The 55,014-nt window shown below is 37.6% G+C and carries 51 protein-coding genes, 2 tRNA genes and 1 other annotated feature (1 of these 54 cut by a window edge); of the genes, 5 read left to right on the forward strand and 48 right to left on the reverse strand.

Annotation, left to right across the window (positions count from 1 at the left end; all coding sequences use genetic code 11):
- The 17 genes from prmC to AC4PG8_RS13085 all read right to left on the reverse strand — a co-directional run.
- Positions 1-520, reverse strand: partial view of a peptide chain release factor N(5)-glutamine methyltransferase gene (gene prmC / locus AC4PG8_RS13005; RefSeq protein WP_492170425.1) — the 5' portion only. Its footprint begins 332 nt before the window's first position; only the first 520 of its 852 coding nucleotides appear in the window; its start codon is at positions 518-520; its stop codon lies beyond the left edge, outside the window.
- Entirely contained in the window at positions 507-1,583 is a 1,077-nt protein-coding gene (gene prfA, locus AC4PG8_RS13010) for a peptide chain release factor 1 (protein WP_003764009.1), read from the reverse strand. Before prfA ends, prmC begins: the two co-directional genes overlap by 14 nt.
- Positions 1,584-1,605: 22 nt before the next feature.
- Positions 1,606-2,181 carry a thymidine kinase gene (locus AC4PG8_RS13015; RefSeq protein WP_003764010.1) on the reverse strand — a complete coding sequence of 192 codons (576 nt, stop codon included), beginning with the start codon at positions 2,179-2,181 and terminating at the stop codon, positions 1,606-1,608.
- Positions 2,182-2,303: 122 nt separating this feature from the next.
- Positions 2,304-3,170, reverse strand: a complete 867-nt coding sequence (thrB, locus tag AC4PG8_RS13020; RefSeq protein ID WP_492170426.1) for a homoserine kinase — start codon at positions 3,168-3,170, stop codon at positions 2,304-2,306.
- Positions 3,170-4,225: a threonine synthase gene (gene thrC / locus AC4PG8_RS13025; protein WP_492170427.1), complete on the reverse strand. Its 1,056-nt coding sequence runs from the start codon at positions 4,223-4,225 to the stop codon at positions 3,170-3,172. Before thrC ends, thrB begins: the two co-directional genes overlap by 1 nt.
- A gap of 2 nt (positions 4,226-4,227) precedes the next feature.
- Positions 4,228-5,514 (reverse strand): homoserine dehydrogenase, encoded by a 1,287-nt coding sequence (locus AC4PG8_RS13030; RefSeq protein WP_003768381.1) that lies wholly within the window; start codon positions 5,512-5,514, stop codon positions 4,228-4,230.
- 221 nt (positions 5,515-5,735) lie between these two features.
- Positions 5,736-5,981, reverse strand: a complete 246-nt coding sequence (locus tag AC4PG8_RS13035; RefSeq protein WP_003726356.1) for a type B 50S ribosomal protein L31 — start codon at positions 5,979-5,981, stop codon at positions 5,736-5,738.
- Positions 5,982-6,120: 139 nt separating this feature from the next.
- Entirely contained in the window at positions 6,121-7,614 is a 1,494-nt protein-coding gene (locus AC4PG8_RS13040) for a DUF6056 family protein (RefSeq protein ID WP_010991333.1), read from the reverse strand.
- A gap of 14 nt (positions 7,615-7,628) precedes the next feature.
- Positions 7,629-8,066, reverse strand: coding sequence for a cell wall teichoic acid glycosylation protein GtcA (gene gtcA / locus AC4PG8_RS13045; RefSeq protein ID WP_010991334.1), 438 nt, complete (start codon positions 8,064-8,066; stop codon positions 7,629-7,631).
- A complete protein-coding gene (locus AC4PG8_RS13050) occupies positions 8,063-9,010 on the reverse strand; it encodes a glycosyltransferase family 2 protein (protein ID WP_010991335.1) in 948 nt (315 codons plus the stop codon). Before AC4PG8_RS13050 ends, gtcA begins: the two co-directional genes overlap by 4 nt.
- A gap of 80 nt (positions 9,011-9,090) precedes the next feature.
- Positions 9,091-10,362 carry a transcription termination factor Rho gene (gene rho / locus AC4PG8_RS13055; RefSeq protein WP_003772265.1) on the reverse strand — a complete coding sequence of 424 codons (1,272 nt, stop codon included), beginning with the start codon at positions 10,360-10,362 and terminating at the stop codon, positions 9,091-9,093.
- Positions 10,363-10,475: 113 nt separating this feature from the next.
- Entirely contained in the window at positions 10,476-11,747 is a 1,272-nt protein-coding gene (murA, locus tag AC4PG8_RS13060) for a UDP-N-acetylglucosamine 1-carboxyvinyltransferase (protein ID WP_010991336.1), read from the reverse strand.
- Between the two features lie 117 nt (positions 11,748-11,864).
- Positions 11,865-12,938, reverse strand: coding sequence for a lysylphosphatidylglycerol synthase transmembrane domain-containing protein (locus AC4PG8_RS13065; RefSeq protein WP_185482768.1), 1,074 nt, complete (start codon positions 12,936-12,938; stop codon positions 11,865-11,867).
- Between the two features lie 4 nt (positions 12,939-12,942).
- Complete coding sequence (locus AC4PG8_RS13070; protein WP_492170428.1) at positions 12,943-13,968, reverse strand: glycosyltransferase family 4 protein; 1,026 nt, start codon at positions 13,966-13,968, stop codon at positions 12,943-12,945.
- On the reverse strand, positions 13,961-15,244 hold the full coding sequence (locus tag AC4PG8_RS13075; RefSeq protein WP_003764025.1) for a glycosyltransferase family 4 protein: 1,284 nt from the start codon (positions 15,242-15,244) through the stop codon (positions 13,961-13,963). The genes AC4PG8_RS13070 and AC4PG8_RS13075 overlap by 8 nt, the downstream gene beginning before the upstream one ends.
- A 322-nt stretch (positions 15,245-15,566) precedes the next feature.
- Positions 15,567-16,421, reverse strand: a complete 855-nt coding sequence (fba, locus tag AC4PG8_RS13080) for a class II fructose-1,6-bisphosphate aldolase (RefSeq protein ID WP_003764027.1) — start codon at positions 16,419-16,421, stop codon at positions 15,567-15,569.
- Between the two features lie 168 nt (positions 16,422-16,589).
- Positions 16,590-17,510, reverse strand: a complete 921-nt coding sequence (locus AC4PG8_RS13085) for a diacylglycerol kinase family lipid kinase (RefSeq protein ID WP_492170429.1) — start codon at positions 17,508-17,510, stop codon at positions 16,590-16,592.
- 315 nt (positions 17,511-17,825) lie between these two features.
- On the opposite strand from AC4PG8_RS13085, the gene AC4PG8_RS13090 reads away from it, so the two are divergent.
- The gene (locus AC4PG8_RS13090; protein WP_185541131.1) at positions 17,826-20,138 is read left to right on the forward strand and encodes a GW domain-containing glycosaminoglycan-binding protein; all 2,313 of its coding nucleotides are present in this window, start codon (positions 17,826-17,828) and stop codon (positions 20,136-20,138) included.
- Positions 20,139-20,188: 50 nt separating this feature from the next.
- Here AC4PG8_RS13090 and pyrG read toward each other — a convergent pair whose 3' ends face one another.
- The 5 genes from pyrG to AC4PG8_RS13115 all read right to left on the reverse strand — a co-directional run bounded on the left by pyrG (position 20,189) and on the right by AC4PG8_RS13115 (position 25,903).
- Positions 20,189-21,787, reverse strand: a complete 1,599-nt coding sequence (pyrG, locus tag AC4PG8_RS13095; protein ID WP_003772255.1) for a CTP synthase — start codon at positions 21,785-21,787, stop codon at positions 20,189-20,191.
- Between the two features lie 365 nt (positions 21,788-22,152).
- Positions 22,153-22,689 carry a DNA-directed RNA polymerase subunit delta gene (rpoE, locus tag AC4PG8_RS13100; protein ID WP_003728401.1) on the reverse strand — a complete coding sequence of 179 codons (537 nt, stop codon included), beginning with the start codon at positions 22,687-22,689 and terminating at the stop codon, positions 22,153-22,155.
- A 366-nt stretch (positions 22,690-23,055) separates the two neighbouring features.
- Positions 23,056-24,726 (reverse strand): arginine--tRNA ligase, encoded by a 1,671-nt coding sequence (argS, locus tag AC4PG8_RS13105; RefSeq protein ID WP_003764038.1) that lies wholly within the window; start codon positions 24,724-24,726, stop codon positions 23,056-23,058.
- Positions 24,723-25,172, reverse strand: coding sequence for a YwiB family protein (locus AC4PG8_RS13110; RefSeq protein ID WP_003723610.1), 450 nt, complete (start codon positions 25,170-25,172; stop codon positions 24,723-24,725). The genes argS and AC4PG8_RS13110 overlap by 4 nt, the downstream gene beginning before the upstream one ends.
- A 77-nt stretch (positions 25,173-25,249) precedes the next feature.
- Positions 25,250-25,903 carry a site-2 protease family protein gene (locus AC4PG8_RS13115; protein WP_003764039.1) on the reverse strand — a complete coding sequence of 218 codons (654 nt, stop codon included), beginning with the start codon at positions 25,901-25,903 and terminating at the stop codon, positions 25,250-25,252.
- A 73-nt stretch (positions 25,904-25,976) separates the two neighbouring features.
- On the opposite strand from AC4PG8_RS13115, the gene thmT reads away from it, so the two are divergent.
- Positions 25,977-26,162, forward strand: a complete 186-nt coding sequence (gene thmT / locus AC4PG8_RS13120; RefSeq protein ID WP_010991343.1) for a 2-hydroxymuconate tautomerase — start codon at positions 25,977-25,979, stop codon at positions 26,160-26,162.
- 38 nt (positions 26,163-26,200) lie between these two features.
- Here thmT and AC4PG8_RS13125 read toward each other — a convergent pair whose 3' ends face one another.
- The 12 genes from AC4PG8_RS13125 to AC4PG8_RS13180 form a co-directional block, all read right to left on the reverse strand.
- Positions 26,201-27,523 carry an HD domain-containing protein gene (locus tag AC4PG8_RS13125; protein ID WP_003764042.1) on the reverse strand — a complete coding sequence of 441 codons (1,323 nt, stop codon included), beginning with the start codon at positions 27,521-27,523 and terminating at the stop codon, positions 26,201-26,203.
- A 23-nt stretch (positions 27,524-27,546) separates the two neighbouring features.
- The gene (gene lipL, locus AC4PG8_RS13130; RefSeq protein WP_185505509.1) at positions 27,547-28,383 is read right to left on the reverse strand and encodes a lipoyl-[GcvH]:protein N-lipoyltransferase; all 837 of its coding nucleotides are present in this window, start codon (positions 28,381-28,383) and stop codon (positions 27,547-27,549) included.
- A 317-nt stretch (positions 28,384-28,700) separates the two neighbouring features.
- Positions 28,701-28,904, reverse strand: coding sequence for a hypothetical protein (locus tag AC4PG8_RS13135; RefSeq protein WP_003764046.1), 204 nt, complete (start codon positions 28,902-28,904; stop codon positions 28,701-28,703).
- A 23-nt stretch (positions 28,905-28,927) separates the two neighbouring features.
- Positions 28,928-29,251 carry a YxeA family protein gene (locus AC4PG8_RS13140; RefSeq protein WP_003764048.1) on the reverse strand — a complete coding sequence of 108 codons (324 nt, stop codon included), beginning with the start codon at positions 29,249-29,251 and terminating at the stop codon, positions 28,928-28,930.
- 155 nt (positions 29,252-29,406) lie between these two features.
- Entirely contained in the window at positions 29,407-31,068 is a 1,662-nt protein-coding gene (locus AC4PG8_RS13145; protein ID WP_160464815.1) for a peptide ABC transporter substrate-binding protein, read from the reverse strand.
- 135 nt (positions 31,069-31,203) lie between these two features.
- Positions 31,204-31,818: a DUF1648 domain-containing protein gene (locus AC4PG8_RS13150; RefSeq protein ID WP_003764052.1), complete on the reverse strand. Its 615-nt coding sequence runs from the start codon at positions 31,816-31,818 to the stop codon at positions 31,204-31,206.
- A gap of 23 nt (positions 31,819-31,841) precedes the next feature.
- Positions 31,842-32,474, reverse strand: a complete 633-nt coding sequence (locus AC4PG8_RS13155; protein ID WP_160464816.1) for a nicotinamidase — start codon at positions 32,472-32,474, stop codon at positions 31,842-31,844.
- The gene (locus tag AC4PG8_RS13160) at positions 32,475-32,999 is read right to left on the reverse strand and encodes a dihydrofolate reductase family protein (RefSeq protein ID WP_003768405.1); all 525 of its coding nucleotides are present in this window, start codon (positions 32,997-32,999) and stop codon (positions 32,475-32,477) included.
- A gap of 2 nt (positions 33,000-33,001) precedes the next feature.
- Entirely contained in the window at positions 33,002-34,000 is a 999-nt protein-coding gene (locus AC4PG8_RS13165) for a zinc-binding alcohol dehydrogenase family protein (protein WP_185541125.1), read from the reverse strand.
- A 96-nt stretch (positions 34,001-34,096) separates the two neighbouring features.
- On the reverse strand, positions 34,097-34,369 hold the full coding sequence (locus tag AC4PG8_RS13170) for a hypothetical protein (RefSeq protein ID WP_185541123.1): 273 nt from the start codon (positions 34,367-34,369) through the stop codon (positions 34,097-34,099).
- 48 nt (positions 34,370-34,417) lie between these two features.
- Entirely contained in the window at positions 34,418-35,329 is a 912-nt protein-coding gene (locus AC4PG8_RS13175) for a cation diffusion facilitator family transporter (protein WP_185541121.1), read from the reverse strand.
- A gap of 130 nt (positions 35,330-35,459) precedes the next feature.
- A complete protein-coding gene (locus tag AC4PG8_RS13180; RefSeq protein WP_185541119.1) occupies positions 35,460-36,287 on the reverse strand; it encodes a Cof-type HAD-IIB family hydrolase in 828 nt (275 codons plus the stop codon).
- A gap of 114 nt (positions 36,288-36,401) precedes the next feature.
- Here AC4PG8_RS13180 and AC4PG8_RS13185 point away from each other — a divergent pair, with 114 nt between their 5' ends.
- Both AC4PG8_RS13185 and AC4PG8_RS13190 read left to right on the forward strand, forming a co-directional pair.
- Positions 36,402-37,277, forward strand: a complete 876-nt coding sequence (locus AC4PG8_RS13185) for an alpha/beta hydrolase (protein ID WP_160464820.1) — start codon at positions 36,402-36,404, stop codon at positions 37,275-37,277.
- A 12-nt stretch (positions 37,278-37,289) separates the two neighbouring features.
- On the forward strand, positions 37,290-37,580 hold the full coding sequence (locus AC4PG8_RS13190; protein WP_185541117.1) for a putative quinol monooxygenase: 291 nt from the start codon (positions 37,290-37,292) through the stop codon (positions 37,578-37,580).
- 229 nt (positions 37,581-37,809) lie between these two features.
- Here the strand turns inward: AC4PG8_RS13190 and AC4PG8_RS13195 are convergent, their stop codons facing one another.
- From AC4PG8_RS13195 to fdhF, 8 genes are all read right to left on the reverse strand, one after another.
- A complete protein-coding gene (locus AC4PG8_RS13195) occupies positions 37,810-40,572 on the reverse strand; it encodes an InlB B-repeat-containing protein (RefSeq protein WP_492170430.1) in 2,763 nt (920 codons plus the stop codon).
- A gap of 350 nt (positions 40,573-40,922) precedes the next feature.
- Positions 40,923-41,594: an ABC transporter ATP-binding protein gene (locus AC4PG8_RS13200; protein ID WP_185511475.1), complete on the reverse strand. Its 672-nt coding sequence runs from the start codon at positions 41,592-41,594 to the stop codon at positions 40,923-40,925.
- Positions 41,594-42,682 carry an ABC transporter permease gene (locus tag AC4PG8_RS13205; protein WP_492170431.1) on the reverse strand — a complete coding sequence of 363 codons (1,089 nt, stop codon included), beginning with the start codon at positions 42,680-42,682 and terminating at the stop codon, positions 41,594-41,596. Before AC4PG8_RS13205 ends, AC4PG8_RS13200 begins: the two co-directional genes overlap by 1 nt.
- 78 nt (positions 42,683-42,760) lie before the next feature.
- Entirely contained in the window at positions 42,761-44,140 is a 1,380-nt protein-coding gene (locus AC4PG8_RS13210; protein ID WP_492170432.1) for a sensor histidine kinase, read from the reverse strand.
- The gene (locus AC4PG8_RS13215; RefSeq protein WP_003768425.1) at positions 44,137-44,814 is read right to left on the reverse strand and encodes a response regulator transcription factor; all 678 of its coding nucleotides are present in this window, start codon (positions 44,812-44,814) and stop codon (positions 44,137-44,139) included. The genes AC4PG8_RS13210 and AC4PG8_RS13215 overlap by 4 nt, the downstream gene beginning before the upstream one ends.
- A gap of 46 nt (positions 44,815-44,860) precedes the next feature.
- On the reverse strand, positions 44,861-45,646 hold the full coding sequence (gene fdhD / locus AC4PG8_RS13220; RefSeq protein WP_492170433.1) for a formate dehydrogenase accessory sulfurtransferase FdhD: 786 nt from the start codon (positions 45,644-45,646) through the stop codon (positions 44,861-44,863).
- A gap of 61 nt (positions 45,647-45,707) precedes the next feature.
- Positions 45,708-46,184 (reverse strand): helical membrane plugin domain-containing protein, encoded by a 477-nt coding sequence (locus AC4PG8_RS13225; RefSeq protein ID WP_185541105.1) that lies wholly within the window; start codon positions 46,182-46,184, stop codon positions 45,708-45,710.
- The gene (gene fdhF, locus AC4PG8_RS13230; protein ID WP_492170434.1) at positions 46,184-49,171 is read right to left on the reverse strand and encodes a formate dehydrogenase subunit alpha; all 2,988 of its coding nucleotides are present in this window, start codon (positions 49,169-49,171) and stop codon (positions 46,184-46,186) included. Before fdhF ends, AC4PG8_RS13225 begins: the two co-directional genes overlap by 1 nt.
- Positions 49,172-49,351: 180 nt before the next feature.
- Positions 49,352-49,601: a binding site (T-box leader), on the forward strand.
- 68 nt (positions 49,602-49,669) lie between these two features.
- On the opposite strand from fdhF, the gene AC4PG8_RS13235 reads away from it, so the two are divergent.
- Positions 49,670-50,512: an SAM hydrolase/SAM-dependent halogenase family protein gene (locus AC4PG8_RS13235; protein WP_003768432.1), complete on the forward strand. Its 843-nt coding sequence runs from the start codon at positions 49,670-49,672 to the stop codon at positions 50,510-50,512.
- Between the two features lie 48 nt (positions 50,513-50,560).
- Here AC4PG8_RS13235 and mdrT read toward each other — a convergent pair whose 3' ends face one another.
- The 6 genes from mdrT to AC4PG8_RS13265 form a co-directional block, all read right to left on the reverse strand.
- Positions 50,561-52,042: a cholic acid efflux MFS transporter MdrT gene (gene mdrT / locus AC4PG8_RS13240; protein ID WP_003768433.1), complete on the reverse strand. Its 1,482-nt coding sequence runs from the start codon at positions 52,040-52,042 to the stop codon at positions 50,561-50,563.
- Between the two features lie 100 nt (positions 52,043-52,142).
- Entirely contained in the window at positions 52,143-53,030 is an 888-nt protein-coding gene (brtA, locus tag AC4PG8_RS13245) for a bile-regulated transcriptional regulator BrtA (protein WP_492170435.1), read from the reverse strand.
- Positions 53,031-53,163: 133 nt separating this feature from the next.
- The gene (locus AC4PG8_RS13250; protein WP_185511467.1) at positions 53,164-53,811 is read right to left on the reverse strand and encodes a hypothetical protein; all 648 of its coding nucleotides are present in this window, start codon (positions 53,809-53,811) and stop codon (positions 53,164-53,166) included.
- Positions 53,812-53,827: 16 nt separating this feature from the next.
- Positions 53,828-54,364, reverse strand: a complete 537-nt coding sequence (locus AC4PG8_RS13255) for a matrixin family metalloprotease (RefSeq protein WP_185539337.1) — start codon at positions 54,362-54,364, stop codon at positions 53,828-53,830.
- Between the two features lie 430 nt (positions 54,365-54,794).
- Positions 54,795-54,867, reverse strand: a tRNA-Thr gene (locus tag AC4PG8_RS13260).
- A gap of 24 nt (positions 54,868-54,891) precedes the next feature.
- Positions 54,892-54,967: transfer RNA gene (locus AC4PG8_RS13265), tRNA-Asn, on the reverse strand.
- Positions 54,968-55,014: the final 47 nt, after the last annotated feature.

Below are 55,014 nucleotides of genomic sequence, written 5' to 3' on the forward strand. Positions count from 1 at the left end.
TGAAGGATTCGAGTAAATCAGTTTCTACAAAACGCACATTGGCATTTAGTAATAAAGCATTTTTTTTAGCAATCGCAAGTGCTGCGGCCGATATATCCGAAGCTGTCACTGTCATATCCGGAAATGCTTTTTTTAGCGCAATGGCAATAATCCCGCTTCCAGTACAAACATCAAGCAGACTCCTAAGCGGATGTTTTTTCAAAAAAGCTTCTGCTGTGGCTACAAGTTCCTCTGTTTCAGGTCGTGGAATTAGCACATCTTCTGTTACTAAAAAATCATATCCATAAAAAGGCGCTGTCTTCAAAATATATTGAACCGGTTCTCCCGCTAAATATCTTGCAAAGTCTTCTTGAAATTGTTTTTCGTGATTCGGTTCAAGTTCGCGGCTCATTTCCATCCAAAGTTCAGAACGCGTAAGTCCCATTCTGGTTTCTAATAAAATTTCTGCTGCATTTTGATCCAACCCTTTTTCAAGAAGGATGGCTTCTGCATTTTTTAGCAATTGATTAATTTGCGTCATTTAAATGCTCCAATTTACTTGTTTGATCTTCTAGGATAAGCGCATCAATGATTTCATCGAGTTTACCTTCCATAATTTGATCTAGCTTTTGAATAGTTAAGCCGATACGATGGTCGGTTACGCGGTTTTGCGGATAGTTGTAAGTCCGGATCCGTTCAGAGCGGTCACCCGTTCCTACAGCAGATTTGCGGTTTGCATCATATTCTTCGCGAGCTTCACGTTCAAATTTATCGTAAACACGTGCGCGCAACACTTTCATCGCTTTATCTTTATTTTTTAACTGGGAACGTTCATCTTGCATCGAAACAACAATCCCCGTTGGAATATGGGTTAGTCGGACTGCTGACATCGTCGTATTGACACTTTGACCACCTGCACCAGTAGAAGCAAATGTATCTGTGCGAATATCTTTGTCGTGTAGCTCAATCTCCACTTCTTCCGCTTCTGGCAAAATGGCTACTGTCGCTGTGGAAGTATGAATTCGGCCACCAGATTCGGTTTCTGGAACACGTTGAACACGGTGCGCCCCATTTTCATATTTCATTCGGGAAAAAGCATCATTGCCGTTCATCATCGCAATAATTTCTTTGTAACCGCCAATACCAGTTGGGTTAGCGTCCATGATTTCGACTTTCCAACCTCGAGATTCAGCATACTTGCTGTACATCCGGAATAAATCGCCTGCAAATAAAGCCGCTTCATCTCCACCAGCTGCCCCGCGAATTTCTAAAATAACGTTTTTATCATCGTTAGGATCTTTTGGAACGAGTAATAGTTTTAGGCGTTCTTCTAGTTCAGCTTTTTCTTTTTGAAGTTCCGCGAATTCTTCTTTTGCCATTTCTCGCATTTCATCGTCTAATTTTTCTCCTAGAAGTTCTCTTGTTTCATCAATTTGTTCATTCACGTTTTTGTATTCACGGTAGGTTTCGACTGTTGCCGTGATTCCTGACTGTTCTTTGGAAAGGTCGCGTAGTCGCTTTGGATCAGATACTACATCTGGATCGCTTAATAATTCATTTAATTCATCGTAACGGTCTTCCACCGCCTGTAATCGATCATACATTGTATTTCAACACCTCTTTACCTTATTTTATTGGTGGATTGGCATGGCATTTGCGACACACTGGATAATAGTGGTCATTTCCGCCAATCATAATTTGTTCGCCTGTATAAACTGGTTTTCCTTTGTCATCAACGCGCAGAACCATCGTTGCTTTTTTTGCACAAAACCAGCAAATTGTTTTCATTTCTTCTAATTTATCCGCGTATAGCAGCAGGTATTTCGAGCCTTCAAATAATTCATTTCTAAAATCATTTTTCAGACCGTAAGCAATTACTGGGATATTTAAGTCATCCACTATTTTTGCTAATTGAAAAACATGTTCTTTTTCTAGAAATTGTGATTCATCTAAAAGAACACAATTTGGTTTCGGTTTAATATTCGCTACGATTTCAAAAATATTTGTGTCACTAAAAATAGGGGTTGCTTCTCGTTTCAGTCCAATTCGACTTGAAATGAAACCTACTTGGTCTCTATCATCAATACCTGAAGTAAAGATAGCGACTGTTTTATTTTGTTCTTCATAATTATGTGCGACTTTTAGAATTTCAATGGTTTTCCCACTATTCATGGAACCATAACGGAAAAATAACTGTGCCATTAAGACCGCTCCCTTTAACTTTATAAACTCTTTTCCTATTTTATCATAGAGCCGTACAAATTGGGACATATAGTTTTGTCTTCATAAAAAAAAGCTATGCCGCAAGTGGACATAGCTTGATTTTAACGAAAAACTTCTGCGCCGCTTCCTTCAACATCAAGAAGAAGAACGTCTGCATCAATTTCAAGTGATTGTAAAGATGTTTGAAGCGTATCTGCAACGTCTCGCGGAGCAAATACTAATACAGTTGGGCCAGCACCACTTAAACAAGCAGCATAAGCACCATTGTTTTTAGCAACTTCTCGAATTTGTGTTAAATGTGGCACTAATTTACTACGGTATTTTTCATGCCATAAATCGCGTTCCATCATTTCTCCAGCAAGAGTCATATCATTGCGCAGTATAGCTGCAATCATCACGTTCGCAATACTACTTGCTTTGACCGCTTCTTTGAAAGGAAGTGTTTCAGGAAGAACGCCGCGACTTTCCGAAGTTAACAGTTCTGCTTTTGGAATAAAAGCAATCAAAGCACAATCGGGAAATAAATGACGTACGTAGAAATCTTCTCCGTCCAATTTTGCTCCAACTACCCAGTTTCCAAGAACAGCTGGCGCTACATTATCAGGATGACCTTCTATCTCAGCAGCTATCCGGACTTTTTCCTCTTTTGAAAGGTTAAGTTCAGCAAGTGTATTGGCTAATTCAATTCCCGCAACAACCGCTGCCGAACTACTACCAAGTCCACGAGCGGGCGGAATATCACATGTCATCACTAAATGGTGCGGTGTTAAATTAGGCGCTAGGTTTAAGGCAGTTTCGATAATCACATTGGTTTCATCATGCGGAATCCCGCCGCCAATATTATGTTCGATATACCAAGAGTCCGCTTTTTCGCCAATGTCTAAAGTAAGATATAACGTTAATGCTAAACCACACGAATCAAAACCAGGCCCAAGATTAGCCGTTGTTGCCGGGACACGAATACGCATTAAGCTTTCACTCCTGAACGTAAATGTGTACGCATTGCTTCAATATCATCTACATGGGAAATCGGAATTTCATGTACGCTCATTGCTGTATCTGGATCTTTTAAGCCATTTCCAGTAAAGACACAAACGACTTTTTCCCCTTGTTTAATTGTTCCATTCGCCACATGTTGAATAACTCCAGCTAGTGATGCAGCAGAACCTGGCTCAATGAAGACTCCATCTTGTGCTGCAATTTTTTTATAAGCATTAACAATTTCATCATCTGTTACAGAATGTATATATCCGCCAGATTCGTCGCGAGCTGCTTCTGCAAGCTCCCAACTAGCTGGATTTCCGATACGAATCGCTGTTGCAATTGTTTCCGGGTTATCAATCGGTTTCCCTTGGACAATTGCAGCCGCTCCTTCTGCTTCAAATCCATGCATCCGTGGAAGTCCAGAAGCGTTTGCCTCGTTCCAATCTTTAAAACCTTTCCAGTATGCAGAAATATTTCCGGCGTTACCGACTGGAATTGCAAGAACATCTGGAGCAGAACCTAATTGCTCACAGATTTCGAATGCAGCCGTTTTTTGCCCTTCTAAACGATAAGGATTTACTGAGTTTACAAGCGTTACTGCTTCTGTTTCAGCAAGTTCACGAACAGATTTTAAAGCTTCATCAAAATTACCTTGAATCGAGATAATGTCAGCGCCATACATGACTGCTTGTGCTAATTTTCCTAAAGCAACTTTACCTTCTGGAATAACAATATATGCTTTTAATCCCGCACGTGTTGCATATGCCGCCGCCGCTGCTGAAGTATTCCCAGTCGATGCACAAATAACCGCTTCCGCACCTTCTTCTTTCGCTTTAGCCACAGCCATAACCATTCCGCGGTCTTTAAAAGAACCAGTTGGATTTAACCCTTCATATTTTCCATATAAAGTTACTCCAAGTTCTTTTGATAAATTTGGTAATGGGATAAGTGGTGTGTTTCCTTCCGCAAGTGAGATCATTGGCGTTTTTTCAGTTACTGGTAGATATTCTTTATATTTTTCTAGTAAACCTTTATACATAATTAACCCTCCACAACGGAATATTTTGCGAGCATTTGCATTTCTGGCTCATTTTTCACTCTAGTAATAGCTTGTTCTAATTGCGCTTGACTTGTTGAGTGTGTGACGATAACAACTGTCGCTGTAAAATCATCATATGGTTGTTGTAAAATTTTATCAAAACCGACGCCTGCTTCTGCAAAAATTTGTGTTAACTTAAGGAAAGTTCCTGTTTTATCATCCATTGTTAGACGTAGATAATATTTTGAGAAAACTTGTTCTTTCGGCGTATGTTTCGTTTCGTGTTTATAACTATTGAAAGCATTGCCGTTTGTACCTAGACGGCTGTTTTTTGCGACGGTAATTAAATCACTAACAACACTGGTTGCTGTTGGTAATTCGCCAGCTCCGGGACCATAAAACATGGTTTCCCCAACGGCTGCACCTGTTACAAATACAGCATTATTTTCATAGTTAACGCCTGCAAGCGGATGTGCTTTTGGTAGTAACACTGGTCCGACATTTACATTAACTGTTCCATTTGTTTCTTCTGCTGTACCTACTAGTTTAATTTTATAGCCTAATTGATATGCCACTTCAATATCTTCTGGAGAAATTCCGCGGATACCACTAGTTTCTACATTATCTAAATTCACATTCATACCAAATGCAAGTCTTGTCATAATAACCATTTTTCTCGCTGCATCAATGCCGTCCACATCATTTGTTGGATCGGATTCTGCAAAACCTAATGCTTGGGCTTCTGCTAAAACTTCTTCATATGACTTTTTCTCTGTCGTCATTTTTGTTAGCATGAAATTGGTCGTCCCGTTGACGATTCCCATTACTTTTTGAATTTTATCAGCTGCAAGGCTATTTACGATTGTACGTAAAATTGGAATTCCACCTGCAACGCTTGCTTCATAAAACAAATCACAGTTGTTAGCTTGTGCAACTGCCACCAATTCGTCGCCATGTAGCGCAATCAAATCCTTATTCGCAGTTACAACATGCTTTCCAGCTTTCAAGGCCTGCAAAATGTATTCCCGCGCAGTTGTGATGCTGCCCATAACCTCGACAACAACAGCAATTTCTGGATCATCCAGTACATCAGACGGATTGGTGGTTAGTTCAAAACCTTTTGTTTCATAACGGCGATTTTTCTCTAAGTCACGAACTAGCACTTTCTTTACAGAAATATGATAGCCAGTTACTTGACTAATTTTTTCTTGATGCTCTTCTAAAATATGAATAACACCGCTACCTACCGTTCCAAATCCTAACACACCTACTTGTAACTTTGCTTCCACTTGAAAACCTCCTTATTATTGTTTAACAAAACAGAAAATTTAACTTTTTTATTACCTACTCATAAAAAAAGTAATTAGTGATATTATACGCAACTTCACAGGGAAAAGTAAACCCTTGAAGGAAAAGTTTTTATTTTTAGTAGTTACGGGGAAAATTTCCATAAAAAAACACACCCAGCAAAAGCTGAGTGCGCAAATTATTTCGTTCGTTACATACAGTCTTATTTGAGACCGTATTTTTTGTTGAAGCGGTCCACACGGCCATCTGCAGTCGCATGTTTTTGTTTACCAGTATAGAACGGGTGCGAATCAGAAGAGATTTCGACACGAAGTAATGGATACTCGTTGCCATCTTCCCATTTAATTGTTTCGCTTGAGCTCTTAGTAGAACCTGACAAAAATTTGAAATCAGTACTAGTATCAACAAATACCACTGGACGGTACTCAGGATGAATTCCAGTTTTCATTTCTTTTCAACTCCTTCGCCCTGAATCATCTGAAACAGAGTAATTAAGTGCTTTTACACACAGTATAAACATTATAACAATGTTGAAGCAAACAAGCAAGATTATTTTTGTGCTTTAGATAATCCATTTGCTTTAATTTTTACTTAGGCGCATTTTTAAGTTCTATATCTTTAGGTAAGTTAAAGAAAATCTTGAAGTTATCTGCTTGGAATCCAGGAATCATTAACCTACTATTCCATAAGAATTTCTCATGTTTTAGTGGTTTAACAGTTACCACTTTTTTACCTTCGTCAATTTGTTTTTGAATACTATCCATTCTGTCATTATCAGATATTTTTATTTGAGCAAAAATAATACCATACGCGACTACTAAAGATAAAGAAAGAGTTATAATCGGAACACTGATAGCATTTAGATTAACATATCCCTCATCCACAAAATAAACAAGAAGTCGTATAATAAATAAAACAAAAAATGTATAGGAAATAATAAAACATCTTGATCCAAAAGGAGTTACAAAGAATAACGGTCCTGCAACGAATACTGCAGAAATTAGATAAAAACTTAGCTCCACTTTTAAAGAACTCTTTCGGAAAAATAAAATGATAGTAAATAGAATAGTTAAGTAAAATAATAATGAAATCCAAGCTTCAAGTTCTGAAGTCTTAGCTACATCCGTAAAAATACTTAACTGCATTCTATCAACAATAAGTGGTCGATAGAAAGGATATATAGTTAGTATTACCATGAAAATGTTTTTAACCCATACCTTCCAAATAGGTAGATTAGTTCCAATTTTCACTAACAAGAAAATACAAAATATAGCCAATGCAAAGTTCAATAAAATATTGTTCATAATTAAAAACTTATACATGCTAGTTGAGAAAATTGAATAAATTTTTTCAAAAATTCCCATATCAGTATCAATTGTTCGATAATTATCTGCGCCAGTAAATATTTTTACATAGGCACCATTAGAAAACATTATAACTGCTCCGATGAGGGCTGAAATAAGGTATACAATATGGAAATAAAAGAACTTTCTAAATTTCATAAAGCTATAAATTATAACAAACGCACCAGCAAATACATTATAAATTGTAGCATGTTCTACAAACAATTGAGAGCCAATTCCAAGTGGAACAGCAAATATTACCAACCAAACTGAATAACTAGGATTTTTTTCATAAAAAATATTCTTCACAATTAGTAAATATACTAAAATACAAATCGTTGCAGTATTATAGTTAGCAAAACCAGCTGCCCACGCAAAAGTAGAAGAAAACATATCACTGGAAACACCTAGCATCAAGAATAGACTTAGAAAAGCGATAGTTAACTTTGTTGCTTTTGCAATTAAAAGGGGTATTACTACTATTGCAGCTCCAAATACTCCCATGATTAAAAAGCGGAACCAATCTACTCTAGTAATTATTAATTCACATATATTACCAAAATAACGACCATTATAGTCTTTAAAACCATCATAAAAACGATTCATTCCAAGTCGTATGCCCCAAGTCCAGTCATCATGAGTTAACGGGGTACAATAAGACAGATATAAGTAAAACAAAAAAACAATAAAACTAAAAATTCCAATCTTGACGCCATCTTTTTTTATGCTATTTATCATAGATACACATCCCTTTATTTTCTCACTTTAAAAATAATCCATTTACTAAATACATAATTTAATATTAATACTATTACATTTGTCCATATCTTTGCCCATAGTTCATTTATTCCTAGTCCACTAATTAACAGAATCATTACTAAGAAATCAACAATATATGTTAAAAATCTAAAGCCAAAGAAAGAGGATACTTCTCTCGCCTTTTCTTTCCAAGTAGGTGTGTAGCTTTCGAAGACATATTTTTTATTAGAAAAATATGCAAACAGTACAGATGCTACCCATGCTATAGTATTCGCAATTCTATAATCCCAGTTTAATACATCTGTACATAACCAAAAAGTTACAATATTTATAAGTGTTGTAAATCCACCCATAATTAGATACATCAAAATACTATGTATATTGTCTGTATACCATGGTAATTTGTCTAGCAACTGCCTTACTCTACTCATTTGACATCTTCTTTCTCTCCGTTATATTCTTCTACAAAATAAAGCGGCCGTTTTTTCACTTCATTAAAAATTCTGCCTAAGTATTCTCCAATTATACCTATACTTGTTAATTGAATTCCACCTAAAAATAGTATTGTAATCATTAATGTCGGGAATCCACTAGCGTTAGAACCCATAATTAATGTTTTAATTAAGATGTAAATCAAATAAATAAACGTTCCAAGTGATATTGCAAAACCGGCAATAGTAGACAATCTTAGAGGCCATGTGGTATAGGATGTGATTCCTTCAAGAGCTAAATTAATCAATGAACGATAATTCCATTTTGTTTCACCAGCATGTCTCGGCGCAGCATCAAAAGTCACTTCTACTTTCTTAAATCCAATCCAATTGTAAAGCCCTTTTGTATAACGTTGAGTTTCTCTTAATTTTTTTATAGCATCTACACAACGTCGATCAAGCAAACGAAAATCACCAGTATCTGGTAGAACCGGCGTTTTAGTTACTTTTTGTAACATCTTATAATAAGATTTTGATGTTGCTTTTTTTAACCAACTTTCTCCGTGACGTTTATTTCGTCTTGCATAAACATCTTCATAACCTAATTCCCAGAGCTCAACCATTTGTGTAATCAACTCTGGTGGATGTTGTAAGTCTGCATCCATAGTAATAACAGCATCACCTTTGGCATAGTCAAAACCAGCAGCCATTGCTATTTCTTTCCCATAATTTCTCGATAAATCCACAAAACCTACTCGATCATCTTTTTCATGTAACTGTTTTACTATTTCCAGTGTATTGTCTTTACTACCATCATTAATAAATAATAACTCAAACGTATATTTATCTTTAATAGCTCCCATTACTTCGACAATAGTTTCATACAATTTAACAACGGATTCTTGTTCATTATATGCAGGAACAGATATTGTAATTAGTTTCATTATCTTTCTCCTTCTTATTACTTCGCTCATTACCCTACAAATGATAGTATCAAAATTAATAAGAAAAGTACAGGTTTGGTTTATTTTTTAAACATTTCCTCTTGTAATAATTCATAAAATGCTTCATTGTTTTCGGTTTTTTTCAGGTATCTGACAAAGCGTTCTGAAATATCTAATCCATCACTTTGTTTTGGCATTGCCTTCCGAATTTTCCAAAGTTGTTCTAAGCGTTCTTTAGATAATAGCAATTCTTCTTTTCTTGTTCCAGAACGGCGCATATCGATGGCAGGAAAGACGCGGCGCTCAGCAAGTTGTCGGTCAAGATGTAATTCCATGTTACCAGTACCTTTGAATTCCTCGTAAATAACATCATCCATTCGTGAACCGGTATCAACTAGTGCTGTTGCAAGGATAGTCAAACTTCCACCTTCCTCAATATTACGTGCTGCACCAAAGAAACGTTTAGGACGATGAAAAGCAGCTGGATCAATACCACCAGAAAGTGTACGACCACTTGGCGGAATGACAAGGTTATAGGCTCTTGCTAATCGAGTAATGCTATCCATTAAAATAACAACATCTCGTTTTTGTTCTACTAAACGCATCGCACGTTCCAGTACTAATTCTGCTACTTTAATATGATTTTCTGGAACTTCATCAAAGGTAGAGCTAACAACATCTGCTTTTACAGAGCGTTCAATATCAGTTACTTCTTCAGGTCGTTCATCTATTAGTAAAACGATCAGTTCAGACTCAGGATGATTGGTTGTAATCGCATTCGCAATTTCTTTTAATAAAACAGTCTTACCTGCTTTTGGTGGCGCTACAATCAGTCCACGTTGCCCAAAACCAATTGGCGAAATCAAATCAATTGTCCGCGTCGAAATTGGCATTTTTCCAGTTTCCAAATGAATTTGACGGTCAGGGTAAAGCGGAGTAAGTCCTGGGAAATGCACTCTTTCTTTGGCTACTTCAGGATTTTCGCCGTTAACTGCTTCCACATGTAGCAAGCCAAAATAGCGTTCATTTTCTTTCGGAGGACGTACTTTTCCAGAAACCTTATCCCCAGTCCTTAATTCAAAACGTCTAATTTGAGAAGCCGAAATATAAATATCTTCCGAACTAGAAGAATAATTAATTGGCCGTAAAAAACCAAAACCTTCATTCGGAATAATCTCTAAAACGCCTTCCATAAAAAAGAAACCTTCTTTTTCGGCATTTGATTTTAGTAAAGCAAAAATAAGTTCTCTTTTTGTTAGTTTGCTATAGTATGCGATTTTATGTTCTTTTGCCAAAGCGTAAATATCTTTTATTGTTAAACTTTCTAAGTATGCAATGGACAGTTTTGCCATATGTGTACCACCTTTTTGAGTTAATAATTTTTTATAAGTTTTTAGGAATAAGTGGAAAATGAGGTGAAATCGAGGGCAGGCTGAAGCGAACTGATTCGCTCAGCCTCTCTTTTTTATAATTTAGTTTCTGCTGCAGTGCTACGAGTAATATCAGCGCCAATTGCAGAAAGCTTTTCGATAATTTTACTATAACCGCGTTCGATATGTTCAACACCATGAATTTCTGTTGTTCCTTCCGCCAAAAGCCCCGCAATAACTAGAGCAGCTCCGGCACGTAAATCAGTTGCTGTAACTTTAGAACCTTGGAGTTTAACAGGCCCACTTACAACCGCAGATCTACCTTCTAACTTGAACTTCCCGCCCATTCGCTCAATCTCAGCTATATGCTTAAAACGGCTCGGGTAAATCGTGTCGGTAACAACGCTGCTACCTTCTGCACGGGTTAAAAGTGCGGTTAACGGTTGTTGCAAGTCAGTCGGAAAACCTGGATACGCATATGTTTTAATATCTACTTTTTTGATTTTTTCTACTTCCCCAACAAAAATAGCGTCTTCTTCAATATCCATCGGAATTCCCATCTCTGTCATTTTTGCGATGATTCCTTCTAAATGAGTTGGGATAACATTTTCAATTCGTACGCCTTTCCCCGATGCTGCGGCAAGTACCATAAAAGTTCCTGCTTCAATTCGGTCAGGGATAATTGTATGATGACAGCCATGAAGATGCTCCACACCAGTGATTCGAATAGTGTCTGTCCCAGCACCTTTAATAATCGCTCCCATATTGGAAAGAAGCGTTGCAACATCAATAATTTCTGGTTCTTTCGCAGCGTTCTCAATAATCGTTTTTCCTTTTGCACGAACAGCTGCTAACATAATGTTTATAGTCGCGCCTACACTTACAACGTCTAAGTAAATACGAGCTCCTTTTAATTCATCGGCCCGCAAATAAATAGCCCCTTGTTCGTTCGTTACTTTTGCGCCTAATGCTTCAAAACCTTTAATGTGTTGATCAATTGGACGCGGACCTAAATAACAGCCACCTGGAAGCCCGATAACTGCTTTTTTAAACCGACCTAGCATTGCTCCCATTAAGTAATAAGACGCACGCAATTTCTTCACATTTCCTGTTGGAAGTGGCATAGAAATCATATCTGCTGGATCAATTACCGCTGTTTTATTATCATAACGGACACTGCCGCCAAGTTCTTCTAAAATATCATAAAGTGTATAAACATCTGAAATATCTGGTAAACCTTCTAAAACTACTTCAGATTCCGCTAAAATTGCAGCTGGAATCAAGGCAACTGCGCTATTTTTTGCACCATCTACTTGCAAAGTTCCGGCTAATTTTTTGCCACCTTGTATAATCAATTTATTCGTCACAAATGTACCCTTCTTTCCTGAAGCATGTAATACTTTTTCATTATCCATTAAATTGTTTTACTTTGCAAGATTCTTTCTTCAAAAAAAAGCCGGGAACAGTTCATTCCAAGCTTTTCATTACGACGAAATATTTTTTACTGGTGCTTTTGTTAATGCTTCTATATGAGGTTTAATTTTTTTAGAAGCTGTGTCTTTAATTAATAAGGCTCCTGCCCCAAAAACAATGCAACTATAATAGGTAATAATTCGCCATAAAACGAGCGCCATCAATAGTTTTGCTGGTCCAAGCAACATACCAAACAACAACGTAAATGTATACTCAGCACCACCTGCGCCTCCAGGAGTTGGCATAACAGTAGCAAACATAATAATAAAGGCGTGATAAGTAATCGCCATATATAGCCCAATGCCAGTTACACCAATTGCTTGTAAAATGAAGAAAGGTATTGAGAAATATATCCATAATTGGAGCGTCGTATAAAAACAACAGCGCACAATTAATTTCCAATCCTTCCCAATCCGACTACTTTCTTCATGGAAAGTAATAATTTTTTCGTCTAGTGTATTTTTTAAATTCGCGACTTTTTCTTTTTTCATAAATAATCTAGTCGGAAGTAATAGCACATGTACTAATTTTGTGGTGAATTTCTGACTTCTACCGACTAAAATTAAGGCTACGATAACTACCACGTGGACGCCAAAACCAAGCAAAACAAGAAATTTAAGTTGCGTTACCCCTGTCATCAAGTAATGAATACCGAAAATCAAAATAACTAAAAAATTAAGTACAACCATCGCTTGATAAATAATAAATTTCACGAGTAACACAGAACTTCCTCGTCCAGCATCCATGCCTTGTTTTGTTAACATTACGAGCTGTGCCGGTTGTCCACCCGTCGCCATCGGAGTAATCGTATTAAAAAATTGACCAATCATCGTTATCCGAAAAGAAGAAAAGAATCGTTGATCTTTATTTGCAGGCTTTGAAGCGGTTTGTAAAACGACTGCTTCTAAAAACCAATAAACAAACATCGCCGCAAATGCTCCTAGAAGCCACCACGGATTGACTTTTAACATCGAAGCAAAGAATGTGGAAATATCTACGCCTTGAAATTGCCAAATAATGAAGCCGATACTAATCGCCAGTACAATAGCTATATTAAATAGATTCTTCTTCGCGCCTCCACTCATATGCTCACTCCTTCGTTAATAATCCTTGATAAAAGGCAAACCATATTTTTGCCAAACGATCTTCTGAATAATAGGTTGCGCCCTCTTTAGCAGCTTGCAACATTTCGTTATAATAATCAGTATCATGTTCCAAGCGTTCTATAGCCCGTATAAAACCAGGATTATCAACTTCTTTTACATAATAGCCAGTTAAAATTTCTTCATATAATTCTAAATTTCGAAGCAATATAGGAACATCCGCGCTCATTGCTTCTAAAATCGCCATAGGAAACAGCTCATTATACGATGGCATAAAGAATAAATCCGCCATATTAATACAAGCATTCATTTCTGAACGATCGACAATGCCAATAAATTTCACATTTGCTGGCGGATTATCATAAATTTTCTTAAGTTCTTCATACCCCGAAGTAATCTTCCCAAAAGAAAATCCTCCCGCCCACACGAACTGGATATGCGGTAATTGTTTTGCCACTTCAATAAAGTCGAGTACACCTTTTCGATGTTGAACTTGCCCTATCCCAATTACGGTGAATTTATCAGCCGGAATTCCATATTTTTCACGAGGAAGCTTTTTTTCTGCCGTAGAAATTGGGAAAAAAGTTTTTTTCGAGACAAAATTAGGTATATAATGGATTTTTTCTTCCGGGATGTCATATGCAGTTAATTTTGGAATGAACGAGGGATTAACAACAACTATTTCATCCATTCGCTTATAAAAACTAATTAAATATTTATAAAACACAACGCGAGCAATCCAAGGTAATTTCAAACTACCTTCCATTGTTTCTGGCAAAAAGTGCACATAACCAACTCGCACTCCGCGTTTCTTCTTAAAAAAGGTCGAAAGAAAAAAACGGAAATCAACGGTATGATAATGCGTGATATCCGATTTCTCAAAACTATTAATCTTCATATCAATCTCATTTGTATATCTTTCTTCTAGTAAATTCACAAGTTCGCGATAAGCTGATGCTACACCTTGTCCTTTTACTTTTTCTGCTGAAGATAGCATTGTCAACTTAATCACGCCGCGATGACCTCTCTTTCCTTTGTACATGCGTAGAGGACGAAAGTGAAAATACTTGAGAAGCAATTTTACTTTTTATTAATGTCGGCTTTACTTTAATCGTGCCGTTTTGTCGCTTTACACGGTATATTTCGCGAACCTCATTGTATGTAGACTCAACATTGATGCCAAATTGTTCCGCGGAAATTGATTCTACTTTTACTCTTCCATTTGTAGCTACTAAAGTCGCCATTTCTTTATCAGAAAATATTTTAATTAATAGGCTTGCTAGTTCCTCGTCTTTATCGAATAAAAAGGCTGTTTCTTTATCTGCTAAAAAGCCTTCAATACTTTCGTCACGTTTTGCAACAACTGGTAACGAGGCCGCCATTGCTTCTGCGTAAGTTAAACCTTGTGTTTCTGTCGTTGAAGCACTAACAAATAAATCACCTAATTGATAATATAAACTAATGTTTTCCCAGTCAACTGCCCCTGTGAAAATAACATGATTTTCTAATTGTTTGGTTTCTACTAATTTTTCTAAGTCTTTGCGTACCGGCCCGTCTCCAACAATCACTAGTTTTGCATTAGGTTTCGTTTCAAGGACTTCTGGCATCGCATTAATAATGGCATCGATATTTTTTTCATGAGCAATTCTTCCAAGTGAAAGAATTACAGAATCATCTTCTTCAATTCCAAGTGATTGTTTCAAATCCAGAATTCGCTGTTTTTCAACAGGAGCAAATGATGAAATATCTGTACCAGTTGGAACTGTATACATTAATTTATGAATCCCTTGCTCTTCTAAGTGATGCCTTACCTTTGCAGTTGGAGTGATTATAGCATCATAGCTATCACAAAATGATTTTGTCATCTTGCCAACCATTGAAGGCGTTAAAATTTTACCTTTTGCGATATAGTGCAAGTAATCAACATACATTGTGTGGTAGGTATGGATAGATGGAATATTATATTTTTTAGCAATTCGCTTACCCAAAAGACCTAATGAAAACTCTGTATGTGTGTGGATAATGTCTAAATTTAAGCGACCTACTAGCTTAATAAACTTATTCATTCCTGCAATTGCTACGCGACGTTCTGGAAAAAAGACAAACGGTATACTAGGTAAACGAAACACACGTCCTTCTTCGCTTTCTCTATCAGCGTTAGGATCCGTCGTTGTAAAAATATATACAGTGTGCCCTTGTTTTCTTAGTTCGTTTTCCATAATCATTATCGATGTAGCTACACCGCTAATTTGCGGACTGTAGGTATCCGTAAAAATCCCTATATTCATTACTATCGCCTACTCTCTTCCTCGTTGGTTCATTCATCATTTAATATACTATTATAACATAACTATAGTAAGTCGTATCACATAACTAACTACATTATGGCTCATTTATCTAGATAAAACATGCGCCTGAAGCATGATTTTTAATCGGGAAATTACAAATCTTGATTTCTTTTGACCGAAAGCTATAGTTATCATACCATATTCATCTTGATAACGATAATTAATTTCCTTCTATAAGTACTTAAACTTTACATAAAAAATAACTGGCCAAATCAACAAGTGATTCTAACCAGTTATTTTTTATATCATCATAAAGTTCGTCTTACGCTTTACCGTTAGAACCAAACTCTTGAATTTTTTCTGTTACAGTTTTGATAATCGCGTCCACACCAGGGCCGATTACTTTACGTGGATCATAAACTTTGTCATCAGTAGCTAATTTTTCGCGAACAGCTGCAGTCCAAACGATTTGGCATTCAGTGTTAACGTTGATTTTGCTGTGACCAAGTTCAATTGCTTTTTTAATTTGGTGTTCAGGAATTCCAGAACCGCCGTGAAGTACAAGTGGAGCACCTGTAAGTTCGGAGATTTCTTTCATTTCGTCAAAACCAAGAACTGGTTCGCCGTGGTAAGGACCGTGAACAGAACCTAATGCTGCAGCAAGTGCATCAATGTTAGCTTCTTTAACAACACGTAAACATTCTTGTGGATCAGCATAGTTGATTCCACCAGTAACGCCGTCTTCATCTCCACCAACAGTTCCAATTTCAGCTTCTACAGATACGCCTTTAGCATGCGCATAATCAACAACTTGTTTAGTCATTGCAATATTATCATCAATTGGGTGGTGAGAGCCGTCGATCATTACAGAAGAGAATCCTGCATCGATAGCTGCTTTACAAGAATCAAAGCTTGAACCATGGTCAAGGTGAATCGCAACAGGTACAGTGATTTTCAGGTCTTCTACAAGTCCTTCAGTCATTTTTACAACTGTTTTGAATCCTCCCATGTATTTAGCAGCTCCTTCAGAAACTCCTAAAATAACTGGTGATTTTTCTGCTTCTGCAGCTTTCAAAATAGCTTGAGTCCATTCAAGGTTGTTGATGTTGAATTGACCAACAGCATATTTTCCAGCTAATGCTTTTTTCAGCATGTCTGTCATGTTAACGATAGGCATAATACAATTTCCTCCCTCAGGAATTTAGGAAAACCATTTTTGATTTCCCCTAAGATTTGAATTTCCGCCGTGAAAAATAGTGGCAGCTATTTTCCCCTAACAAACTTATGATAACAGATTTGTGATGAATTTACCATAAAAACTAGAAAATTTTCTGGTGAAAACGCTTTAGCCTCTAAGACGGGCTGAAATTCTTTTTTCATCAGCAAATACTTCTAACGCTTCTGGAATCACCTCTAACGTATAAGGCGCTTTTCCACCATAAACCCCATCGTAACTTACATTTAACTCTGCGTCACTTTTAATAGTAACTTTATTTGTACGGGCATGAATAACATGAGGACTATTTAGATGTGTCCCTTTTTTTATAGAAGCAAATAATTGGAATAATTTTTTAGGAGAAACCTTCTTTAAAATTAAAAGCTCAAACATACCGCTATTTAATTGAGCTGGTGGACATAACGTTTCCATCCCGCCAACAGAATTGGTTTTATTTACGAAAAATAATAATATTTCGCCTTTAAAAGTTTCTTCATTGTAAGTTATTTCAACGTTAACAGGGGACAACTTAGGAAGAACGGTTAATCCACTAAAAAGATATGCAAGTCTGCCCCATTTAGACTTCATTGATTCTTTTACGGCATAAGTTATTTCCGTAATTCGTCCACCTGCTGCATTATTAATAAAAAATTCCGTCTCGTTTGCTTTTCCAATATCTACTCGGATTGTTTCTTGTTTAGCTATTATTTGGAGCGCTTCTAGCGGATCTTTTGCAAAATTTAGTGCTCTTGCGTAATCGTTTGTTGTACCTACTGGCAAGATACCTAATTTTGGTCTTTTCTCTACTTGCATTAGTCCGTTAACAACTTCATTCACAGTTCCATCTCCACCTGCTGCAATCACTACCTCATATCCTGCTTCTGCTGCTTGTTTCGCGATTAAAGTTGTGCTTTTTGGCGCTGGTGTTGACGGGACTAAAGTTACTTCAAAATCCGCATTTGTTAAAATTTTTTCGGCATCTGGAAGTAATTTTCTGAATTTATTTTTCCCCGCTGCGGGGTTATATATAATCATCGCTTTCTTCTGCAAATTGCTGCTCCCTCTTTCCTTTAGATATTGTTTAGTTTCCTATTTTAAATGGGCGATGTCAACTTGTTTGACTGGATGTGGGAGCAAATTGCCGAACAGACCTTTATACCTATTACAAAATACACCTTTCACCATGTTTTAAATTACATTTTTTGCTCTATTTTTTAATTATATTACTTTTACATTAAAAAACATGTGCAATTAGGTTCATTGTTGCTTTTAGCCATTGACTACCACTTAACGTGTTGTCATAATTAATGTAGAATAATTTTATTTATTAGCAATAAATATAGCAGTTAGGAGAGGATTTAAAATTTGAAAAAATTAGTAAAATCGGCAGTTGTTATTGCTGGCCTTGCTTTAATTGGCACGTCCGCTACCTTGATTACAGAGAAAGCAAGTGCTTCTTCCATCGAAACAGTACAAAAGGTAGATGATCAATCTATTTACATTCCCCAAGGCATTAGGGATGGAACTGCTACGGAAGAACATGACGGCTTTGAAGATGAAACTAATAGCGTACTAAAGACAACATCTTTACTTCGCGCCACAACAGGATATCCTGATGTAAATGCCTATATTAAATCGAATAAATTTTCAACAGCTTCCATTGAAAAACAATTAAAAAGCCAATTCCCTAAATTTAATTACCGTAATGGTTACGGGAAACCAGAAGGCGTCGTCATTCATGAAACAGCAAATAATTCATCCACTATTGAGGGCGAAATTAGTTATATGAGCAGAAACTACAATAATGCATTTGTTCATTCATTTGTAGATAAATCTCGTATCATTCAAATCCACCCAACTGAAAATGGGGTATGGGGAGCAGGTCAATATGCCAACGCTCGTTTTATCCAAGTGGAATTAGTTCGTTCGAAGACATTTGATGAATTTGCACGCTCTATCAATAATTATGCTTATTATGCGGCCTACCTATTGGATCAATATAAACTTCCAGTGGATAGTGCGCACAGTGATGGTAAAGGAACAATTTGGTCTCATGATGCAGTTACACGCTATTTAGGTGGAACTACACATACCGATCCTGTAGGTTATTTCAACCAATGGGGCTATAATTTCAACAGTTTTGTTACGTTGATTAATGAAAAATACAAAGCAATTCAAAGCGGCAAAATTACTTATGATAAAATCGAATACGATAAAGCAGTAACAGCCTACGCTAGAGTAAAAACAGCACCAGGCAATGCCGTTTGGACAAAACCTTACAAAACTGAAGGTTCAAAGCTTGTAAATCAACTTTCTGTCTACCAAGGAAAAAACATGCGTATCTTACGCGAAGCCAAAACACCAATCACTACTTGGTATCAATTCAGCATTGATGGCAAAACAATCGGTTGGGTTGACACGCGTGCACTTAATACATTCTATAAGCAAAGCATGGAGAAACCAGCCAATCTAACTCGTTATGTCGCTGCTAATAAAACAGGCGAAGCTTACTACAAAGTTCCAGTAGCTGATTCGGCCGTCAAGTGGGGTACACTTGCAACTTATAAAAATGAAAAGTTAACAGTTGATAGCCAAGCGACGGTTGAAGGTCAGCTTTGGTACCGTGTAAGAACAAGCACTACATTCATCGGCTGGACTAAAGCTGAAAACTTAACAGCTACCTCTCCATTCGATACAATCGAATACGATAAAGGAGTTACAGCTTACGCTAGAGTGAAAACAGCACCAGGCAACGCCGTTTGGACAAAACCTTACAAGACTGAGGGCGCTAACCTAGTAAATCAACTTTCTGTCTATCAAGGAAAAAACATGCGTATCTTGCGTGAAGCCAAAACACCAATCACTACTTGGTATCAATTCAGTATTGATGGCAAAACAATCGGTTGGGTCGACACACGTGCACTTGATACATTCTATAAGCAAAGCATGGAGCAACCGGCTAATTTAACTCGTTATGTCACTGCCAATAAAACAGGCGAAGCTTACTACAAAGTTCCAGTAGCTGATTCGGCTGTCAAGTGGGGTACACTTGCAACTTATAAAAATGAAAAGTTAACAGTAGATAGCCAAGCGACTATTGAAGGTCAGCTTTGGTACCGTGTAAGAACAAGCACTACATTCATCGGCTGGACTAAAGCTGAAAACTTAACAACTACCTCTCCATTCGATACAATCGAATATGATAAAGGAGTTACAGCCTACGCTAGAGTGAAAACAGCACCAGGCAATGCTGTTTGGACAAAACCTTATAGAACTGAAGGAGCTAACCTAGTAAATCAACTTTCTGTCTACCAAGGAAAAAACATGCGTATCTTACGCGAAGCTAAAACACCAATCACTACTTGGTATCAATTCAGTATTGATGGCAAAACAATCGGTTGGGTTGACACGCGTGCACTTGATACATTCTATAAACAAAGTATGGAGCAACCGGCTAATTTAACTCGTTATGTCGCTGCTAATAAAACAGGCGAAGCATACTACAAAGTTCCAGTAGCTGATTCGGCCGTCAAGTGGGGTACACTAGCAACTTATAAAAATGAGAAGTTAACAGTTGATAGCCAAGCGACTGTTGAAGGTCAGCTTTGGTACCGTGTAAGAACAAGCACCACTTTTATCGGTTGGACTAAAGCCTCGAACTTAAGTACAACTAAATAATAATTAAGAAACCTCTCAGCCAATTGTGGCTGAGAGGTTTTTCTATTACTTTATTTATTATTAAGTGATGCGCCAACAAAATCTTTAAACAAGCTTTGTGGACGATTTGGACGGGAAATGAATTCTGGGTGATATTGACAAGCGACAAACCAAGGATGATCAGCTAATTCAACTACTTCAACTAGACGGCCATCTGGGCTTGTTGCAGACACAATCATGCCAGCTTCTTCCATTTGTTCTCTATATTCGTTATTAAACTCATAACGATGACGGTGACGCTCTTCTACAAGAGTTGTACCATAAGCAGCCTCAGCTTTAGTGCCTTGCTTAATACGTGCTGGATACAGTCCTAGACGAAGTGTTCCACCCATGTTTTCGATGTTCTTTTGTTCTGGTAATAAATCAATGATATTATGTTTTGTTTCAGGTTCGATTTCTGCTGAATGCGCTCCTTCAAGACCAAGCACGTTACGAGCAAATTCGACTGTTGCTAGTTGCATACCTAAACAAATACCAAAATAAGGCACTTTATTTACGCGTGCATATTCGATAGCAGCAATTTTACCTTCGATGGCACGATCTCCAAAACCACCAGGAACTAAAATACCATCAACGTCTTTCATGATTTCAGCAACATTTTCTTTTGTTACTTTTTCGGAATCAATCCAGTCGATTTCGATTTCCGCATCGTGCTCATATCCTGCATGACGAAGTGCTTCTGCTACAGAAAGATAAGCATCTTGCAAGGATACATATTTACCAACTAGACCGATACGAACTTTTTTGGATAGGTTTTTCACGCGGTGTACTAAGTTTTTCCAATCAGTCATTTCAGCTTGCGGTGCTTCTAATTGCAAGTGTTCTAGGACAATATCATCCATTTTTTGTTTTTGTAAAGAAAGCGGTACGTTATAAAGTGTTTCTTCATCACGAGATTCAATAACCTCTGAAGCTTTAATATCACAAAATAGCGCAATCTTATCTTTCATTTCTTGAGAAACTGGTTGCTCTGTACGAACAACGATAATGTTTGGTTGAATTCCTAGACTGCGAAGTTCTTTAACGCTATGTTGAGTTGGTTTAGTTTTCATTTCACCAGCTGCTTTGATGTAAGGAATTAACGTTGTGTGGATGTAAAGTACGTTTTCCGCACCAACATCACTTTTAATTTGACGAATTGCTTCTAAGAATGGTAATGATTCGATGTCTCCAACAGTTCCACCAATTTCTGTGATAATAATATCTGAATTGGTCATGCGAGCTGCACGGAAAACACGATCTTTTAATTCGTTTGTAATGTGTGGAATAACTTGCACTGTTCCACCTAAGTAATCCCCGCGACGTTCTTTTTTAATAACTTCTGAGTAAACTTTCCCAGTTGTTACATTGCTGTATTTATTTAAGTTAATATCGATAAAACGTTCGTAATGGCCAAGGTCTAAGTCTGTTTCTGCGCCATCATCTGTCACATAAACTTCCCCGTGTTGGTATGGGCTCATTGTTCCTGGATCCACGTTAATGTATGGATCAAATTTTTGAATGGTAACACTAAGTCCACGATTTTTCAGCAAACGTCCGAGCGATGCTGCTGTGATTCCTTTTCCGATTGACGAAACTACGCCACCTGTAACGAAAATATACTTTGTCATGTTAAAAAAATCTACTCCTTCCTGAAATGAAAAACTTGCAGGGTCTGACGATTTTCCTGCTGGGGTGGGAAATTGCCAGATAAAACAATATTGTGATTATCTTGCTAGCGTACTAATCACAATTTCAAGTATTTTGTAAACCAAAATAAAAAACACTCCGCCTACTTTTTAAAAGTAAGGGAGCGCTGATTCTCATAAATATCCGTCCCTATAAAAGGGAGCCCAAATAAAATACTACTAATGATAGCGAGATAAGTCAAGCCTTTATTTTTTGAAACCGCCATCAACCCATTAAACACGTTAAAAAAAATCAGATAGACGCTTTCCATAAAAATGGATGTATCTATCTGATTAACATTTAGTTATTATTTATCTTCTGGGTCTTCTGTGTAATCCCCATCAGTATAATCATCTTCTACTGTAGCTAAATCGCCTTCGATACCGTCTGGCAAGTGATCATCGTCATCTTCGTCTTCATCAAGCAAGACATCCGCAAGAGAGATTTCTTCTTCACCAAGTTCTTCCACGATTTCTTCATCATCGTAGTCCACGTCATCGTCCAGGATTTCTTCATCTTCATCGTCATCATCATCTGATTTACGTTTTTTCTTCGGAGTTGTTTGCGTTTGAACTTCCTCATCAATTGCATCCATTGGATACCATGCACGAAGTCCCCACGTATTATTTCCTAGTGAAATGAAGTTACCATCAATATTCATATCTGTATAAAATTGAACAAGACGCTCCCTTATTTCTGCATCTTTCAAACCTAGGAACGCTTGAATCTCTTTCACTAATTCAGGGAAAAGAATGGTTTCTTTCCGCTGTTCCAAAATAAAATGTGCAACATCAATTAAAGATAGTTCACTACGTTCTTCTTGCGTTAAGTTCTTTAAATCCAAAACTGGCACGCCCTTTCTATCGTAATTCTAATTTATTTAGCTGTTATTTTTTCGTTCAGCCCAACTTCACTATTTTACATGTTATTTCTGGCAAGTACAACCTAAATTTTCTTAATTACATCAATTCTTCTTGACTATTTTATATCCGATGTAAAAGAATAGGATGGCCATTAAAAGAATTGGGATTGATCCAAGTTGAAAGTCGTAGAGAATATAGACTGCGACGCACAGAAACACGAAAAGCAGCGCCAAAATTATTAATCGCTTCATCATATGCTCTCCCCGTTTTTTTCAATTACCTATGTTTCTTTTAACTTTAGTACATTTTGGTTATGACGTCAACGAGTAACCTATATTTTTAGGATATCACATTTTTTCTGGTGCAGATACACCAAGAAGGGTCAAACCATTTCGAAGGGTAATTTGTGCTGTTTTAATCAGTGCTAGTCTCGCTTTTGTAACTTCTAGGTTATCCATATCGAGCACTTTATTACTATTATAAAAACGGTGGAATGCTGTCGCTAAATCATTTAAGTAGCGAACGATACGGTGTGGCGCTCTTTTTACTGCGGCTTCAGCAACAACATCTGCGAACTCACCTAATACTTTTAATAAGTCATATTCTGCCTCAGTTTCTAAAAGGCTCATATTAGCATCTTTTGAAACTTCCAAGCCTTGCTCTTTGCCAGAACGTAAAATACTAGAAATTCTCGCATGGGCATATTGTACATAATAAACAGGATTATCGTTGGACGTTGATTTTGCTAAACTCATATCGAAGTTCATATGAGTATCAGAACTACGCATTGCAAAGAAATATCTCGTCGCATCCAGACCAACTTCTTCAATTAAGTCACGCATTGTAACAGATTTACCAGTACGTTTACTCATTTTAACTTGCACGCCATCTTCAAACAAGTGAACTAGCTGAATGATTTCTACTTCTAATTGATTCGGTGAGTAACCAAGCGCTTCAATCGCAGCACGCATCCGCGGAATATAACCGTGATGATCCGCTCCCCAAATATCAATTAATACATCGAAACCACGCTCTAATTTATTTAAATGATAAGCAATATCTGGTAAGAAATAAGTGTAACTACCATCTGATTTGATTAAAACGCGATCTTTATCATCTTCAAAATCAGTTGTTCTTAACCAAGTAGCTCCATCTTGCTCATAAATATAACCATTTTCGCGTAAACGTTCTAAGGCAGGTAGTACTTTGTTTTCTTCATATAATGACGTTTCTGAAAACCACTCATCAAAAGAAACACGGAATTCTTCTAAGTCTGCCCGTAGTTTTCCTGTTTCAAATGCAAGTGCATCCACACGGAAAACGGAACGGCGCTCTTCTTCGCTAGCATTCACATATTTATCGCCGTATTTAGCGGCTAAATCTTTCCCAAGTGCGATAATATCTGAACCGCGGTAACCATCTTCTGGAAATTCAGCTTCTAAGCCTAACGCTTCAAAATAGCGCGCTTCTGCTGAAAGAACTAAATTATTAATTTGATTCCCAGCATCATTAATATAATATTCTCTGGAAACATCAAATCCGGCCATTTTCATAATGTTTGCAAGAGAATCTCCAATTGCAGCTCCACGGGCATGTCCAAGGTGTAAGTCGCCAGTCGGGTTAGCGGAAACGAATTCAATTTGGAATTTTTCACCTTTACCAAAATCTGATTCTCCGTACTTTTTATCCTCAGTTAAGATGACTGGTACTAAATCGGTTAAATAAGCATTATCTAAATAAAAATTAATAAAACCAGGTCCAGCAATTTCTACTTCTTTAATTAATTTGCTGTCTTTTTTTAGCTCAGGAACGATACTTTCGGCAATTTGACGAGGCGCTTTCTTAGCAACTCTAGCAAGCTGCATCGCAATATTAGTCGAATAATCTCCATGCTTCTTGTCTTTTGGTACTTCGAGTAAAATTTCTGGTACTTCTGTTTCTTCTAAACCAACCGCTTGAACAACTGCTTGTTTGATATGTTCAATTAGTTTGATTTGGTTCTCTTGCATGACATTCATTCTGCGTCCTCCTCTATTTTCATTAAAACAGTATATGAGCCGATGTATTCGCCGTGACTAAGCAAATCATATTGAAATGCAACTTCACTAAGCACATCTGGCTTATTTTCATATAGTTCTTCCATTGATACTAATTCTGATTCTAATTGTAATTTCCCCGCCCCTGAATCAACAGAAGCAGTACTTCTCCTATTATCTCGGAAAAAGTGCATTCTCATATTTACAGCACCGCTTCTCATCAAAAGCAGCTCGTTGTCAGCAATTTTAAGCACTGTTCGAATCGTTCCAGCTAATTGTTTTTCCTCATAATGCAGATAGCGATTCCCTTTATCGCGGTAGAAAACACCCGAAACAGACATATCGGATTTCTCTTCTGCATCCATCTGACGGATGACATTGGTGATATGAATAGTTACTTTTTTTCGTTCCATTTGATTGGCTGTCATATCGCTTATTTACCCCTTTCCGGTCAGAAGAATAGACGCATTATATTATAGTGAAAAATAGCATGAAAAGCAACAGGTTAAAATGCTGATAGTCCGAAAATCATCAATATTATATCAAAAACAAACGGAATAACAGTGTCGAAAATTGGTTGAATAGTAAAATTGGAAATTGGTGTTAAAGCTATAACTAAGAAAATAAGCATTGCATAGCGTTCCACTGGCTCAAGTTTAGCTCTAGCTGACATCGGTAAGAATTCTACTAATATTTGGTAACCATCTAACGGTGGAATTGGAATTAAATTAAATACAAATAAAACAAGATTTAATTGCACAAAAATCATTAAAAACGTTTCCGTCACTGAACCGTAAGTGAAAAATGCATAGTTCAGAAAAAGAGCGTACAAACCAACACCAATCATTGCTAGTAGAAGGTTACTTACTGGACCAGCAAGAGTGACAAGAATACTACCAAGACGTCTTTTCTTTAATTTAAAACGATTGACTGGGGTTGGTTTCGCCCAACCGAATCCAGCAATTAAAATCATTAATAAGCCAAACAAATCAATATGTACAAGTGGATTTAGGGATAAACGACCTTGATTTTTTGCGGTATCATCACCAAACGCTAGAGCTACTAATGCATGCGCCCATTCGTGAATCGTAAAGGCAATTAAAAGTGTAACTACAACATAAGGTATCATTTCAAGTGGATAAGCGAGAAAACTAGGCATAAGCGCCTCCTTTATCTTTTATAGAGTAATTTTTATGTGCTATAATGAAAAAAACTTTTATCGAGGTGAGAAAATGCCATTTGTTACCATTCAATTCTTAGAAGGTCGTAGTGATGACCAAAAGAAAGCTTTAGTCAGCGAAGTAACTGACGTAGTTTCTAAAAACTTAAAGGCGCCAAAAGAAAATATTCACGTAATTTTAGAAGAAATGAAAAAAACTGATTACGGTGTTGGCGGCGTAAGAAAATCTGATATTTAAGCATTACTAGAAGCAAGGTTTTAATCGCCTTGCTTCTTTTATTTTTCTTTTAATGAATGCGCATGGATTAATGAAATCATTCTTTCGGCTATCTCTGGCTCCACTCGTCCACTTTCAATGAAGTCAAGCGGATAATATAGCTTGATGTCTGTTCGACGTTCCCGCCCGATTGCCTCAACAACTGGTGATTCAGTCGACAGTTCACGCAGTTCGCCATTTCCCATGAGCAGTTTTATAGGTTCTTTTCCACCACCAACGCCTGGAAGATAATAATCATACGGCAGGTCACTAGAGGAATCAACTACTAAATAGTACGAGGGATCGATATCAGCTTTTTCTAACAATCCTTTTAATTCAGCGTATAGTTCGGCATCTTCTTTCGGATTATAATTAAGATACCTGAGCAATCTTCTATTTAAAAAGCGGCTGCATAAATCGCTCAAAATCGGATCCGTTTCCTCTTGCCAAATTGAGAAATAGTACATTAAAACAATATCATCAAGCACAATATAGTCTTTTAAACTCACTTCATTTACAAAAAACGGTAAAACTTGAATGGGTGAGACTTTAAAATCATAACCCGCGCAATACAACTTCTTCGCTCGTTCGAGGATTTTCCATAACAATACTTCCCCACTACGGCTCACTGGATGAAAATACACTTGCTGATACATTTGGTAACGACTCATAATATAATCTTCCACAGCATGCATTCCAGAGTACTTCACAATAACTCCATTACCATCAGGGCTAGGTCGAAGCACTCGTAAAATCCGTTCTAAATCAAACTTCCCATAACTAACCCCTGTATAATACGCATCCCGTAGTAAGTAGTCCATTCGGTCAGCATCAATTTGGCTCGAAATCAACTTAACTAGCGTTTGATTAGGGTAGTTTTTCTTAATAATCGAGGCCACCTTGAGCGGAAAATCATCGCTAACTCGTGAAAGCACTTCGCTAACTTCTGTATTGCCAATAATAATCGCTTGTGTATACTCCTCATGATCCGTACCAAAAACCTTCTCAAATGCATGAGAAAACGGACCATGACCTAAATCGTGTAAAAGCGCGGCACATAAAGCAACCATTCGTTCTTCAGAATCTAATTGTGGTTCTTTTGCAAAAGTCACATCAATAATTTGACGAACAATCTCATACACACCTAAAGAATGATTGAAACGACTATGTTCGGCTCCGTGGAACGTAAGCGAAGTCGTGCCTAATTGGTGTATTCGTCGCAACCGCTGAAATTCTTTTGTTGCAATTAAATCCCAAATTAACTTATCAGAAACATGTACGTAACCATGAACAGGATCTTTGAACACTTTTTCTTCAATTAACTTTTCCGTTAAATAACTCACGCTACCCTCTCCTTTTATGTAATTTAAGAAAGCACTTTATCATTTCGGGCAATTAAACGTTCATAGTAGGCTGGAAATAAATCGAGTTCTTCTGGTGTCAGGGTACCTGATTCAAGTTTTCCTGCATAATGACGCAAACTATTAAATAATCGTACTAAACATCCATTAACAGTCATATTCTCTTTCATTAAGTCTGACAATGTACCCATAACTTCTGGCTTTACATCTGGAAAACTATATTTGATTTGCTTATCTTTTCCGCTGATTGTATAGAAATCACGAATTAGTTCCGAGCGCGCGGCTTGATCGCCTTCAACAGCTAAATAAATTTGAACAGCGACGCCTTTAGCCATTCTGCGCTGTGAAATACCAGCAAATTTCTGCCCTTGAATGCTAAGATCATAACTTCCAGGACAATAAGAATTCACGATTTCTTTCGCTTCAATTACTTCATTACAATCTACAAACATATCTTTAATTAGGGTAAACATGGTTTCGTAACCTCGTTCAATCGCAATTCCACGTTCGGCGTCCGGAAGTACCATTGACAAGTTAAGCACTCCTGAATCAAGCACAACCGCTAAACCACCGGAATTTCGAACAACGACTCGATAACCTTGTTCTTGCAAAAAAGCAATTCCTTTATCTATATCCGGTAACTTGGAATCTTGTATTCCAAGGGAAACTGTTTTTTCATGAACCCAGCCTCGAACAGTGGGCGGCACCATTCTTGCTCCAACTGAACGACATAACGTATCGTCAGTCGCAAAAGATTGAATAGCATCAAAAGCTGGATTGATTGTCGTGTTATCAATGAAACGCCATGCTTCTTGCTTTAGTAGTGTATTTTCAATGTCCATCTCTATGTCCTCCAAGAATTTCTTTTTGTTATTATAGCATATCCGTTCCGACTTTAGTTACAAACGGCTTAAAATAGCCATTTAATCGTTATTTTTGATTTTTGGGTAGTTATTTTACTTTTTTACGTCTGATGTTGAAAACTAGGGCTGTAATGATTGATATAACAATAGATTTGGTAATTATATCTTTTTTCATTTTCATCGCCTCATTTCCTCTACCTTATTATAACAAACTTACCATACAAAAAAACCTAACTTCTGTAAAAGAAATTAGGTTCTGTATATCTAAAAGCCTAGGGAGCTTATTTAGCAAAAGATTACCAGTCGTAACGGTCTTTATTGTCGCGTTGACTTGTATGTTTCGGGGAATTTCCCCACATGCGATAAAGTAAATATCCAATTCCACCTAATACAAGGACTGGGAATAAGAAGTGAAGTGTAATTCCAACAATATCAAGTACGATATTAAGTGCAATAAATCCTAAAATAACTGTAAAAAATATTTTCCAAAAACTATTCATTTTCAATTCCTCATTTCTAATTTTTATTTACTACTTGCAAGTGGAACACTGTTTATTTCCTTGGCTTGAACGAGTAGTTCGTTGTCTTGAACGACGATTTTATACTGTTTGTTCTTTTTAAGTTGTGTAGTTGACATGAAGTTAACTTTGTGACTGTTTCCTTGATTATCTAGACACGATTCGCGGAAAGAATACCCTTTGAACTTTGACTTGGTAACTTCTTTTCCATCGTTTTTGATTGTAACGTAATATGTATTTGCTGCTGATCCAACTGGTGCCGAAAATTCAATTACAACCATTGTTAATACAAAAATTGCAGCCAGTAAACCGAAAAGTCCCTTTTTCATTGTTTTTACCGTCCTTTTTTGTTGATAGGTTTATTATAGGGGAGATTCAAAAAAGGAACGAACGGCTCTAGGCTGAAAATTGGTACATCCTAAGTCTTATTTTCATTCGGGTACAAAAAAATGAGCCTAGTAAAGTTAACTAGACTCATTTTAAATTAATTTTTTTCAATCCATTTGTAGTTTTCTGATCCAATTGGATAGGTTGTATAGTTTTTAAGATTGCTTTTTTGCAAGTATGCTCGGCCGCCTTGATATAGCGGAATGAGTACGGCGTTATCTTTCAACAAGATTTGTTCAGCTTCTAGTAGGGCTTGCCATCTTTTTTCCGGATCTGCTGAGAGTTTACCTTTCGCGCCAAGGACTAGTTCATCGTATTTCGCGTCTGAGAAGCCTGTATGGTTTCCTGGGCTGTTTGTAAGGAATAGGTTGAGATATGTTAGTGGGTCTTGATAATCGCCTCCCCAGCCCCCAAGTAGTAGTTCAAAGTCTTGCGTAACGTCCGCTTGGAAACTAGCTTGGTTCGTAACATTTTTTAGTTTGATAGTTAGTCCAGGAAGGTTTTCTTCCAATTGATTTTGGATAAATTCTGTTTGTTTGCGTTGTAAGGACGTATCACCACTTGTTAAAGTCAGTGTTAATTCTGATTTCCCAATTTCTTTTAAGCCTTGTTTCCAAGCGCTTATTGCTTCTTGTTGATCAAATTTGAGTAAATCACCATTTTGTTTACGGAAATCTTCTTTTGTTTCTGGATCAAACATAATATCAGCCGGAACGTCGCCATTTAAAGCTTTAGAACCGTTAGCAAGAAGTGTGTTGACCATGCCTGTTTTATCAATAGCCATTGCTAGAGCTCGACGTAAATTCAAGTTGTCTAAATCCGTTTTCACGCCATCTTTACCTTGATTCATCTTCATATAGACAGAGCGTCCAGTTGCTTCTTTATGGAAATTTTTATCATCTTTATATTGTTTAACAAATTCGCCGTCAAGCTCTACTCGGTCTAATTTATTTGTGTTGTATAAATTTAAGGCCGCATTGGTATCTTTGACGACAGTTACATGGATTTTCTCTGTAGGAACATTCTTTTTATCCCAATAAGTTGGGTTTTTAACGTAGTCCCAAGTCATATTTGTGCCATTCCAATTTTCTAGTTTGTAAGGACCATTTGAAATTAAAGTGTCGCTTTTTGTTCCGTAACGATCACCTTGTTTTTCCACGAATGCTTGGTTTTGTGGGAAGAACGTGCCAGTCGTTAAGAGCTCTTTGAAAATTGGTACAGGATTTTCTAATTCGATTTGAAGTGTTTTGTCGTCTAGCGCTTTAATTCCAAGTTCATCCGGGGACATTTCACCTTTTAAAATTTGGGTTGCGTTTTTGACGATTTCTTCCATTTGCGGTCCGTATGCGGCTGCTGTTTTTGGATCAACTACTTTTTTCCAAGCATACTCAAAATCATGGGCCGTCACTGGGTCGCCGTTAGACCACTTCGCATCATCGCGAATTTTGAAAATAAGTGTTTTCCCGCCATCTTTTTCTTCTGGTTCACTGGCAGCTAGTGCTAGCGCCGGTTTTCCATTTTTATCTAATCGATATAATCCTTCAAAAATCTGATTGATTACTCGAAAACTTACGCTATTGTCTGCGAGTGTTGGACTTGCATTTGGAATTCCACTCGTTTCCATGATGTTAACAACTTTTGCTTTCTTTTCTGATGTTACTTTTTCACTTTCCCCTTTATCGCCAGACTGACATGCTGTAAGTACTAGTAAACATAACAAACTGAGTGCCACTACCATTTTTCTGGCTGTTTTATGCAAAATTTCTCCTCCTCTTTTTGTAAGCGCTTTTTGATTACGCAAAAAAATGACGGACTTCCTGCCAAATTCGCGCAGAACTTCCGCCACCATTATAAACCGAAACTGTATCAATTGTAAATATAAACTGTTATATTTTTATTTCTTATTAAGATAAACTCCAGAGCCAACAACAATAACACACATCGTCATTAACATTGCTAACATTAAGTAGCTGGGATCATTTCGCATGAACAAAGCTAGGATAAAACAGATTGTACCAGCTATATTAAGTGTAACAGTTGTAATTTTTCTAAGTAGGTTTCTTGACCATGCATCAATCTTTTTAAAACCAATCATCGTTAAAAATTTAAAGAGTTTTTTAGAATATTGAATGTAAGCTGCGACAACAAACATAAATGCTCCTGCTGTCACTAGCGATAGTCTGCCAGTGGGAATATCATAACCGAGCGCATATACAATTATACTCATTTGAATAATCGTAAGTAACACGAGTAACAGTCTAAAACAGTATTCAAATTCTAATAAACTCTCTTGATTCACTTTTTCTTTCCCGTAGTATTCCGTTCCTGTAAACATAATCATTAAAAAGGGAATCAGTATTAAGCCGAGCCACTTTTGCATAAACATATCTGGGGAGAAGTCCGTACCGAAATGCACCGCCACTTCAGAAGGTAGTAGCGGATATAACACAGCAGAAATTCCTACTGTGAAAAGAATTATCATACTAGGAAATAAACCAACTTTCCTCATTCCCCTCACCTCTTCCAATATAATTACTGGCAGTAGGCGACAAGTTCCTCCCTTGTTTCGATAAGTTGAACTTTCTCGGTATTCGCTAATTGCTCTTTTGTTTCATCAAAACCTTGTTCAGATAATGCACGTGTCGCTGGTAAATAAACTAATACAGAAAAGCCTGCCCTACTTAACTGTATAACCGTAGTTTTCACACAAAAATCAAATGCTAAACCTCCAACAAGAACTAAATCCACCTGTTGTTCTCTTAAATATTCTAGTACACCTGTTGAAAGCTGTTCGACAATATCGTGATAACAAGCGCCGTACGGATGAATGTCTGGCTCCATGCCTTTCCAAATAAAGTAATCATAATCCGTCACAACTGGCAATCCGTCTAATAATTCAAAACCTTTCGTACCGGGTTCGCAGTGTCTAACCCAAGTCCGGTCCGCATTTGGATATTCGAGTTCAGCCAGCATTTCGTCTTTGGAATCAACTACCCATACGGCATTTTTGGGATGCGCGTCTTTACTACCAATTCGAAGAGAAGCAAGGCTTGCCATAAAATTAAGTTCAGGCACAATTTTGTCACCGCCCGAAACTGGTAATTCATCCGGACAAAGTGGTGTAAAGCCTTTTTGTGCATCAATATCAAAAGCTGCAATTTTCATTTACTTTTCCTCCAAATTTTTATAAGTAAGTTGTGCAAACTGTCCGAAACGAGTCACTTCTTCAAGTTCTAACGCATGTTCTTGGTCTTCTTCAAATAACGGAATTCCTTTTCCTAAAATGATAGGCGCAATCGTAATTACAAACCGATCAATCGCCTTTTCTTTTAAAAATTGTTTCACTAACTGCGCGCCGCCGACAAGCCAGACTTTTTCACCATCGATGTTGTTTAGCCACGTATCTACTGTGCCAGCGACAAAATCAGCGTATTCGTCTTTTGTCCCTGCTTTTGTGTTAGAAAAAACATAGACATCTTTTTTACTATATGGAAAAGTATCTGTAAGCGAGAAAATTTGTTGATACGTAGTTCGTCCCATTACGACTGTATCCACGTTATCAAAGAAGGCCTCATAACCTGCATCGCCTTCGCTATCAACAGATTCTAGCCATTCTACGCTGCCGTTTTCATCCGCAATGTAGCCGTCCAAACTCACTGCGATATATAGCGCAACTTGTTTTTCACTCATAATCACTCAAATCCTTTCACTACTAATTTTCCAATCATTTTTCCGGATGAGATAATTTTGTGAGCTTCTTCTATCGTTTTTGCATTTACAGGAGATAACACTTTATTTAATGTTGATGTTAAGTCTCCTTTATCTAGCATGCGCGCTGCTTCTGTAAGAATTTCATGCTGTTTGATTTTATCTTCTGTATTGTATTTCGAACGAGTAAACATAAATTCATAGCTAAAAGTAGCACTCTTGTCTTTTAAAAGAGACATCTTCACTGGTTCTGCAAGTTCCACAATCGAACAAATTTTTCCTTGTGGTCGAATTGCTTCTTGCATGTCGTCCCAGTGAGCATTTGTATTATGCAAACACAAAATAAAGTCGACACCTTGTTCAAAACCAAGTTCTTTCAATTGTTTTGTTAAATTTTCTCGGTGATTAATGATGTGATTTGCACCGTGTTTCTTCGTCCATTCTATTGTTTCTTCACGTGATGCTGTAGCGATGACATTAAGTCCAATGTTTGCAGCTAGTTGAGTCGCAATCGAACCCACTCCACCAGCTCCATTAATAATTAAAATGGATTTTCCTTTATCGGCTTCAACAATTCCCATACGGTCAAAAAGAGCTTCCCATGCAGTAATAGTTGTCAGTGGCATCGCAGCGGCTTCTTCTAAACTTAAATGTTTGGGTTTTAAACCGACTAGCCGTTCATCAATTAACGTGAATTCAGCATATGCGCCAGGCCTTGTAACATCACCTGCGAAATACACTTCTTGTCCTGTTTTAAATAAAGTCACTTCTGAACCAATCTCCACTACTTCGCCAACTGCATCCCAACCTAAAATCCTTACTTCATCTCCGGTTAGTTTGGTTGCTTCACGTTGTTTAGTGTCTACTGGATTGATGGAAATCGCCTTAATTTTTACTAATAAATCATGATTTTCTGGCACTGGTTGCTTGATTTCCATATCCACGAAATCAGTTGATGCCTTTGTTAATCCTACCACTTTCATTTGACAACACCTCTCGTTTCCTTTTCCCGAATTTCTTAAAATAATGCACATTTACATAAAAAAGCCTCCTCAATTTTATAGAGAAGGCTTTAAAAGTTATTTTTCGTCGAGTGTTTCGCTATCTTTGAATTTCATTTTTGCATTACAAGCTGGGCATTTTATTTTTATTTTGCCGCCGTGTGAATGAGTATGGTCGCTATCTTCTTTTTTAGTAAGAAGCATTTTGCCAGCTTTTTTTAGTAGTGGGATAGCGATAATAACACCGATGATTGTGAACATTGCTAGAACCCCGATAAATACTAAGGTTACGGCAACTACAGCGATAAAAGTTTTTTTCAAAAAATGACCTAAATCAACTTGTTCTTCCATCTAAACCAACTCCTCTAATTGATATAGTAATCATATCATGAAGTTGTATTAATTGCAGTGATGATGGTGAGCATGACTTCCTTCTAATTGAATCGTACTATGTTCTAACGAGAAGTTTTCTTGTAAATAATGCTCAATATCAGTTAAAATTTTATCTCGGTCTGCGTCTTCAGCTACGGTTAAATGAGCTGTAAGAGCGTTAAAATCAGAAGTAATCGCCCATACATGTAAATCATGCACTTCAATCACGCCATCTTGTTCTTGGAAGAAAGTTTTGATTTCTTCTGTATCAACGTTCGCAGGTTTCCCTTCCATCAAAATATGGATAGCGTCTTTTAACACGCGCCAGCCACTAACTAAAATTAGCGCTGCAACGATAACACTAGCGATTGGGTCAGCGATATTCCAGCCGAAGAAAATAATGAGTAGCGCAGCAGTAATAGCACCAACAGATCCAAGCAAGTCACCTAGCACATGCAAGAAAGCACTACGCATGTTCAAGTTTTCGCTCGTATCACCTTTCATTAAAATCCAAGCAACTAAAATATTAATAAGCAATCCAATGACAGAAATAGTCATCATTCCTGCTCCAATTACTTGTGGTGGATCAAAGAAACGTCCAATTGCTTCATAGAAAATAAAAACAGAAATCCCAACGAGCGTCAATCCATTCAGAAATGCTGCTAAAATTTCAAAACGTTTATAGCCATAGGTTTTATCAGAACTTGCTGCTTTTTCGCCGAACTTAAATGCAGCCAAACTTAAACCTAATGCCACAGCATCAGAAAGCATATGTCCAGCATCAGAAAGTAGTGCCAAACTATTGGTCATAATTCCACCAATAACTTCAACTATCATAAAAGTAGCGATTAGGATAAAACTAATAAATAATGATTTTTTGTTGGCATTATGCGTATGGTTATGGTTGTGACCATGTGCATGATCGTGATTATGTGCCATATGATTACTTCCCCTCTGTAAAGACCTAATTTCTTTATATGCATATGTTAGCATATATACATTTTTAACGCAAGCTTTCTTCAAAGAAAAAACTTCCACTCTTGATTTAAGTGGAAGTTTCACACATATTTTATAAAATTTCTTCTTGCATAAATAAGCCTAATCCACCAATATCATGATGTTTTGCAATTTTATCAGCTTTTTCTAAAGCAAGCGGAATACCGTTTTCCATAGCTACGCCAATCTCTGCTAGTTCAATCATGCCAACATCATTTTCATTATCACCAAAAGCGATAGTTGAATTTAAATTAATGTAACCATTATCTGCTAGGTATGTAAGGCCTTTTGCTTTATCAATACCTTCATTCATAATATCAATTAAATTAGATGCAGAAGCTAGGACAGATAGCGGTAAACCTTGCAGAGCTGCTTTGATTTCTGCTCGTTTTTCTAAGTCAGACTCAATTACGAGAACTTTTAGCGGGAACTCACCTTCGCGGAGCACGCTGAAAGGATCTGTTGTTAAAGTAATTGGAACTTGCTCATTTTCTGGTAAAGTTTTATTTAGCTCATTGAAAAAAGCGATTTTGCCAGTATTTGTTGGTCCGAGAATTCGTTCTGTTGTATAAATATGGTAGTTAACACCTAATGGTTCAAGCGTTTCTAATACAGTATGCACTAGGTCTAACTCAATATTACTTTTATATAAAATTTCTCCAGTCGTAAAATCACGTACTAATCCACCATTACAAGAAATAACAGGTGTTTTAATATTGAGTTCATGGATAAATGGCAAAATAGCTAAGTCTAGTCGACCTGTCGCAAGGAAAAGTTTTTTCCCGTCTGCTTGCCAATTTATTAAAACTTCTTTATTTAGGGGATGAATTTGATCTCCTTTTTTTACGAGTAATGTTCCGTCCATGTCTGTAATAACTGTATCAATCGCTACATTTGTCAATAGTTTTCGCACCTTTCTATAATTCCGTTAGTATGTATTTCGATTATAGACGAGTTTCACATGATTGTCACGTTGATTTTTGGTATAATAATTTGGAATGGAGGAAGATACTTAGTGAAGAAATATTTTATTACAATCATGATTTTGCTTTTTGGTACGCTAATTCTTGCTGCATGCCAAAATAGCGATGAGGCAGATAATTACGAGCCTCCTAAAGTAGATTTGAAAGATCAAATACCAATTATTTTAATTCATGGGAGCGGTGGTAATACAAGTTCTCTTGATAAAATGGCAGACCAACTAATGAACGAATATAGAAGTTCTAATGAAGCATTGACTATGTCTGTTAATTCAGAAGGAAAAATCAAATTCGAAGGTAAGCTTACAAAAGATGCCAAACGCCCAATTATAAAATTCGGCTTCGAGCAAAATCAAGCAACCCCCGACGATTGGTCCAAATGGTTAAAAATCGCGATGGAAGATTTAAAATCACGATACGGCTTTACACAAATGGACGGTGTAGGGCATTCCAATGGAGGTTTAGCACTAACTTATTATGCGGAAGATTACGCGGGAGATAAAACCGTGCCAAGTTTGCGTAAGTTAGTAGCAATTGGTTCACCATTTAATGACTTAGACCCAAACGATAACGGAATGGATCTATCATTTAAAAAGTTGCCAAATAGTACTCCTCAAATGGATTATTTTATTAAAAATCAGACAGAGGTAAGTCCTGATTTAGAAGTACTTGCAATTGCAGGTGAATTAAGCGAAGACAACCCAACAGATGGGATTGTCCCAACGATTAGTTCACTCGCAACCAGGCTCTTTATGCCAGGAAGTGCCAAAGCTTATATAGAAGATATTCAAGTTGGAGAAGACGCGGTTCACCAAACATTACACGAAACACCTAAAAGCATCGAGAAAACATATTGGTTTTTAGAAAAATTCAAAACAGATGAAACAGTTATCCAATTAGATTACAAATAGGAGGTATAGAAGTTGATACACATAGAAGCGAAAATCCAAGTGAAACCAGACTTTATAGAATCATTTTTAAAAGAAGTGGAGCTAGTCATCCAAAATTCGCTCTCAGAAGCCGGAAACCATGGCTATGAATTAGTTCGTTCTGTGAAAAACGCATCTACCTTCTATCTCTTAGAAAAATGGGCAGATGAAGCTGCTATTCAATTCCATAATTCAACAGAGCATTATAAACGATTTAAACGGGAAATTCCTGCATTTTTAGCATTCCCGACCGAAGTGGATGTACTCACTAAAATTAAAAAATGATTTTATCAAAAAAGATGGGCTCTATTTTCATAGAGCCCATCTTTTTTTGTGAACGAAGTATTTTTACAAGAATTACAATCTTTCCAGGCGCACAAAAACAGTTGGTGCTGCATGGTTTTTGTTAAATCAAACTAGTTTTTCCAATAATTCCCTACAGAGACTAATTTAACTAGTAAAAGAGAAAAAAAGCCGCATATGAACATCGTGCTTCATACGCGGCTTTCAATTTTTATTTATGAGACATTTTTTTGAAAAAGCCAAACGTTCCAGCGATTAGTAATAATCCTATTAATAGATAAAGGATATTTTCTTGGTCGCCTGTTTTTGGTAATTCTTTACTTTGTTTTGTTTTCTTAACAGGGTCATTAGCTGGTTTTATCGTAGCAGTAATGTTTGTATTCTCAGTTGCCGGTAAGATGTCATCCATCAGATCGTCTTGATGTGCTGGATCTGCTGGTTGAATCGGATTTACTGGGTTTACCGGGTTTACCGGATTTAACGGATTTAACGGATTTACCGGGTCTACCGGGTCTACCGGAACTACTGGATTTTGGGTAAAGCGCGCATATAAGGCTAAATCATTAGCAGGCATTTTGTTTGTAGCAAAATCCCATTTATTACCGCCTGTTTCGGCATCATACCAACCATCAAATGTATAACCAGCTTTTGTAAGTGCTGATGGTTCTTGTAGTAATCCTTGGTAGTCAACTGTTTGTGTTGTTACTTCTTCACCATTAAGTGTGGCAGTATATGATTTAACGGTAAAACGGGCATATAGCGTAACGTCTTTTGCTGGCATTTTATTTGCTGCAAAGTCCCATTTGTTTCCACCTGTTTCGGCATCATACCAACCATCAAATGTATGGCCTTCTTTTGTTGGTGCAGTCGGTTCTGTAAGCAGACTGTCGTAATCAACAGCTTGTGTCGTTGTTGTTCCGTCTTTATCAAATGTTGCTGTATAAGCATTTGTGCTAAAACGGGCATATAATGTAACGTTTTTCGCTGGCATTTTTTTCACTGCGAAATTCCATTTGTTTCCGCCTGTTTCGGCATCATACCAACCATCAAATGTGTAGCCGTCTTTAGTCGGTGCTGTTGGTTCCGTAATCAGACTGTCGTAATCAACGGCTTGTGTCGTTGTTGTTCCGTCTTTATCAAATGTTGCTGTATAAGCATTTGTACTAAAACGGGCATATAATGTGATGTTTTTCGCTGGCATTTTTTTCGCAGCGAAATCCCATTTATTTCCACCTGTTTCGGCATCATACCAACCATCAAATGTGTAGCCGTCTTTTGTTGGGGCTGTTGGTTCTGTAATTAGACTGTCGTAATCAACAGCTTGTGTCGTTGTTGTTCCATCTTTATCAAATGTTGCTGTATAAGCATTTGCACTAAAACGGGCATATAATGTGACGTTTTTCGCTGGCATTTTTTTCGCTGCGAAATCCCATTTGTTTCCACCTGTTTCGGCATCATACCAACCAGTAAATATATAACCGGCTTTTGTTGGCTCTGTCGGCGCTTGAATCAGGCTATCATAATTGACTGTTTGTGTCGTTGTCGTTCCGTCTTTGTCAAATGTTGCTGTATATGATTTGACTGTAAAACGAGCGTACAGTGTGACGTTCTTGGCAGGCATTTTTTTGGTTGCAAAATTCCATTTGTTTCCGCCTGTCTCCGCATCATACCAACCATCAAATGTGTAACCCTCTTTTGTTGGCGCTGTCGGTTCTGTCAGAAGACTATCATAATTAGCTGTTTGTGTCGTTGTCGTTCCGTCTTTATCAAATGTCGCTGTATATGATTTGACTGTGAAACGAGCGTACAGTGTGATGTTCTTGGCAGGCATTTTGTCGGTTGCAAAATTCCATTTGTTTCCGCCCGTCTCCGCATCATACCAACCATCAAATGAGTAACCGGTTTTTGTTGGGGCTGTCGGTTCTGTCAGAAGACTATCATAATTAGCTGTTTGTGTCGTTGTTGTTCCTTCTTTGTCAAATGTTGTTGTATAAGATTTAGCGCTATAACGAGCATATAGAGTGATGTTGTTCCCCGGCATTTTGTTCGTCGCGAAATTCCATTTGTTTCCGCCAGTTTGTGCGTCGTACCAACCTTCAAACGTATAACCATCTTTTGTCGGTTCAGTTGGTTCTGTTAGCGCTTCTTGATAATCGACTGTTTGCGTTGTCGTTGTTCCATCGTTATTAAAAGTCGCAGTGTAATTATTCATTGTAAAACGGGCATATAAAGTTACTGGATTTGCAGGCATCTTATCTTGAGCAAAATCCCACTTTTTACCGCCTGTTTCTGCATCATACCAACCATCAAATGTGTAACCAGCTTTCGTTGGTGTTGTTGGTTCTTCTGCAAGACCATCATAGTCCACTGTTTCTGTCGTTGTTACCCCGCCATTATCAAAGGTCATAGGATATGTTTTAGAAGCAAATTGAGCATATAGTGTGATGTTTTTCCCCGGCATTAAATCGTTAGCAAAATCCCATTTTTTGCCGCCTGTTTCTGCATCATACCACCCAATAAATGTATAACCATCTTTTACCGGTTTTGTAGGTTCATTAATTTTCTTTTGATAAACAACTGTTTGCGTAGCTGTTTTTTCTTCATTGATTAATGTAGCTTTGTAGGACTCTATTGTAAAGTATGCGTATAAAGTTACATCATGATCCGGCATTTTATTGTCCTGAAAATACCATCTTATTCCGTAACCATTTGGTTCTTCATACCATCCCCAAAACTTATACCCTTCAATAACTGGATTTGCTGGGGCAGATTTAATTACTTCACCTGCTTCATATTCTCCCATTAAATTATCACGTGTAGGGGTTGATAATATCAATTTGTATTTTGTCGTCTCTGTTTCTGCCGCATTTACGTTGTTTCCATTATTTTCTGAAGCCCATATAGCAAATGGGTCTGCGCTTAATTGTAAAAGGATTACTCCTACTGCAATTAGTAAACATATTTTTCTTTTCATATGATCCTCCTCATCTAGGTTGCAAAATTAGATTTATAATTAATTTTATTTCATTGTTCATAATTAAAAAGCACCTGCATTTTCGTTAAAGGCGTCCAATTATTTATTCACTTTAAGATTATATCTTGAGTAAGGTCGTTAAAGAATACTAAAAACAGACTTATTGTTATGTTTTTTGTGACGATTAAGTGACGAAATAAGCTATTTTTAAGCAAATAGCGTAAAATCCGTTATTTTCGTGTACTATTTCAAGACTTTTTTCTAGTACTCTTACATTTCATGGCCTGTTTCTAAGCTAGGATTTCAATAAATAACTAAAAAAAATTGGCCCCCACAAGAGGACCAAATTTTTATTCTGCTTTTAAATAGCCGTCTTCAATTCGAATTACACGATCGACTAAATCTAATACTCGTTCGTCATGTGTAACCATGATGGCAGCTTTATTTTTCCGTTTTACTTCATCTGCAATCATTTGAACTACCTTGTGCCCGCGGTTTGCATCTAAACTTGCTGTTGGTTCGTCTGCTAAAATAATATCGGGGTCGTTCATCAGCGCTCTAGCAATAGCAACACGTTGTTTTTCACCGCCGGATAAGCTTTCTGGATAATTGTTTTGACGAGCGGTTAAGCCTAATTCTTGAAGCAATTTATCCGCTCTTTCTTTCGCAGCGCTACCTTTTTCACCGGACAATTCCGCAATGACGAGTAGTTGGTCACGAACATTTAGGTAAGGAATTAAGTTGGCACCTTGGAAAATAAAGCCAACTTTGTCGAGTCGCACTTTCGTTAATGCTTTTCCAGACATGTTATTTAATGTCGTTCCACCAATGGCAATTTCGCCTTCTGTTGGAGATAATAAAGCACCCGCGATTGATAAAAAGGTACTTTTCCCCGCACCAGATGGGCCGACGATTGCAACAAATTCTCCTTGCGCTACTTCTAAAGAAACACTTTTCAATACTTCGATGACTTGCTCGCCATCTTGATAATTTTTAGAAATATTTTTCATCATTAAAGTCATTAGTTTGCCCTCCCGATTGCTTCTAACGCGTCCACTTTGGCTACACGGTAGAGTGATAACATTGATCCGATGACTGCTACAACTAGGAATAATGCGGAACAACCGATTGCAAGTATTGGACTAAGTGTGAACGGCATGCTAGCTGGTAAAATTGCCGCCAGTCCAAATGTTAGGCCATTTCCAATCAATAAGCTGACGACTGATAAGAAAACAACTTGGGTAACGATGCTCCGACCTAAATAGGCTGTTCGTGCGCCAACTGCTTTTAAAATACCAAATTGATTGATTTTTTGAATCGTAATGACATAAAAGAAAGCAGCTAGAACAAATGCAGCGATAACAAATAAAAAGGCAATCATCATCAGTAGCGATCCTTGTTCTTCTGAATAACCCGGAATGCCTTGGAGTACTTCTTTACTTGAGGACAATTCCATCGAGCCGATTGATAGATTTTTAGCTGTATCCCGAGAGACATCTAGTGCTACAGCATTATATTCTCCTTCTGCGGCTTGATTTGTTTGATGAACTAATTTCCAAGCATCCCAATCAACGAAAATAACCGGGGAATGGCTAAATGTGTTATTTTTCGTAAATGCAGTAATAGTGAACTCTTCTCCTGTTGCGCTGTCTTTGAGTTTGCTGCCTAATTTATAACCAGACTCTTTTAAAGAAATATCAGCTACTACTTCTTTTGTTTTCTCTGGCTCTGTTCCTTCTGAGATGGTCGGTTTCATAAAGCCCGTTTTATCTATACCGAAATAAGTAATATCTGTTTTTTTGTCTTTATTGGGTGGTGTGATTGTTCCCATTTGCACGCCTAAGTTGGTGCTTTCAGATTTTTTAAGTTGCTTTGCTACGCTTTCTGTTTCGGACGCGGTTAAATTGGACCTCGTTAAGCGATTATCTGAGTCTTTTTGCAGTACATAATAAGTTGCTTTATTTGATGAAATCGCCGCTCCATTATCATTTGCTAGTCCATTCGCTAGTCCTGTAACAAACAAAACGAGCCAAGCAATTAATACCATAATTAATCCGATTAAAATATAGCGTAGTTTTGAGTGTTTTAATTCTCTTAATGCCAAAAACATTCCGTTCAACTCCTTCTAAGATCATATACTTAGTTTAAAGAAGTTTTGTAAACGGAATGTGAATCGGATTTTACAAATTTAGTTTTTAGGTAGTCTAACAATAAATGTGGTGCCTTTTTCAGTATTACTTTCAACACTGATTTCACCATGATGTAACGTAATTATTTTTTTGCAAATGGATAAGCCTAAGCCGCTTGAACCTTCTTCTCGGGTGCGACTTTGACTTGCTTTATAAAAACGTTCGAAAATCTTTGCCATATCTTCTTTGCTGATGCCAGCGCCACTATTCCAGACTTCGACAAAAACATTGGTCGTTTCTTCATAAAGGCGTACCTGAATATCCCCGCCCTGTGGTGTATATTTAATTGCATTGTTTAATAAATTAGACCAGACTTGATAAAGTAATTCGGCATCTCCAGAATAGTTTATATCAGCTAACTCTAGATTTATTGTTAGTTCTTTCTCTCGCCAACTCCATTCAGTCATTTGGATTAGTTGGCGCCACTGTTCTGCTAATTGCACTGGTTCTTTTTTCCGTAACTCAGATTCTTGGTCAAGTGAAGCAAGTGTAAGTAACTGTTTCGTTAAAGAAGAAAGGCGTGTCGTCTCCTCGGATAAAACAGTTAAATATTCTTTTTGTTCTTTTTCGGTTAGTGTTCCTGAACCTAAAAGTCTGGCGAAACCTTGCATCGATGTAAGTGGTGATTGTAGTTCATGAGAAACATTTGCGACAAATTCCTGACGGGCTGCTTCAGATTTTTCGAGTTCGCTCGCCATTTTGGCAAACGAGTCCGCCAGCTGACCAATCTCGTCTTTACGCCGGACTTCGAGCGCCACATCGTAATTTCCTCTCCGGATTTTTTTCGTAGCATTCGTAAGCTTCACAACTGGTTTCACTATGTATCGGCCACTAATAAGCACAAATAAGATACTAATAATAGATGTGAAAACAAGTATCATCGCGAAAAAGATTCTAAGTTCACCGAATTGCTGTTCCGGATCTTGACGTATAAAAAGCGCCAGTTTCTCCCCGTCCGCCTTAACTGGAACACCAATTGTATTCCTAACATCATTATCAAAAAATCCTGTGATAAAAATGCCCGTATCAAACGTATCAATCCCGTGATAAGTCTCGCCCGCTAACACTTGTTGAACTGTTTTGTTAGGTAAATCTTTTTTTCGAAACGCACCACCGAAATAACTCGATTGATCTTTGCCATCCGTCAGATACAGTTCATAGCCAAGTTCACCTACATTTTCCAAGTAATCTTTTAGAGAAATCGATGCATTCGACTGATAAAATTGTTGGACTTCCTCAGCTATCTTAGCCGTTTTTTCATCATTAAAAGGTTTTAATTTTATCTGGTAATAAATGTTCGCAAAGAAAAAACCGAGCAGGCTACTGGAAAGAATGACAACTAGCATCGTCACAACTATTCGACTATATAATGACTTCATGTTGTTTCCTCCAATTTATAGCCGACACCGCGAACCGTGACAATCCGAATCCCGTCCTTTTCTTCATCAAAATGGTCGCGCAAACGTTTAATATGTACATCTACTGTTCGGTCACTGCCGTCGTAATCTCGTTGCCAAATCCGTTCAATTAATTCTTCCCGGGTAAAAATCCGACCGGGGTAGCTCGCTAATTGATATAACAGTTCAAATTCTTTTACGGGAATCATTCGCTCTTGGTTGCCAATTTTTATGCCGTAGCTTTTTTGGTCGATGGTGATATTTCCGATAGTGATTTTTGCTTCACTAGCCTGATTGGAACGTCTAAGTAAAGCCCGTATTCGAAAAATCAACTCCTCGGGTTCAAAGGGTTTAGTGACATAGTCATCCGTTCCCACTTCAAAACCGCGCGATTTATCCGCAAGTGCATCTTTGGCTGTCAGCATAATAACGGGGATATCAGGATAGCTTATGCGCAGTTTTTTGCATAGTTCAAAGCCATCCATGTTGGGCATCATCACATCAATCACCGCCAAATGAACTTGCTCCGTTTCCACTATCTTTTCTCCTTCTACGCCATCACTAGCTTCTAACACATGAAAACCTTCTGCGCGGAGATAGTGCCCTACAAGTTTAAGAATGTGCCGGTCATCATCTACTACTAAAATTTGTTTCATTTTCTCTATTCACCTTACCGTCCTATTTTACTGCATCATATCAAACTTAAGTGATTCGTTCAAATCCAGAATAGACATTTAACCGATCCCCGCGGATGAAGCCGACTGTCGTAATGTTCAATTCTTCTGCCATATTAATCGCCAGTTCAGTAGGTGCAGAGCGAGATAAAATAATTCCGCATCCTAATTTAGCTGTCTTAACGAGGATTTCTGAGGAGATTCGCCCGCTAAAAATAATCGCTTTATCATCTGTAGCTGTCCCATCGTTTAAAGCGCGACCATATATTTTATCAAGTGCATTATGACGTCCAATGTCCATCCGGCTATAAATAATATCCGCCGAACTGCATAGCGCCGCATTATGAACCCCGCCGGTTTGATGAAACGTTGCGGAATTTTGCTCAAATTTTTCCATTAAGCGGAAAATCCTGTCTGTTGTGAGTTTCAGATTTGAATTTTGCTTCACGTTGACGAGTGAGGCATCTGACTGAAAGTAGAAATTTTCCCGCGACTTGCCGCAACATGAGGTAATATAACGTTTGCCTCGGTATTTGGCATTGAATTTGTTCACAAAGTTGGCGCTAACTTTGGCATGACCAGTCGCTTCAATAATATCCACGGAATCGATGTCTCCCGGCCCACGAACAATGCCTTCCGAAGTTAAAAACCCTACGACTAAATCTTCTAAATGCTCGGGTGTGCAAACGATGGTCACGAGTTCTTGGTCGTTAACATAGATAGTTAGCGGATACTCGGTCGCAACACTTGATTCGATTTCTTGAAAAGTGCCAGCTTCAAAACGGCGGATCTTTTGACGCGATACAATATCCATCAAAAACCACTCCTCTCTAAGCCGAAACAGCGATACTAGAAAGTCTCGCTGTTTCAAATGATTATTTTAATGTTTTCCCTGCTTCTTTCAAAAAAGTCATGCCGTAACGGAGCGCGCGGTTAATATCTGGGTCTTTCAGCGCCTTCATAATCGCTAACATACCCATGATTTCGTCGTTTTTTGCACTTTCTTCTGCTTTTTTCGCTGCATCCTTTAAATTTGAAATCATTTCCTCGGTTTGCTCTGGTTTTGTATCGGTTAGCAGTTTACTTGAAATCATCATATTATTTATCGCATTTGTCATTGGTTCTTTACGCCATTCATTTAAAAATGTTTTCGTAATATCTCCCCGTGCCTTAATCGCGCTATTTAAAGCTTCTAGCGCTCCAGACTCTTGCAATAATTTTACCGTTTCTACTATTTCGATAAAACCAGAATCTTGTTCAGCAATGTCAGCTTTCATTTGCGCTAAACGTTCTTGCTCTAGTTCTTCTGGTGTCTTTTTTGTATCACGAATCGTTGAAATTGGTTCTGCCATCAATGATTCCTCCCTTCCCCCCCACATCCGCAGTTTCCACCACAGGCGCAGTTCACTTTAGAAATCGGTTGATAATCTTCTCTTGACCACTTGCGCTCCACCTCAGCCCCATTTTGCGGGAATCTTTTACGGTTCCGCGGATTGTGATCTGGAAGTGGATTTTTCCCAGTTTTTTCAAGTACAGTTAGATTTACTTTGGTTTGTTTGTATGCTGGTGTTTTTGTCCGAACGTCCCCAGCACTTGAAGTTAAAAGGTTTACCGCTGTTTCGCTACTCACTGAATGCATCGGTACATAGACTTCATTGCCTTTCATCCGCTCAGTAACAACCGCCCGAAGCTTGATGCGACCATACGGCGAACTTAAACGAACGAGCGAACCACTTTCAATATCGCGTTCTTTAGCTAATTCATGCGAAACCTCCACAAATACTTCCGGTAATTTATAATCCAAGCCTTTTGATTTATCCGTCAAATTACCCTCATGGAATTGTTCCAATAAACGGCCATTATTAAGCGTTAAATTAAATTCTTCCGGGAAAGTAATCGGCGCAATATATGGCAATGTCGAGAACTGTGCTTTGCCATCAGGGAAATTAAATCGTTCTTCATAAAGTAGCGGCATATCCTTCCCGTCCGCACTAACTGGCCACACAAGGCTATTAAATCCTTGCATCCGATCATAACGAACACCTGCAAAAAATGGTGCTAAACTTGCAATTTCGTCCATAATTTCACTCGGGTGGTTATAATTCCAGTCTGTTCTTCCGCATGCTCTTGCCACTTCTTGAATAATCCACCAATCTGGTTTAGAATCTCCAAGCGGCTCTAAAACTTCATAAAGTCGTTGTACACGGCGCTCTGTATTGGTAAATGTTCCTTCTTTTTCAAGTGATGGAGCAGCAGGGAAAACAACATCGGCAAATTGAGCCGTTTTTGATAGAAATACATCTTGAACAACAAAGAAATCAAGGCTCGAAAGGATTTCTTGCACGTGATTGGAGTTAGAGTCAACCCAAGCCATTTCCTCACCAATGACGTACATAGAATGAAGTGTCCCAGCTTCAATTGCATCAAGCATCTCGTTATTTTTCAAACCTGGTTCTGGTGAAATCGACACCCCATATGCTTCTTCAAAACGAGCGCGAACTTCCTCATTTCCAAGTGGCTGAATTCCTGGTAAAACATTTGGTAATGAGCCCATATCACAAGCGCCTTGAACATTATTATGACCTCTAAGCGGATAAGCACCCGCCCCGTGTCTTCCAAAGTTTCCAGTTACAAGAAGCAAGTTAGCAATAGCTGATGATGTATGCGATCCCGCAATGTTTTGCGTAACTCCCATTCCCCAACAAACCGCTGTCCCATCTGCTTCATGAATCATTTCCGCCACTAATTTAAGTGTTTCAACCGGTAATCCCGTTTCTTTTTCCGCGTATTCCAGTGTAAATGGTTCTAAAAATGCTAGATAATCCGCCACATTGCTAATTCGATTTTCCATAAAGACCTGATCATGCCAATTTTGGTCAATAATATATTTAGCGACTGCGGTTAACCAAACAAAGTCAGTTCCTTGTTTTGGATGGATAAATAAATCTGAGCGCTCCGCCATTTCGTGTTTCCGCAAATCTGAAACAATCAGTTTTTGACCGCGTGTTTTTTGTGCTCGTTTAATTCTGCTGGCAAGTACCGGATGGCCATCTGCTGGAGATGCGCCAACAATAATCACGAGTCCCGCACTTTCAATATCTTCTACAGTCCCTGAATCCGCGCCAATGCCAACTGTACGAGTAAGTCCATCCGAAGCAGGCGCCTGACAATAACGCGAACAATTATCAATATTATTCGTTTCAAAGACTTGACGCGCTAGTTTTTGCATCAAATAGTTTTCTTCGTTGGTCGTTTTAGAGGAGCTAATAAAACCAAGCGAATCATTTCCATATTTAGCTTGAATTTCGCGTAGTTTTGTTGCAACTAGGTGAATAGCATCTTCCCAACTCGCTGGCACAAATTCATTTCCTTCGCGAATCAGTGGTGTCGTAATCCGTTTTTCACTATTAACAAAATCCCAACCAAATTTCCCTTTCACACACGTAGCAAATTTGTTCACAGGACCTTCCCCAGTTGGCTCGACTTTCAATATTTTGCGGTCTTTCGTCCATACTTCAAACGTACAACCAACCCCGCAAAATGTACAAACTGTTTTCGTTTTTTTCGTTCGCGTTTCCCGCATTGCCGCTTCCATTTCCGACACTGCAAAAACGGTTTGATAATTCGGCTCGACTTTTTTCACCATATCAATCATTGGTTCTAGCATGTCTTCATCAAGTCCGGTCATAAAGCCAGCTTTACCAAGCATTGATTTTTCCATTAAAGCGTTACATGGGCATACTGTCGCACAAAGTCCGCACGAAACACAAGATGATAAATTCGCTGGACGATCATCATCCCAAATAACCCTCGGCTGACTTCTTTCCCAATCAATCGAAAGCGTCTCATTCACTTGAACTTGTTGACAAGCCTCCACACAGCGCCCACAAAGAATACATTGATCCGGATCATAGCGATAAAATGGATGCGAAAAATCATTTAAGTAGCCCTTTTCCCGGTATGGGCGATCTTGTTTCTCGACGCCAAGCAGTTCTGTTGTATTATGTACTTTGCAATTGCCATTATTATTATCACAAACCGTACAATACAGTAAATGATTTTCCAAAATCCGGTCCATTGCTTCTAACTGAGCATCTTTAGCTAGTTCTGAATTTGTTTTAATTTCCATCCCATCTGTAAGATTCGTGCTGCACGCCCGCATAAGCTCCCCGTCAACCTCACACATACACGTGTCACAAGATTGAATAGGTCCGATTTGCTCACTATAACAAATATGCGGATGCTGTATTCCTTCTGCATTTAAATAGTCCAGTATTCGCGTTCCTTCCACCACATCCCGCGCCTCACCATTAATTCGCACTGATACTTTTGCGCCCATCACATTACCTCCTAAATAGAGAAAGCGTTTACAATTTTCGCTTATATTATAACAGTTCTTACTTAAAAATCACAGTAAAAAGACAGTTGATAATCGTTCTCACATAGCACTACTATGCGATTCCCCTCACAAATCATGCTATATTCATTGACACTTATCCAACTTTTCTGTATTCTTTATAACAAAGCTATGACGAGAAAAGTACGACATCCGTTTTTTCAAAAAGAGAGTTCCCACTGCTGAAAAGGAACAAAAAACAATGTCCGAAAATGGCCTCTGAGCTTTGTCGCTGAAAATAAGTAAGCCACAACGGATTTGGCGTCCGTTATCAAACGCCCTAAGTATTTTGCATAAATGCTTATTTGAGGTTTTCAGTGTAAGCTGAAAATAAATTAAGGTGGTACCGCGTGAAATTTTTCTCGCCCTTATTCCAAGAGTTTTTTGGACGAGGGCGAGTTTTTATTTTGCCCTAAATTGCCCGAAATGGAGGAGTTTAAAATGACAAAACAGCTACTTGTTTTACAATCTGATTTTGGTATTAGTGATGGTGCAGTTAGTGCTATGTATGGTGTGATTAATAGTGTTAGTAGTGATTTACAAATATACGATTTAACGCATCAAATTCCTCAATTTAATATTTGGGAAGCTTCTTATCGTCTTTTACAAACTGTTCCTTACTGGCCTGAAGCTACGATTTTTGTATCTATTGTCGACCCAGGTGTTGGTTCAAAACGTCGCAGTGTAGTAGTTTTAACAGAGGATGGTCATTATATTATTACACCAGACAACGGAACTTTAACACATATTGCCCATTACGGAACGATTAAAGCGGTTCGTCTGATTGATGAAGAGAAAAATCGCCTTCCAAGGTCAGGTGCTTCTCATACATTCCACGGTAGAGATATTTTTGCCTATACTGCGGCGAGACTTGCTGCTGGTGTGATTAGTTTTGAAGATATTGGTCCTGAAGCCACACCTGAGTCCATTGTTTCGTTAAGCCTAAGTGACTCTTATTTAGAAGATGAACAGGCTTATGGAACAATTGATATAATCGACCGCCCATTTGGCAACCTTTGGACAAATATTCGCCGGACTGATTTCCTGCAACTTGGCGCAAAATACGGCGATTCCATCGAAGTTCTGATCAAACACCACGACCGCGTAGTTTATAAAAATTTCGTTACCTATAGCCGCTCATTCGCAGACTTACGCATTGGAGAAGCACTCATCTATGTAAACTCACTTGATAATCTTGGGCTCGGCATCAATCAAGGTTCCTTCGTAGACGCATATTCGGTAGGAACAGGCACCAGCTGGAAAGTTTCTCTTAAAAAAATATAAAAAAACAGGGTCATTTATCCAAATTGGATGTTTGACCCTGTTTTGATATTATTTGGTATATTCTTTGACGATTGGCTCTTGTTTTTTATTTTTAAGGAATAAACTTAAGATCATCCCTAAAGCCGCAAAGATTGCTGCAACCATAAACGCCGCACGCATTCCGTCCAGACTAGCATCTTGCGCTTTTTGAGCAAAACCAGCTGGATCAGTCGCCATAAGCGCTTTACCCGGCATATTATCTTTCGTCACATTTGTTAGTACAGTGATCAGTACCGCAGTCCCAATCGAACCAGCGATTTGACGAATTGTATTATTCACCGCCGAACCATGGTTAATTAAGTGGTTAGGAAGTGCATTCATTCCCGCTGTCGAAACTGGCATCATCGCCATCGAAATCCCGAAGAACCTCACAGCATAAAACACAACAATATACCAAAGCGGCGTATCCATTGTTAAAAACATAAATGGTATCGTACCGATAGTCAAAATTGTAACCCCAGTAATCGTTAACCATTTCGCTCCAATTTTATCAAAAATAATCCCCGTAATCGGACTCATTATCCCCATAATAATCGCACCTGGAAGTAATAGTAACCCAGATTGAAGCGCAGACTCCCCGCGAATCGTTTGAATATAAAGTGGTAATACAATCTCCGCACCAATCATTGCCATCGTTACAATTGAACCAAGAATAACAGACAATGAAAATACTGGATATTTAAACACATGCAGTTCAAGCATTGGATTTTCAATAACAAGTTGGCGCCATACAAATAACGCAATAACAACGACACCAATGATTAATGTCGTAATAACCGTCGCATCTCCCCAGCCATCATTACCAGCTGAACTAAATCCGTAAAGCAAAGCCCCAAAACCAATTGAAGACATCACGATGGAAAGAAAATCAATTTTTGTATCAGTTAACTTCACTACTTTTTTCATTCCAAAAAAGGCTAAAATAATATCAATAACCGCAATTGGAATTAAAATAATAAATAATACTCTCCAATCATATGAATCCACAATCCAACCTGATAATGTTGGACCAATCGCTGGAGCAAACGCAATAACGAGTCCCATCAGCCCCATCGCTGCCCCACGTTTTTCACGAGGGAAAATCAGCAAGAATATTGTTTGAAGTAAAGGCATCATAATACCCGCACCAGCCGCTTGAACAATACGACCAGTAAGTAAAATCGGGAATGAACCCGCCACAGACGAAATAATTGTACCAATTGTAAATACAGTCATCGCCGTAATAAATAACGTTTTTGAACTAATTTTTTCAATTAAAAGTGCTGTAATCGGAATCATAATCCCATTTGTCAGCAAGAAAGCTGTTGTTAACCATTGCCCTGTTGCTGCTGTAATATGCAAATCATCCATAATCATTGGAAGCGCCGTTGCTAGTAACGTCTGATTTAAAATCGCTACAAATGCCCCAATAATCATTGTTACTACTAATAAACTTCTACTATAAGATTTCCCATTAACATCAACGGGCCGTTCTACTGCTGTACTATTCAAAATTAATACCCCTTCCCATGTGGAAATTTCCAGATGAATAATAGAAGTATAATAAAAAAAGACCAACAAGTCAATAAAAAGTGACTAGTTAGTCTAAAATTTACAAAAGCCCGTTCACGCACGCTTCTAATTTATTCACTTCTTTGGTTAAAGTCGCCGGTACGTGCTGTTTAAGATATAAAAGTGTGCCTTGAACCATGAAATCTCTCGGCGCCTCATTATTATTAATCTCACCAACAAGTGCATTCATCGATTCTTTATATTGCCACTTGTCCGAATCAGCAATATCCGCATTCTCAATTCCTACATTAAGCTCCTCAAGCGCTTCTCGTAACTTAGCAAGACGCTTCTTACGGATCATCGTTTGATCTGGCACCAAGTTCTCTGTATCAGCCTCAGTAAAAATAATTTCTCCGCTTTCCAATATATCTTTAACAAGCGCATCTAGCCTTCTCACAACATACGGAATGGCTCTTTCAATTAAACTAGAGTCAACATTTTTACTACCGCTCGCAAAGACATACATCGCCGCCATCCCACTCAAGAGCATCGTAATATCGTTAATATAAGGCTCCGTTTCCTTTCCATAAACCTCTAAAAGCTGATTTTTAACCCATTCCATATTCTTAAGTCGAACATTCTGCAAGAACGCATTAAAGTCATCATCAATCATCGTTTGCGAAAAAGTAATATTCAATATCTCCCCATTTTCCGTATAAAAATGAATAATAATTTTCAAGCATTCCGTAAAATTATCTTTCTTCGTCCCATCTAGCGCCATCGTATATTCCAAACGCTGATGCAATACAGAATACTCCTGCTTAAAGATGACAATGGCCAGCTCCTCTTTCGAAGTAAAATAATTATAGAAAGTCCCCTTAGAAATCCCAGCCGCATCCACCATATCTTGTACAGAAGTCTTCAAGTACCCTTGCTTTTGAAACACCTCTTTAGCTGACTTAATAATCCGCTGCTTCTTCTCCTTCAAAAAAACACCCCATCCGTCCTCATATTTATACCCCTAGTATAATCTATTTATACGACCTATTCAAGATATGTAATAAAGCCTCCATAAAAATAGACCCCAGTTTTATTCCCAGGGTCATAAGATACATATTTTTTTAGTTATAATCACTTAGAACTTCCTTATATATATCCTTATACGTATCTTTCATATCTATCGCTTCTTCCTTGTTTTCCTCATTTTCAAGGAACAGCTCACTTTCACTCAACTCAGCAACAGGATATTTACTTAACATAGCATTTGTAAGTACATAATTATCTCCAGATGTACTTTTCCTTATAAATAGCGTATATTCTTCGTCTTCTTTCATATTTTTATACCCATCAATCGTTAAATCGTATTCTTGTCCATCGATTTTAACATTTTCAACACTATCTTCTAATACTTTAATCGTTTTATTTTCTTCTAAAGTCTTCGTTTCATCTTTTTCTATATTATTTATAACTACTTCACTCATAGTATAAAATTCTGTAGGCACATTGCTATTTTTTGATTCTTTTGTAATAGATTTTTTTTCAGAGCGCTTCGTTACAGTGACAATGATAGGGGAACTTTCTTCTAGTTCTTCAATATTTTCTGCAAGATCCAGATACTTTCCATTATAAGAAACTATACTACTTTTTTGTTCCACTTTTTCGATTTCTTTTCCTACTATTTGTTTTTCATTTATATTTTTATCATTAGTACAGCCCATCAATCCAACTATGCTCACTAATCCTATGATAACTATAATACTTTTCTTCATTTTTCAATCCTCCTTTTTATTTATATATTGCTTTAATACCGTTTAAATCATCCCTTTGTGGTTTTATTTTCTTTGTAAAACCAACATCTAGCATGATTGCATTCTTCGTTTTCACATGTCCTAAACCAAGGCCATGGCCAAATTCGTGAGCTATAGTTTCAGTCTTATCACCTACAGATAAAGACCTAAAAGCTTTAAAAGTAGTTATTTCATTTTTCGCTACTAATTTAGACCCTTTATATGCCCAAGTTTCACAGACAGCAATAGTTGCCCCTCTGTCCTGAGTTGAACTACTAATTATAAAGTGAGGTTTTGCATCTCGTCCCTTACTTACCGTATTTAAATATGGAGAAGCATTCCAAGATTTTGCTCCATTAATAATTATATTTTTATAACCCATCGCCGACCCATTAATATAAAATTTAAAATTCTTAGCATTTGATTTACTTAAAGAATAACCTAATTTAGTATAGGCATTTGCATTCGTTGGCATTAGAATCGTTGTCAATAGTACAATAAAAAGCAAAATTGTTACCGCAGTTTTTTTTCTCATGATGTTATCTCCTTTTTAAAATTTTCTTACACATATATAAGGTATCATAATAATGCGATGTATGACCGAAAACGAAAGAAAAGGGCTGTTTCTTGTAACGGACTACTAAAAAATAAAGAAAATTTTGTTTTATTTCCACACAAATTGACTTTTATAATTGTTTCATTGTTAAAATCCTACACGTATTAGCTTGTTATTCATATTTTATACAACCAATCTTTTAATTATGTAGAAAAATACATATTTCCCTCAATATAATAATAATAAATCCAAGAAAATTCGATACTTATTTAATTACTTAACATTTTTCATAAAAACACATTGAATAATAATGCATATGTATACTCTGATAAGGTGTTTATTATTTTTAGACAAATAAAAAAAGCCTCGCATACTAGCGAAACATTCTAAGTAGAAGCATATTATATTAAGCCACTTGTCGGATTTGAACCGACGACCCCTTCCTTACCATGGAAGTGCTCTACCAACTGAGCTAAAGCGGCAGCAAAGCCTTTCAAATAAAAAAATGGCTCCACAGGCAGGACTCGAACCTGCGACCGATCGGTTAACAGCCGATTGCTCTACCAACTGAGCTACTGTGGAATAATAAATTGCCCGGCAGCGACCTACTCTCGCAGGGGGAAGCCCCC

Source organism: Listeria sp. MAN/IMW/UF555, assembly GCF_058684075.1.

Bases quoted from the DNA above. Each gene is read 5' to 3' on its own strand.
- prfA (WP_003764009.1), bottom strand. From the start codon at position 1,583: ATGTATGATCGATTACAGGCGGTGGAAGACCGTTACGATGAATTAAAT.
- AC4PG8_RS13015 (WP_003764010.1), bottom strand. From the start codon at position 2,181: ATGGCACAGTTATTTTTCCGTTATGGTTCCATGAATAGTGGGAAAACC.
- thrB (WP_492170426.1), bottom strand. From the start codon at position 3,170: ATGCGTATTCGTGTCCCGGCAACAACGGCTAATCTTGGGCCTGGTTTT.
- thrC (WP_492170427.1), bottom strand. From the start codon at position 4,225: ATGTATAAAGGTTTACTAGAAAAATATAAAGAATATCTACCAGTAACT.
- AC4PG8_RS13035 (WP_003726356.1), bottom strand. From the start codon at position 5,981: ATGAAAACTGGAATTCATCCTGAGTACCGTCCAGTGGTATTTGTTGAT.
- AC4PG8_RS13040 (WP_010991333.1), bottom strand. From the start codon at position 7,614: ATGATAAATAGCATAAAAAAAGATGGCGTCAAGATTGGAATTTTTAGT.
- gtcA (WP_010991334.1), bottom strand. From the start codon at position 8,066: ATGAGTAGAGTAAGGCAGTTGCTAGACAAATTACCATGGTATACAGAC.
- AC4PG8_RS13050 (WP_010991335.1), bottom strand. From the start codon at position 9,010: ATGAAACTAATTACAATATCTGTTCCTGCATATAATGAACAAGAATCC.
- rho (WP_003772265.1), bottom strand. From the start codon at position 10,362: ATGGCAAAACTGTCCATTGCATACTTAGAAAGTTTAACAATAAAAGAT.
- AC4PG8_RS13065 (WP_185482768.1), bottom strand. From the start codon at position 12,938: ATGAGTGGAGGCGCGAAGAAGAATCTATTTAATATAGCTATTGTACTG.
- AC4PG8_RS13075 (WP_003764025.1), bottom strand. From the start codon at position 15,244: ATGAATATAGGGATTTTTACGGATACCTACAGTCCGCAAATTAGCGGT.
- fba (WP_003764027.1), bottom strand. From the start codon at position 16,421: ATGCCTATCGTTAACATGACAGACATGCTGAAAAAAGCATTAGCTGGA.
- pyrG (WP_003772255.1), bottom strand. From the start codon at position 21,787: ATGACAAAGTATATTTTCGTTACAGGTGGCGTAGTTTCGTCAATCGGA.
- argS (WP_003764038.1), bottom strand. From the start codon at position 24,726: ATGAATGTCATGCAAGAGAACCAAATCAAACTAATTGAACATATCAAA.
- AC4PG8_RS13110 (WP_003723610.1), bottom strand. From the start codon at position 25,172: ATGACAGCCAATCAAATGGAACGAAAAAAAGTAACTATTCATATCACC.
- AC4PG8_RS13115 (WP_003764039.1), bottom strand. From the start codon at position 25,903: ATGCCTAGTTTTCTCGCTTATCCACTTGAAATGATACCTTATGTTGTA.
- thmT (WP_010991343.1), top strand. From the start codon at position 25,977: ATGCCATTTGTTACCATTCAATTCTTAGAAGGTCGTAGTGATGACCAA.
- lipL (WP_185505509.1), bottom strand. From the start codon at position 28,383: ATGGACATTGAAAATACACTACTAAAGCAAGAAGCATGGCGTTTCATT.
- AC4PG8_RS13135 (WP_003764046.1), bottom strand. From the start codon at position 28,904: ATGAATAGTTTTTGGAAAATATTTTTTACAGTTATTTTAGGATTTATT.
- AC4PG8_RS13140 (WP_003764048.1), bottom strand. From the start codon at position 29,251: ATGAAAAAGGGACTTTTCGGTTTACTGGCTGCAATTTTTGTATTAACA.
- AC4PG8_RS13150 (WP_003764052.1), bottom strand. From the start codon at position 31,818: ATGAGGAAAGTTGGTTTATTTCCTAGTATGATAATTCTTTTCACAGTA.
- AC4PG8_RS13155 (WP_160464816.1), bottom strand. From the start codon at position 32,474: ATGAAAATTGCAGCTTTTGATATTGATGCACAAAAAGGCTTTACACCA.
- AC4PG8_RS13160 (WP_003768405.1), bottom strand. From the start codon at position 32,999: ATGAGTGAAAAACAAGTTGCGCTATATATCGCAGTGAGTTTGGACGGC.
- AC4PG8_RS13165 (WP_185541125.1), bottom strand. From the start codon at position 34,000: ATGAAAGTGGTAGGATTAACAAAGGCATCAACTGATTTCGTGGATATG.
- AC4PG8_RS13170 (WP_185541123.1), bottom strand. From the start codon at position 34,369: ATGGAAGAACAAGTTGATTTAGGTCATTTTTTGAAAAAAACTTTTATC.
- AC4PG8_RS13175 (WP_185541121.1), bottom strand. From the start codon at position 35,329: ATGGCACATAATCACGATCATGCACATGGTCACAACCATAACCATACG.
- AC4PG8_RS13195 (WP_492170430.1), bottom strand. From the start codon at position 40,572: ATGAAAAGAAAAATATGTTTACTAATTGCAGTAGGAGTAATCCTTTTA.
- AC4PG8_RS13200 (WP_185511475.1), bottom strand. From the start codon at position 41,594: ATGACTTTAATGATGAAAAATATTTCTAAAAATTATCAAGATGGCGAG.
- AC4PG8_RS13205 (WP_492170431.1), bottom strand. From the start codon at position 42,682: ATGTTTTTGGCATTAAGAGAATTAAAACACTCAAAACTACGCTATATT.
- AC4PG8_RS13210 (WP_492170432.1), bottom strand. From the start codon at position 44,140: ATGAAGTCATTATATAGTCGAATAGTTGTGACGATGCTAGTTGTCATT.
- AC4PG8_RS13215 (WP_003768425.1), bottom strand. From the start codon at position 44,814: ATGAAACAAATTTTAGTAGTAGATGATGACCGGCACATTCTTAAACTT.
- fdhD (WP_492170433.1), bottom strand. From the start codon at position 45,646: ATGGATATTGTATCGCGTCAAAAGATCCGCCGTTTTGAAGCTGGCACT.
- AC4PG8_RS13225 (WP_185541105.1), bottom strand. From the start codon at position 46,184: ATGGCAGAACCAATTTCAACGATTCGTGATACAAAAAAGACACCAGAA.
- fdhF (WP_492170434.1), bottom strand. From the start codon at position 49,171: ATGGGCGCAAAAGTATCAGTGCGAATTAATGGTGAGGCGCGGGATGTG.
- AC4PG8_RS13235 (WP_003768432.1), top strand. From the start codon at position 49,670: ATGACAAAACAGCTACTTGTTTTACAATCTGATTTTGGTATTAGTGAT.
- AC4PG8_RS13250 (WP_185511467.1), bottom strand. From the start codon at position 53,811: ATGAAGAAAAGTATTATAGTTATCATAGGATTAGTGAGCATAGTTGGA.
- AC4PG8_RS13255 (WP_185539337.1), bottom strand. From the start codon at position 54,364: ATGAGAAAAAAAACTGCGGTAACAATTTTGCTTTTTATTGTACTATTG.